54 protein-coding genes, 1 pseudogene and 1 other annotated feature are annotated in these 57671 nt (G+C 41.0%); of the genes and pseudogenes, 41 read left to right on the top strand and 14 right to left on the bottom strand.

What is annotated here, in order from left to right:
- Positions 1 to 11: 11 nt before the first annotated feature.
- The gene (gene hflX, locus J2T13_RS06685) at positions 12 to 1280 is read left to right on the top strand and encodes a GTPase HflX (RefSeq protein ID WP_429369560.1); all 1269 of its coding nucleotides are present in this window, start codon (positions 12 to 14) and stop codon (positions 1278 to 1280) included.
- A 496-nt stretch (positions 1281 to 1776) separates the two neighbouring features.
- On the opposite strand, the gene J2T13_RS06680 is transcribed toward hflX, so the two are convergent.
- The 4 genes from J2T13_RS06680 to J2T13_RS06665 all read right to left on the bottom strand — a co-directional run bounded on the left by J2T13_RS06680 (position 1777) and on the right by J2T13_RS06665 (position 5823).
- Positions 1777 to 2808, bottom strand: a complete 1032-nt coding sequence (locus J2T13_RS06680) for a protease complex subunit PrcB family protein (protein WP_429369558.1) — start codon at positions 2806 to 2808, stop codon at positions 1777 to 1779.
- 136 nt (positions 2809 to 2944) lie between these two features.
- Complete coding sequence (locus J2T13_RS06675) at positions 2945 to 4078, bottom strand: bifunctional cystathionine gamma-lyase/homocysteine desulfhydrase (protein WP_429369556.1); 1134 nt, start codon at positions 4076 to 4078, stop codon at positions 2945 to 2947.
- Between the two features lies 1 nt (position 4079).
- A complete protein-coding gene (locus J2T13_RS06670) occupies positions 4080 to 4955 on the bottom strand; it encodes a PLP-dependent cysteine synthase family protein (RefSeq protein ID WP_429369803.1) in 876 nt (291 codons plus the stop codon).
- A gap of 190 nt (positions 4956 to 5145) precedes the next feature.
- Positions 5146 to 5823, bottom strand: coding sequence for a class I SAM-dependent DNA methyltransferase (locus J2T13_RS06665; protein WP_429369554.1), 678 nt, complete (start codon positions 5821 to 5823; stop codon positions 5146 to 5148).
- Positions 5824 to 6137: 314 nt separating this feature from the next.
- Here J2T13_RS06665 and J2T13_RS06660 point away from each other — a divergent pair, with 314 nt between their 5' ends.
- Positions 6138 to 6647: a tetratricopeptide repeat protein gene (locus J2T13_RS06660; RefSeq protein WP_429369552.1), complete on the top strand. Its 510-nt coding sequence runs from the start codon at positions 6138 to 6140 to the stop codon at positions 6645 to 6647.
- A 172-nt stretch (positions 6648 to 6819) separates the two neighbouring features.
- Here the strand turns inward: J2T13_RS06660 and J2T13_RS06655 are convergent, their stop codons facing one another.
- The gene (locus J2T13_RS06655; RefSeq protein ID WP_429369550.1) at positions 6820 to 7686 is read right to left on the bottom strand and encodes a DUF6612 family protein; all 867 of its coding nucleotides are present in this window, start codon (positions 7684 to 7686) and stop codon (positions 6820 to 6822) included.
- Positions 7687 to 7997: 311 nt separating this feature from the next.
- Between J2T13_RS06655 and J2T13_RS06650 the strand changes: the two genes are divergently transcribed.
- A complete protein-coding gene (locus tag J2T13_RS06650; protein ID WP_429369548.1) occupies positions 7998 to 8375 on the top strand; it encodes a hypothetical protein in 378 nt (125 codons plus the stop codon).
- Between the two features lie 272 nt (positions 8376 to 8647).
- Here the strand turns inward: J2T13_RS06650 and J2T13_RS06645 are convergent, their stop codons facing one another.
- On the bottom strand, positions 8648 to 9427 hold the full coding sequence (locus J2T13_RS06645) for a Cof-type HAD-IIB family hydrolase (RefSeq protein WP_429369546.1): 780 nt from the start codon (positions 9425 to 9427) through the stop codon (positions 8648 to 8650).
- A gap of 323 nt (positions 9428 to 9750) precedes the next feature.
- Between J2T13_RS06645 and J2T13_RS06640 the strand changes: the two genes are divergently transcribed.
- The 21 genes from J2T13_RS06640 to J2T13_RS06540 all read left to right on the top strand — a co-directional run bounded on the left by J2T13_RS06640 (position 9751) and on the right by J2T13_RS06540 (position 34375).
- On the top strand, positions 9751 to 10533 hold the full coding sequence (locus J2T13_RS06640) for a tyrosine-protein phosphatase (RefSeq protein WP_429369544.1): 783 nt from the start codon (positions 9751 to 9753) through the stop codon (positions 10531 to 10533).
- Positions 10534 to 11180: 647 nt separating this feature from the next.
- Positions 11181 to 11471, top strand: a complete 291-nt coding sequence (locus J2T13_RS06635) for a hypothetical protein (RefSeq protein ID WP_429369542.1) — start codon at positions 11181 to 11183, stop codon at positions 11469 to 11471.
- A gap of 250 nt (positions 11472 to 11721) precedes the next feature.
- The gene (locus J2T13_RS06630) at positions 11722 to 12477 is read left to right on the top strand and encodes a YveK family protein (protein ID WP_429369540.1); all 756 of its coding nucleotides are present in this window, start codon (positions 11722 to 11724) and stop codon (positions 12475 to 12477) included.
- Positions 12458 to 13150 (top strand): CpsD/CapB family tyrosine-protein kinase, encoded by a 693-nt coding sequence (locus J2T13_RS06625; protein ID WP_429369538.1) that lies wholly within the window; start codon positions 12458 to 12460, stop codon positions 13148 to 13150. The genes J2T13_RS06630 and J2T13_RS06625 overlap by 20 nt, the downstream gene beginning before the upstream one ends.
- A gap of 184 nt (positions 13151 to 13334) precedes the next feature.
- The gene (galU, locus tag J2T13_RS06620; RefSeq protein WP_429369536.1) at positions 13335 to 14225 is read left to right on the top strand and encodes a UTP--glucose-1-phosphate uridylyltransferase GalU; all 891 of its coding nucleotides are present in this window, start codon (positions 13335 to 13337) and stop codon (positions 14223 to 14225) included.
- A 15-nt stretch (positions 14226 to 14240) separates the two neighbouring features.
- Positions 14241 to 14930, top strand: coding sequence for a sugar transferase (locus tag J2T13_RS06615; protein ID WP_429369534.1), 690 nt, complete (start codon positions 14241 to 14243; stop codon positions 14928 to 14930).
- A gap of 22 nt (positions 14931 to 14952) precedes the next feature.
- Complete coding sequence (locus J2T13_RS06610) at positions 14953 to 16071, top strand: glycosyltransferase (protein ID WP_429369532.1); 1119 nt, start codon at positions 14953 to 14955, stop codon at positions 16069 to 16071.
- Between the two features lie 19 nt (positions 16072 to 16090).
- Positions 16091 to 17479 (top strand): hypothetical protein, encoded by a 1389-nt coding sequence (locus J2T13_RS06605; protein WP_429369530.1) that lies wholly within the window; start codon positions 16091 to 16093, stop codon positions 17477 to 17479.
- Positions 17476 to 18645, top strand: coding sequence for a glycosyltransferase family 4 protein (locus J2T13_RS06600; RefSeq protein WP_429369528.1), 1170 nt, complete (start codon positions 17476 to 17478; stop codon positions 18643 to 18645). Before J2T13_RS06605 ends, J2T13_RS06600 begins: the two co-directional genes overlap by 4 nt.
- Positions 18646 to 19770 carry a glycosyltransferase gene (locus J2T13_RS06595; protein ID WP_429369526.1) on the top strand — a complete coding sequence of 375 codons (1125 nt, stop codon included), beginning with the start codon at positions 18646 to 18648 and terminating at the stop codon, positions 19768 to 19770.
- Position 19771: 1 nt separating this feature from the next.
- Positions 19772 to 20344, top strand: coding sequence for an acyltransferase (locus J2T13_RS06590; RefSeq protein ID WP_429369524.1), 573 nt, complete (start codon positions 19772 to 19774; stop codon positions 20342 to 20344).
- Positions 20345 to 20452: 108 nt separating this feature from the next.
- A complete protein-coding gene (locus tag J2T13_RS06585; protein ID WP_429369522.1) occupies positions 20453 to 20995 on the top strand; it encodes an acyltransferase in 543 nt (180 codons plus the stop codon).
- 28 nt (positions 20996 to 21023) lie between these two features.
- The gene (locus J2T13_RS06580; protein WP_429369520.1) at positions 21024 to 22055 is read left to right on the top strand and encodes a glycosyltransferase; all 1032 of its coding nucleotides are present in this window, start codon (positions 21024 to 21026) and stop codon (positions 22053 to 22055) included.
- A gap of 3 nt (positions 22056 to 22058) precedes the next feature.
- Positions 22059 to 22958: a glycosyltransferase gene (locus J2T13_RS06575; protein ID WP_429369518.1), complete on the top strand. Its 900-nt coding sequence runs from the start codon at positions 22059 to 22061 to the stop codon at positions 22956 to 22958.
- Between the two features lie 9 nt (positions 22959 to 22967).
- On the top strand, positions 22968 to 24320 hold the full coding sequence (locus tag J2T13_RS06570) for a lipopolysaccharide biosynthesis protein (RefSeq protein ID WP_429369516.1): 1353 nt from the start codon (positions 22968 to 22970) through the stop codon (positions 24318 to 24320).
- 1 nt (position 24321) lies between these two features.
- Entirely contained in the window at positions 24322 to 25443 is a 1122-nt protein-coding gene (locus J2T13_RS06565) for a polysaccharide pyruvyl transferase family protein (RefSeq protein ID WP_429369514.1), read from the top strand.
- Between the two features lie 831 nt (positions 25444 to 26274).
- On the top strand, positions 26275 to 27645 hold the full coding sequence (locus J2T13_RS06560) for a sugar phosphate nucleotidyltransferase (RefSeq protein ID WP_429369512.1): 1371 nt from the start codon (positions 26275 to 26277) through the stop codon (positions 27643 to 27645).
- 30 nt (positions 27646 to 27675) lie between these two features.
- Positions 27676 to 29010, top strand: coding sequence for a UDP-glucose dehydrogenase family protein (locus J2T13_RS06555; protein WP_429369510.1), 1335 nt, complete (start codon positions 27676 to 27678; stop codon positions 29008 to 29010).
- Positions 29011 to 29045: 35 nt separating this feature from the next.
- Positions 29046 to 32576 carry a hypothetical protein gene (locus J2T13_RS06550; RefSeq protein WP_429369508.1) on the top strand — a complete coding sequence of 1177 codons (3531 nt, stop codon included), beginning with the start codon at positions 29046 to 29048 and terminating at the stop codon, positions 32574 to 32576.
- Positions 32577 to 32695: 119 nt separating this feature from the next.
- Complete coding sequence (locus J2T13_RS06545) at positions 32696 to 33346, top strand: hypothetical protein (protein WP_429369506.1); 651 nt, start codon at positions 32696 to 32698, stop codon at positions 33344 to 33346.
- Positions 33347 to 33418: 72 nt separating this feature from the next.
- Positions 33419 to 34375 (top strand): hypothetical protein, encoded by a 957-nt coding sequence (locus tag J2T13_RS06540; RefSeq protein ID WP_429369504.1) that lies wholly within the window; start codon positions 33419 to 33421, stop codon positions 34373 to 34375.
- A gap of 1 nt (position 34376) precedes the next feature.
- Here the strand turns inward: J2T13_RS06540 and J2T13_RS06535 are convergent, their stop codons facing one another.
- The 5 genes from J2T13_RS06535 to J2T13_RS06515 all read right to left on the bottom strand — a co-directional run bounded on the left by J2T13_RS06535 (position 34377) and on the right by J2T13_RS06515 (position 37956).
- Positions 34377 to 34733, bottom strand: a complete 357-nt coding sequence (locus J2T13_RS06535) for a helix-turn-helix domain-containing protein (RefSeq protein ID WP_429369502.1) — start codon at positions 34731 to 34733, stop codon at positions 34377 to 34379.
- A 271-nt stretch (positions 34734 to 35004) separates the two neighbouring features.
- Positions 35005 to 35619, bottom strand: coding sequence for a LysE family translocator (locus J2T13_RS06530; protein ID WP_429369500.1), 615 nt, complete (start codon positions 35617 to 35619; stop codon positions 35005 to 35007).
- A gap of 16 nt (positions 35620 to 35635) precedes the next feature.
- Entirely contained in the window at positions 35636 to 36076 is a 441-nt protein-coding gene (locus J2T13_RS06525) for an Lrp/AsnC family transcriptional regulator (protein WP_429369498.1), read from the bottom strand.
- Between the two features lie 298 nt (positions 36077 to 36374).
- Entirely contained in the window at positions 36375 to 37457 is a 1083-nt protein-coding gene (locus J2T13_RS06520; RefSeq protein WP_429369496.1) for a YhgE/Pip domain-containing protein, read from the bottom strand.
- A 70-nt stretch (positions 37458 to 37527) separates the two neighbouring features.
- Positions 37528 to 37956 carry a MarR family winged helix-turn-helix transcriptional regulator gene (locus J2T13_RS06515; RefSeq protein ID WP_429369494.1) on the bottom strand — a complete coding sequence of 143 codons (429 nt, stop codon included), beginning with the start codon at positions 37954 to 37956 and terminating at the stop codon, positions 37528 to 37530.
- Between the two features lie 189 nt (positions 37957 to 38145).
- Here J2T13_RS06515 and J2T13_RS06510 point away from each other — a divergent pair, with 189 nt between their 5' ends.
- The 8 genes from J2T13_RS06510 (at position 38146) to J2T13_RS06475 (ending at position 45844) form a co-directional block, all read left to right on the top strand.
- Positions 38146 to 38835, top strand: a complete 690-nt coding sequence (locus tag J2T13_RS06510; RefSeq protein ID WP_429369801.1) for a pseudouridine synthase — start codon at positions 38146 to 38148, stop codon at positions 38833 to 38835.
- Positions 38836 to 39346: 511 nt separating this feature from the next.
- Positions 39347 to 39871, top strand: coding sequence for a DUF6932 family protein (locus J2T13_RS06505; protein ID WP_429369492.1), 525 nt, complete (start codon positions 39347 to 39349; stop codon positions 39869 to 39871).
- 14 nt (positions 39872 to 39885) lie between these two features.
- Positions 39886 to 40314, top strand: a complete 429-nt coding sequence (locus J2T13_RS06500; protein ID WP_429369490.1) for a transcriptional regulator — start codon at positions 39886 to 39888, stop codon at positions 40312 to 40314.
- A gap of 103 nt (positions 40315 to 40417) precedes the next feature.
- Positions 40418 to 40639: a binding site (T-box leader), on the top strand.
- Between the two features lie 110 nt (positions 40640 to 40749).
- Positions 40750 to 42012 carry a tyrosine--tRNA ligase gene (gene tyrS, locus J2T13_RS06495; RefSeq protein WP_429369800.1) on the top strand — a complete coding sequence of 421 codons (1263 nt, stop codon included), beginning with the start codon at positions 40750 to 40752 and terminating at the stop codon, positions 42010 to 42012.
- 261 nt (positions 42013 to 42273) lie between these two features.
- Positions 42274 to 43752 carry a methyl-accepting chemotaxis protein gene (locus tag J2T13_RS06490; protein ID WP_429369488.1) on the top strand — a complete coding sequence of 493 codons (1479 nt, stop codon included), beginning with the start codon at positions 42274 to 42276 and terminating at the stop codon, positions 43750 to 43752.
- Between the two features lie 320 nt (positions 43753 to 44072).
- Positions 44073 to 44696 (top strand): GyrI-like domain-containing protein, encoded by a 624-nt coding sequence (locus J2T13_RS06485; protein ID WP_429369486.1) that lies wholly within the window; start codon positions 44073 to 44075, stop codon positions 44694 to 44696.
- A 76-nt stretch (positions 44697 to 44772) separates the two neighbouring features.
- Complete coding sequence (locus tag J2T13_RS06480; RefSeq protein ID WP_429369484.1) at positions 44773 to 45678, top strand: helix-turn-helix domain-containing protein; 906 nt, start codon at positions 44773 to 44775, stop codon at positions 45676 to 45678.
- A gap of 1 nt (position 45679) precedes the next feature.
- Positions 45680 to 45844 (top strand): hypothetical protein, encoded by a 165-nt coding sequence (locus tag J2T13_RS06475; RefSeq protein ID WP_429369482.1) that lies wholly within the window; start codon positions 45680 to 45682, stop codon positions 45842 to 45844.
- Between the two features lie 59 nt (positions 45845 to 45903).
- Here J2T13_RS06475 and J2T13_RS06470 read toward each other — a convergent pair whose 3' ends face one another.
- The gene (locus J2T13_RS06470; RefSeq protein WP_429369480.1) at positions 45904 to 46965 is read right to left on the bottom strand and encodes a type I restriction endonuclease; all 1062 of its coding nucleotides are present in this window, start codon (positions 46963 to 46965) and stop codon (positions 45904 to 45906) included.
- A 249-nt stretch (positions 46966 to 47214) separates the two neighbouring features.
- Between J2T13_RS06470 and J2T13_RS06465 the strand changes: the two genes are divergently transcribed.
- Together J2T13_RS06465 and J2T13_RS06460 are read left to right on the top strand one after the other, a co-directional pair.
- On the top strand, positions 47215 to 47727 hold the full coding sequence (locus J2T13_RS06465; RefSeq protein WP_429369478.1) for a DUF6933 domain-containing protein: 513 nt from the start codon (positions 47215 to 47217) through the stop codon (positions 47725 to 47727).
- Between the two features lie 36 nt (positions 47728 to 47763).
- A complete protein-coding gene (locus J2T13_RS06460) occupies positions 47764 to 49452 on the top strand; it encodes an SWIM zinc finger family protein (protein WP_429369476.1) in 1689 nt (562 codons plus the stop codon).
- A gap of 153 nt (positions 49453 to 49605) precedes the next feature.
- On the opposite strand, the gene J2T13_RS06455 is transcribed toward J2T13_RS06460, so the two are convergent.
- On the bottom strand, positions 49606 to 50280 hold the full coding sequence (locus tag J2T13_RS06455) for a DUF2278 family protein (protein WP_429369474.1): 675 nt from the start codon (positions 50278 to 50280) through the stop codon (positions 49606 to 49608).
- Between the two features lie 359 nt (positions 50281 to 50639).
- Here J2T13_RS06455 and J2T13_RS06450 point away from each other — a divergent pair, with 359 nt between their 5' ends.
- Genes J2T13_RS06450 through J2T13_RS06440 form a run of 3 tightly spaced genes read left to right on the top strand, consistent with a single transcriptional unit; the run spans position 50640 to position 51584 of the window.
- Positions 50640 to 51140, top strand: coding sequence for a DUF3990 domain-containing protein (locus J2T13_RS06450; RefSeq protein ID WP_429369472.1), 501 nt, complete (start codon positions 50640 to 50642; stop codon positions 51138 to 51140).
- Positions 51133 to 51369, top strand: a complete 237-nt coding sequence (locus J2T13_RS06445) for a hypothetical protein (RefSeq protein ID WP_429369470.1) — start codon at positions 51133 to 51135, stop codon at positions 51367 to 51369. Before J2T13_RS06450 ends, J2T13_RS06445 begins: the two co-directional genes overlap by 8 nt.
- Before the next feature lie 11 nt (positions 51370 to 51380).
- Positions 51381 to 51584, top strand: coding sequence for a DUF3791 domain-containing protein (locus J2T13_RS06440; protein ID WP_429369468.1), 204 nt, complete (start codon positions 51381 to 51383; stop codon positions 51582 to 51584).
- Between the two features lie 190 nt (positions 51585 to 51774).
- Here the strand turns inward: J2T13_RS06440 and J2T13_RS06435 are convergent, their stop codons facing one another.
- On the bottom strand, positions 51775 to 51963 hold the full coding sequence (locus tag J2T13_RS06435; RefSeq protein ID WP_429369466.1) for a hypothetical protein: 189 nt from the start codon (positions 51961 to 51963) through the stop codon (positions 51775 to 51777).
- Between the two features lie 1268 nt (positions 51964 to 53231).
- Between J2T13_RS06435 and J2T13_RS06430 the strand changes: the two genes are divergently transcribed.
- From J2T13_RS06430 to J2T13_RS06415, 4 genes and pseudogenes are all read left to right on the top strand, one after another.
- Positions 53232 to 55583, top strand: a complete 2352-nt coding sequence (locus J2T13_RS06430; RefSeq protein ID WP_429369464.1) for an HNH endonuclease — start codon at positions 53232 to 53234, stop codon at positions 55581 to 55583.
- Position 55584: 1 nt separating this feature from the next.
- Complete coding sequence (locus tag J2T13_RS06425) at positions 55585 to 56022, top strand: SMI1/KNR4 family protein (RefSeq protein WP_429369462.1); 438 nt, start codon at positions 55585 to 55587, stop codon at positions 56020 to 56022.
- A gap of 767 nt (positions 56023 to 56789) precedes the next feature.
- Complete coding sequence (locus J2T13_RS06420; RefSeq protein ID WP_429369460.1) at positions 56790 to 57278, top strand: antitoxin YezG family protein; 489 nt, start codon at positions 56790 to 56792, stop codon at positions 57276 to 57278.
- A gap of 100 nt (positions 57279 to 57378) precedes the next feature.
- A pseudogene (locus J2T13_RS06415) lies at positions 57379 to 57671 on the top strand (IS21 family transposase); the annotation flags it as partial.

Genomic DNA, 57671 nt, shown 5'->3' with positions numbered 1-57671 from the left:
GAGGTTTTGATATGGAAGAACAGCATCAAAGAGCGATTATCGTAGGGGTAAACTTGAGTCGTCAGAAGGAATTCGACTTTGAATACTCGATGGAAGAGTTGGGTAATTTAGCATCGGCTTGTCATGTTGAAGTGGTGGGTCAGATTACGCAAAATTTAGAACGGGTGAATAAATCGCATTATATTGGGCGTGGGAAGGTTCAAGAGGTCAGGGATCTATATGAGGCGGAAGGCGCGAATGTCGTTATTTTTAATGATGAATTGTCTCCCTCGCATATCCGTAATCTAGAAGCTGATTTGCAATGTAAGGTCATTGATCGGACCATTCTAATCCTTGATATTTTTGAGAGAAGAGCGAAGACGAGGGAAGCTCAACTCCAAGTTGAAGTGGCCCAACTGCAATACATGCTCCCAAGGTTGATTGGACTTCGTGAATCCTTAGGTCGCCAAAGTGGGGGTGTGGGCACCAAGAATAAAGGGGCCGGAGAGACGAGATTAGAGCTGGATCGCCGTAGAATTGAGGATAAGATTAGTGCTTTGAATAAGGAGTTAGAGAACCTTGTGTTAGGAAGGCAAACGCAGCGTAAGCAGCGCAAAAATACGGGTATTCCCGTAGTGTCATTAGTGGGTTATACCAACGCGGGGAAATCAACGATTATGAATGCGATTATAGAGACGTTTAGTTCTACTAATGATAAAATGGTGTTCGAAAAGGATATGTTATTCGCTACATTAGAGACATCCGTTCGTAACATCCAACTACCTGATCACAAATCATTTTTGCTTACGGATACCGTTGGATTTGTAAGTAAATTGCCGCATCATCTGATTAGGGCATTTCGATCGACCCTTGAAGAAGTGTCTGACGCCGATTTACTCATTCATGTGATTGATTATTCAAATCCGCAATATGAGCAGTTGATCCAGATTACGGAGCATACACTCCAAGAAATTGGAATTATCAATATCCCGACCCTTTACGCATATAACAAGTGTGATCGGGTAGAATGTGATATTCCGAAGGTTGAAGATAACAGCGTATATCTTGCAGCTAAATCAAGAGTAGGCATCGCGGAGCTGGTGGATCGGATTCGGGATCATATTTTTAGAGATTACATTCATTGTGAAATGATGATTCCGTATGACCAAGGAAAAGTGATATCGTATTTCAATGAACATGCCAACATTACGGCAACGGAGTATAAGAATGAGGGGACTCGCCTAACCTTAGAGTGTAGAACGATGGATTTTGAGAAGTATCAGGACTATGTGATCGAATAAAAGAGTGTAAGTGTCAGGACTATATGATTGAATAAAAGAGTGTAAGTGTCACATATGTAATGAAATAAAGGATTACATATGTAAAGAAACAAGTACACACATATGTTGAAGCCGGTATCCATATGTAAAAAAGCAAGGGCTATAGGCAATCATGCCGAGAGTCCTTGCTTTTATTCTGTACTAAGGGCTCAAAACCCAACTTAATGCTTGATGAAATGATCAAGGACTGATTTCATGGGTTGAGCCCGTCTTCGTGCCCAAAGTCTGATTTCATTTAACTGGAAAACCTCCTGCTAAATGTCGTACAGAATCCATTATTCTCAATCTAACTGGAATTTCTCCCGTTAATTCCACCGATTCTACTTCACCATAGGCTCTTAGTCTGAATTAGGAGGATAAATTCCAGTTAAATCCTCTTTCAGCAGTGTGCCAGTCACATTTTCTAGAAAATGAATAACTGATTATCTCTGGGTTGAGCCCGAATATTGCTGAATTATTATTTAGCGATTAGATCTTCGGCATTACCACCTATGGGTGTCGTTGGAGCTTCTCCTACAGGGAACGTCGAGGAGAAGGTATCCGCTGTAGTCGCTGAATATTTCGCAACGGGTTTATAATCGGCTGACAGGTAGGTGACTACGGTAGACTTTGAAATAACTTGAATGTACATTTTATCAGGATCAGGACTGTTTACGGTGAAATATACGGTCGCAGTCTTATCCTTATTAAATTCAATCCGTTCAATAGAAGCTGAATAGCCGGGGTTCGGTAGATTATCTACAGTAAGCGAAACTTTATTTACTTCGTCTGTAGCTTTCTCTACTTTAACAATAGCTTCATAGGATTTCACAGGTGCTTGTTCTTCTTGTATAGGCTTGATACTCTTGGCGAATTCAGCAGCATCATAGATCCACACGGCTGCTTCGGAGCGGGTGATGGCATCATTCGGACGGAATGTATCATCATCGTTCAGAGAAATGAGATGCATATTCAAGAGCGTTTGCAAGCTGTTTGTAATGTTCTGAGGAAGTTTTTCGCCATCTGCGATGTGGAAGAACATCTCGGTCGTTACGAAATCACCCTGAATGATTAACGCTTGATGCAGTAAATGTGCAAATTGTGAGCGAGTGATGACACCATTAGGATTCACGGTCTTATCTACGGATAGTCCGTTCTGATGAGCAATCAGGAAAGCATCAGCGTACCAAGCGTTATCAGCCACTTTGGCGAAGTAATCACTGGCTTTGGATGAATCTGTAGACTCCGAATCTAGGGTTAGATCAAAAGCATTAACGATGAATTGAATTCCTTGAGCAAAAGTTACGTTAGATTTAGGCGCGAATTTGTCATGGGTGACACCGCTGATGACGCCAGACGATTGTAGCGCATTGATCTTGGCGGCAGCGGGGTCGCCGGACAGATCTGAGAATGCAAAAGCGGAAGCACTTAAGGAAAACGATGCTGCCAGAATACCGCAAGCTATAACTGTACTTTTGGTACGGCGTTTGAATGGTTGTTTGTTCTTCATTATTAATTCACCTCTACTCTTATAGATGGATAAAGGCTTCAAAAGGTTGCAGATTGGACAAAAAAATATCGAATTGCGTATGATCACGCCAATGATTAAACGTAAAGAACCACTCGTAAAAGAGCGTTTCTTACGTTTAATCTAATGCTCTTGCTAAATCTTCAATGAGATCCTCGCTATCTTCAATCCCGACTGAAATACGAATCAATCCCTCTGTAATCCCAAGTTCCTCCCGGCGATCTTTAGGAATGGAGGCATGAGTCATTCTGGCAGGAACAGAGATTAGGCTCTCCACAGCGCCTAGACTTTCAGCGAGGGTGAAATACTTCAATTTACTTAGTACATCAGCTACCTTATCAGCATGACCTACATCGAAGGATACCATTCCCCCGAAGCCCCTTGCTTGTTGCTTGGCCACATCATGTTGGGGATGGCTAGTCAAGCCGGGATAATTAATGTGTTGTACAGCCGGGTGTCCAGATAGAAAAGCGACAACTTCTTTCGTATTCTGTTCATGAGCTTCCATGCGTATTCCTAATGTCTTCAAGCCCCGCATAAGTAGCCAAGAATCTTGGGGGCCGAGTATTCCACCTGTAGCGTTCTGAATGAAGTGTAATTCTTCCCCTAGTGTGTGATTGTTCACGATAGCGAGACCCGCAACCACATCGCTGTGGCCTCCAATATATTTAGTCGCGGAATGTAGTACGATATCTGCGCCAAGCGCAAGGGGTGTTTGCCAGTAAGGTGTGCTGAATGTATTATCGACAATCACTAGCAAATCTTGCAATTTAGCCCATGTAGAGATCTGCTTAATATCCGTTACTTTGAGTAAGGGGTTCGTGGGGGTCTCGATATAGATAGCCTTCGTATTCGGTTGTAGTGCTTGTGCAACCTTGTGTAGATCCGTTGTGTCCACAAAAGTGGTATGAATACCAAGTCGATTCAATATTGTCGTGACAATCCGGTACGTTCCCCCGTATACATCATCTGTCACTATGATGTGATCGCCAGTGTTGAATAGGGTCAGAACTGCATGGATAGCCGCCATCCCGGAACCGAAAGCAAAGCCACGAGTGCCTTCTTCTAAATCTTTAATGAGTTCTTCTAGGGCATGTCTAGTTGGATTACCCGTCCGGGAGTACTCATAACCTTGGTGGACGCCGATCTCTTTCTGCTTGTAAGTGCTGACCTGATAGATAGGAATACTTACCGCACCGGTGTGAGGATCGCTAGAGATCCCGCCGTGGATTAGCTTTGTTCTGGGTTTCATGTTAGATGCCCCCTTCGTAGATCTGTTTACTTAAATAGCGTTCGCTACTATCTGGAAAAATGGTGACAATATTACTCTCTGGAGAGGCCGTTTGAGCTTCGATAAGTGCGGCATGAAAGGCAGCGCCAGAGGAACTTCCCACGAGTAACCCTTCTCGTAGGGTGAGTTCCTTCACTCTATTGAAGGCATCTTCGTCACGAATAGTATAGATTTCGTCGAAATAAGACGTGTCCATAAAGGGAGCCAGCGACTCGACCCCAATACCTTCAGTCTTGTGTGATCCGGGTGCACCTCCAACCAGGATAGAGCCTTCGGGTTCCACAATAACTGTTCTAACCTTAGCATTCTGTTCTTTTAGATAGTGTGAGGTGCCCATAAATGTGCCCCCAGAGCCAGCACCAGCTACAAAAATATCAATCTTACCCTTTAAATCGCGCCAGAGCTCGGGTCCGAGTGTCTTATAATACGTTAATGGATTGGCTGGATTAGAGAATTGTCGAGGGCTGAAGGCACCCGGAATTTCCAGGAGGAGTTCCTCAGCCTTGCGAATGGCCCCAGTCATTCCTTGCTCATGAGAAGTATTGATTACGGTTGCTCCCAATGCTCTCATGAGTTGTTGCTTCTCTGTACTGAATTTCTCAGGAACGACGCAGATGAGGGACACCCCTCGACCGATAGCGGCTATAGCTAGTCCAATCCCGGTATTTCCTGCAGTTGGCTCAATAATCGTACCGCCTGATTGCAATTGTCCACTGTTAAAAGCACTTTCGATAAGCTGCATACCTAATCGATCCTTCACACTCCCTCCAGGATTCATGAATTCCAATTTGGCAAACAATCGCACGCTATGGGGGAGCTCGAAGTGAGTGATTTCCAAGAGTGGAGTATTTCCAATAAGCTGATGAACATGGTTATAAAGAGTCATGAGCAGAATCCTTTCTATTCGTTAGTGACTCCAGATCCCTAGATCACTAAATCATATTGGAAGATGGAGTCCGAGATGGAATCCTATATTTGTAACTGGCGCTAAGTCCATATCCATGAGATTGAGGTGGAAGGTGCGCATCTTATTCGTTGGTACTCATATTGATATTGGGATTATTTTTCTGTGCTCTCGAAGCCTCAATCAACCAAACGTAGCGGTTAAGCTGCTTGAACGTGACGGAGAATCCGTGACGTATGAATATGTCCCTGAGCACTCCGCGTGTAGTGTAATATTCGGTTTGCAGATCTTTAAGTAAATGACTGTGACCTAGTAGCCTTACATGATCCTCAGTATCCTTACGAGCTTGCTCATCTATAAATAGGGTGTCTGCAAATACAATTTTCCCAGACTCTCCGAGGAGATTATTATAAATAGAAATAGCCTGTTCTTTTTCAATATCCGTTAAATGATGGAAGGCATAGGTGCTAACGATTGTATCGATATTATCCTCAATGGTAGGGAAGTCAAGGAAATCTCCGTTAAGTAGGACACAAGGGAGATCGCGCTTCTCCATTTGAACACGCATCCCTTCGGAAGGCTCAATGCCATATACTTGTAGTCCTCGTTGAAGCAATTGTTGGGTCAGATTTCCTGTACCTACGCCAAATTCAATGACAACACCAGCGGATAATGAAGCCACTTCAGCTAGAATGTGCTCATAGTGTTCAAAAACTTCTCTGTATTCGGGGTCATCACCTGAAACCGTCTGATTATAATTTTCTGACCATTCATCAAATAAGTCTATAAACTCTCTACCCATCCTCTAGCACCGCCTTTTTAAGAAATGAATTCGTATTATATATTTACACATTATTCCAATGTACATTGTCGGGTTACAAAATTGGATACAGCAACAGAAATATATCATTCTATGAAAAGAGTTGGATTCGTCAAAACAAGTCAAAATCTCACTATTTTCACCGTAGTCACCTATTATGTTTACTGCTATAATAGGAACAAATTTCAATCTATTACCAAAGGGGGTGGGATGGGGGAGATGATGTCGCGTCCAATTAAGGTATCCTACATAAGTGAGAATCTAGCCGTATTAACCAATAAAGGAGGATGCTAACGATGACATTACATAATAATTTTTACATAGGAATGATACATCTTAAGAATAATGAATTTGAGCAGGCACGTGAGTTTTTCCAACAAATCACTGATGCCGAACCTGGTAATGCTGAGGCACATGCTTGGCTTGCAGCGACTTATGGGCGTCTGATGGAGTTCGGAAGTATGCTGGAGAAGATAGCGCTGCTACCCGTCTTCGAGCGTGAGGTAGCTACGGCATTAGAGTTGAATTCCGAACTTGTCCTGGCACGGCAAGTCAATGGATTGAGGCTGCTTCTAAAGCCTAAGGATTTCGGGGGTGATCCAGAACAGGCAGTACGGGAACTAGAGTATGTGATAGAGAATGGCGTCTATGAATGTGAAGTATTCTATTTGCTCGGGTTAGCTTATCTTGCAACGGAAGATGAAGTAAGAGCAGCTAACGCTTTCACACAAGCATTGGAATGTGACCCGGAGCATCTACCAGCACAACAGCAGATTGAGTTTCTACATCAAGATCCCTCTCATTAATCTATTGAATCTAGAAACATGAAGAAGCAGAAAGAAACTGTAATAAAAAGTGATAAGGAGTAAAAATAAGTAAAAAAAACAAGTAAGAAGCAGTAAGACAACTAGTACATAACAGATAAAACAAATAAAACCACTGCCCCATAGGGGACAGTGGTTTTTGGAATGTCTAATCTTATTTGGCGCTATCTAAAGCTTCTTGAGGTACCTTAATTTCTTTAACGCTGTTATGGTTGTTTATTGTGCTGCTCATGTCCATCACCATACCGACTTTTTGACCTTCCATTTCCATTTCCATTTCCATCTTTACAATCGTATTGACAGGGAAGTAATTTTTCTTGTCAACGGAGTAGGACATTTCCATACTTTTGATGTCCATTTGCTCAAGTAATGCGGCCGTTTCTGGGTTGCTTCCAGCGCTCTGTTCCATGTAACTCTTAGCAATTTCCTTCACATCAGGGCCAGATACAGTAGCTTTGAGTAGGTAGTTGTCACCTTCTTCAGTTACTTCAACTTTATCAATGATAGCATTGAATTGTTCTACTTGTTGTTCGGGACTTCCTTGTGACTTCATTTGTTCTAATAGTGGAGCTGCAGTCTCAGCAGGTAGCTTCATCCAAACGTTACCCGTGGAAGAGTAGATTCCATCTGCCGTAATATATTGTTTAATATCTTGTCCCGTTTCGGTACCAGGCATCGTTAGGTTAATTTCTTGATATACGGCAAAAGGTTCTTTAACCATATCATTCTTCAGCTTCATGTGAACCTTTTGTTCTTGTTCTTGATCTCCTGTGCTGATGACCATGTTCTGATCAATCGTACTGTCCATGGAGAAACTCTTGAGATCAGCACCCGCTGCGGTAACCTTCTCGATTAGTTCTTTAGCAGTAGGAACTTTTGCATCCTCTTTCGTTGTTGTCTCTGCTGTTGTGTTGGCTTCTGACGTGGCTGGTGTATTATCACTCTTTGCCTCATCAGTGCTACACGCTGTAATACTTACTACTAATAATGCCCCTAATAACATAGCTGTCCATTTTCTCAAAATCTTATCCCCCTAAAATAATTATGTAATCTATTAATAATAACCACATTGTAAGCTTCGAAACAGTGAATTCCGGCAAATGGGTCTGAACGCCTATCAAAAACATGATTTAGCCCTATCATTTAATAAAGTTATTTTCATGTTTGTGTATCAAAATTAGGTATATTTTCTTACAAAATATATAATATGTAAATAATTGTTTAATTTACTTGCGATTGTATTCGAATTTCAATATGAATTGATTTTACATTTCGTCCAAACCGTTCTTTGCTGCTCATCATATATTGAATGCAGAAAGGAGGTTGATCATTATGGTAGAATCGCAGAATGTAAGTATATCTCAGGTTTTTCCTCGTCTTACTGTGTTTTCAGACGAGAATTTCCGTGGGAATAGCCGGATTCTCAGAGGTAATTTAGGGATTCGTAACCTAGAGAACGTTCTAGGCGGTATTGAAAGTCTCAGATTCTTCTCTACAAATCCCAATGCTACCTTAGTCTTGTTCACGAGAACTAGATTCCGTGGGAATTTCAGAATTCTTCGTGGGAATCGTAGTATCCGGGATTTGGATGATTTACTTGCAGGTAATGATGTAGAATCATTGATTTCATCGAATCAAAGATTAACTGTAGCACAGGTCAGAATCATCCGTAATACGGGCACTTTACCAACTGGATATCGCGTCATTTAAAGAGATGAGTGGTTTCATTAATTTAAAAGCAGTCTTTTCTGTCAAATGACAGAAAGCTGCTTTTATTTATTTCAGCTAGAGAATTGCAGAGAATAGGGTGAGAAATCTTTCTGCTCTTTTTTAGTTCTTGGGAGAAACCATAAATGAGTCGCTGTGAATACAGTGGCTCTTTTACGTGCTTATGGATGTTGATCACAGGGTGACATAGGTTGAGGTGCCACCTGTAATCCTAATCTTCTAAACGCATAGCTAAGTCTATTCGATAGTGCTAGCTATAACAATCCGAGCATCTGTAGTCCGTATAGGATCCCGTCTTCATCCACAGGCTTGGTTACATATTTCGCGGCTTGCTTGGCCTCGGGAATCGCATTTCCCATAGCTACACTATTGGTAATGGTCGACAGCATTTCAATATCATTCAGCGCATCTCCAAAAGCATATTGGTGTTCTGGGGCGATGCCTAACTTGTCCGTGATTTGGCGAATGCCCTTCGCCTTCGTACCTCCCGCTGGAACGACATCTACAGCATTTTGATGCCATCTAACGAAATCGAAAGATTTAAATATTTGTTCATAGAAGGATTCCTCCTCCGCTCGGCACATAAGTAGAGATTGATAGATGTCCCGTCCTTTGTGATACAAAGGATCGTGAGAGGGGATTACTGCGGCTTTTAGCGTGTTAATTGTTTTAGCTACAAATTCATCATTTGGCACATTCGCCTTCATATCCTCATGATCCATGTAGACCATCGCATGTTCATGGAGAAGAGCTAACTGGGTCAAAGCCTGCAATGCTTCTCTATTCAAAGGATTAGTATAAACAACCTCTCCTCGGAGTACGGCATATTGACCGTTATAGCTAACGTAGGTGTCAATTCCAAGTTGTTCACGAAGGTCCTTGAACATAAATGGTGCCCGTCCTGTTGCGATTGCAACTTCGTGCCCTCGTTCTTTTAAATCAAAGATCGCGCGTTCCGCAGACTGGGGAAGCTCTTTATTATGGTCTAGAAGGGTGCCGTCGATATCGAAGAAAATAATACTGTTCTGGAGCATGCTACACCTAATTTCTCTACATATTGTGTTACGATCGTACATTAGTCTAATTATAACAAAGAACGAAGAGGATCATTCTATTAAAAAATAGCGCCTTAGCGACAAAACTGTGGATAATTCAAAAATAATTTGTTCGAATTTTGATTTTGTGGATAACAATTTTGAATATTTGAAAACTTGTCCACTAGTTATCCACTCTATCTACAGGGGAGAGTCAATATTCTCACTACAGCTGATTATCTAATCTTCATGTGATAGAATATGCACAAGCTTTGCCTCTTCAGGTGAACTTGAATATATCGCCCTAGGAAGTGATGACCGAAATGATAGACATTCATACGCATATACTGCCTGGAGTGGACGATGGCGCTCAGTGCTGGGAAGATACGCTGGATTTGGCCAGAGCTGCAGTTTTAGAGGGAATTACAACGATGATCGCAACGCCGCATCATGCGAATGGGGCATACATCAATAGGGCAGACGAAGTTGTAGAACACGCCCGACATATTAATGAGAGGTTAGTAACGGAAGGTGTACCGCTTACGATTGCGACGGGACAAGAGATTCGGGTGCATGACGATTTACTAGATGCTTGGTCTAGGAAGGAGTTACTTTCGCTCGCTGATTCTCATTATGTGCTGATTGAGCTACCTTCTTCGCGGATTCCGAAAGATATGGATGAGTTATTACATGAACTAAATATTATGAGAGTAAAGCCTATTATTGCTCATCCTGAACGGAATGCAGAGATCGTGAAGCATCCGGAACGATTGGCTGAACTCATTGAGAGAGGTGCTTGGGCACAAGTTACCACACATTCCCTACTCGGTGGCTTTGGTAGACGAATCGAGAAGGCGGCTTGGTCGCTATGCAGAAGTGGTCTCATTCATATCGTTTCATCGGATGCACATCATGTAGAACGTAGAGGATTTCGGTTGCGTCAAGCCTATGATGTGATCCGTGAGCGAATGGGCGAGCCGTGGGAGAATTATTTTCTGAATAATGCACAATGTGTGATTGAAGATAAGCCCTTTAGCAGTAAACCAGAGTCAACCTACTCGGAGGGTGTTTTACGTCGTTTTCTGTCCTATTTTCCACATAATTAAAGTAGTTTAAGACCAAGATAACCGGATTTTTAGGGTAATTTGGTCTTTTTTGTTATTCATGATAAAAAAATGTTCGTTTATGCCAGGAATATATTTTGCAAGAAATAGCATAATATGTCGAATTATATTTTTTTATATCCTGATTTTATAGGACGGTGACCAATAGTCCCTAATTTGGTGATAATAAATCGTTAATTTGAGCCTAAATAGAGCCTGATTTGCTATTGATTTATAGATTTTAACCCTAATATGACCTAGGTGAAATCCTATATTATATAAGGGGAATTTACTTTTTATAGTGACATATGAATCAGTCTGAAGACGTCATTTTCGAAAAAAAAGCAATAAAGCGGTTACAATGTGTGAAAATATTTAATTCGGGTACTATAAATTGGTAATTATTTGGTGTTTTATTACTAAAATTAGGAGTACATACTTACGAAAGCGATTTTGAAAATGAGTAGGAATGTCTAATCGACACCATGTCTTTATTCCCTCAAGAATTGCTGAAAATTGTGTCATACTATAGTCAAAGGTTAAAGTTTTGTCATATGTCATAATGTTCCTGCATGGATCGAACCCAAATAGTTAAGTTCCATTAATCAATGAATATGAACGCTTGACTTGATGAATGGAGGATGTCAAAGATGAATGTTTCGAATCAGGAGCAGAAGCGAGTAAGGCTGAAGCAATTTTTGAAAATACTATCGGAAGACCCTTATCTATTAAATCAAGATGGATTAGAGAAATTGAGATCATTATCTGAAATTGTGATATTAACAGGTTATAAGTCGAGAGACGGACTTGTTAATATGGCTGAGCTGGTGTCGCTACTGCTGAAGAAGATGGGAATTGAAGCTGGGTCAGAGGATTTGATGGAATGCGTCATGGAAGGCGGGTCGGTGGACAATTTCATGACACAGCGTAACAAACGCTGAATAACCGCCATTAACCAAGTAGTATGCTCTGTTGAGCCGTCTATGAAAACGTGCGTCTGTATGTTCGCGAAATGAATAACTATGTATCTTATAAATTCATAAAGTACGATTATCCATAGAAATTATTATTTCTATGGATAAATCACATCTTCAAGGTCGCTTTTTGAATAACTAACGTTGATATATTATTCGTAATGAATGATTTATTGTGCCGAAGCGAAAAGACTGAATAAGTATCGGAGGAAAGAATGTGGAATTGAAACAATACTGGTTAATCGTCAAGAGAAGATTGTTGTTAATAGCACTGATTATTTCGGTGAGTTGTTTATCGATCGGCATTTATTCCTACTACTTCATCACACCACAGTATGATGCTTCAGCTAAACTAATCGTCAACCAGTACAAGGATAGTAGCTCGCTAATACCGAGTATAGACGTCGGTTCGATAAACTCTACGATTGGGTTGATCAAGACCTACAAAGAAATTATCAAAACACCACGATTGATGAAGATTGTCGTCAAAGAATATCCCGAGCTTGGTGTGAGCTATGGTGAGCTCATCAGCAAGGTCAACGTAAGTTCTGTAAATGAAACACAAGTCATGTCTATAAGCGTCAGGGATAACTCATATGAGAAGGCAGCTAATATCGCAAACGCCGTTGCCGTCGTGTTTCAGCAAAAAATTCCTGAGCTCATGAAGGTCGATAATGTGTCTGTCTTGGACAAAGCCGATCCTAAGGAGCTTCATGGTCCAGTAGCTCCCAATCCTAAGCTCAATATTGCGGTTGCTTTCATGTTGGCATTGATGTTTGGAATAGGAATCTCCTTCCTACTCGATTACTTGGATGACACGGTGAAGACTGAAGAGGACATTGAGAATCTACTGGGAGTTCCTGTACTCACTTCAATTCCAAGATTTAAAGAAACGGATTTCACGGATCGGAGCAGTAAAGCTCCGCTTACGTCACCGGTTGGGAGGGAACACAATGTCTCACTCGATTCCTAAATGGAACCTTATAACGGAGCATTATCCGAAATCACCGATTTCGGAAGGCTATAGAATATTACGGACGAACATCGAGTTCTCGACGATAGACCAGACGCTACAAGTCATTATGGTCACCTCATCTAAACCGAGTGAGGGGAAAAGTACCACCAGCGCGAATATGGCCGTTGCTTTCGCTCAAGCCAATAAACGAGTACTTCTCATCGATGCAGACTTAAGGAAACCATCGCAGCATCATATTTTTGGAAAGTCCAACCGGAGTGGTTTAACATCGGCGTTGTTTAAACAGAAGGAGCTCAGTGAAGTTATCCAACAGTCCAATACGGAGAACTTATCTATTATTCATGCAGGTCCAACACCACCGAATCCATCAGAGTTGTTGTCATCGAAACAAATGGCTGCGCTGCTTGCGACAACTAGGGAAATGTTTGATGTGATCATCATTGATACGCCACCGATCTTGTCTGTCACAGATGCACAAATTGTAGCCACCCAAAGTGATGGCGTTGTACTCGTCATAGACTCGGGAAAAGTAAAGAAAGAAGTGGCACTCAAAGCGAAGGCGTCACTTGAGCATGTGAATGCGAGGCTGATCGGCGTCGTCCTAAATAACATTAATCGTAAACATTCAGATTCCTATAACTATTACTACGGCGAAAGAAACGACGACTAGCACCATATTGTCATACGTGGATTGAATAGGAAGGTAATGTCTCCTGCACCTCTAACACCGGAGGCACTCGATCATGCTGTGGGTCAGCCGACCTTAGACGTTCGTCGTCAAGGGTGTGATGTGAGGAAGGGTTCAATGCCCTTGTACAATACCAAAAAAATAATAGGATAGGGTGAAATCGTACATGAAAAAAGTAACCAAAGCCATTATCCCCGCTGCAGGACTAGGCACTCGTTTCTTGCCAGCAACAAAAGCAATGCCAAAAGAGATGCTTCCCATTGTCGATAAACCTACCATCCAATACATCGTGGAAGAAGCTATTGAATCGGGTGTTGAAGACATCATTGTCGTAACGGGTAAAGGTAAACGCGCGATTGAAGATCACTTTGACATCGCCTTCGAGCTCGAACACATTTTAGAGGAAAAAGGAAAACTCGACATCCTTGAAAAGGTTAGAAAGTCATCCAATGTGAATCTTCATTATATAAGACAAAAAGAGGCCAAGGGACTTGGACATGCGGTATGGTGCGCACGTAATTTCATTGGCAACGAGCCATTCGCCGTTCTTCTTGGGGACGATATCGTGGAAGCTGAAGTACCCTGCACTAGACAACTCATCGAGCAGTATGAACGTACCGGGCGATCGGTCATTGGCGTTCAGACCGTAGGTGTGGATCAGACGCATCGGTACGGAATTGTAGATCCGGGTGAGAGAACAGAGAACCTGTATCAGGTTAATCGGTTCGTAGAGAAACCCCCGAAAGGACAAGCACCTTCCAATCTGGCTATTATGGGTCGTTACGTTCTTACCCCTGATATCTTTGAATATTTAGGAAGACACGAGCTTGGCGCAGGCGGAGAAATTCAACTTACGGATGCGATTCAAAGGCTAAATGAGGATAAAGGTGTGTACGCCTTTGATTTCCAAGGCACACGTTACGATGTAGGAGAGAAGCTTGGTTTTATTATGACTACGATTGATTTTGCACTTCGAAATAATGAACTTAGGCACGAACTGTTATCGGGGCTTCAGGAAGTTATGGAGCGTGAACTTGGTAAACAATTAATAAAGTAGAAGGGACTGATCGAGATGACATCTCCACAATATCGGGATGAAGCGATTCTAGGTGTTACGAATTATTACTCGCATACGAGGGCTCAACAAGAAGGTATTACGCTATATTCGATGCTCAAACGTGCGATCGATATCATCGGCTCATTCGTAGGTTTAATTCTATTAAGCCCACTGCTTGCCTTGATCGCTATCTTGATCAAATGGGAGGACCCATCCGGCTCTATTTTCTTCTATCAGACGAGGGTAGGTAAGAACGAGAGATTATTTCGGATGTACAAACTTCGCTCAATGTATACGGATGCCGAGTCCAAGTTAAAAGATCTTCTCGATCAGAATGAAATTAGCGGTGCTATGTTCAAGATGAAAGATGATCCACGGGTGACGAAGGTCGGAAGATTCATTCGCAGAACGAGTATTGACGAGCTTCCACAATTGATTAACGTACTTAGAGGTGAAATGTCCTTGGTAGGTCCGAGACCCCCTCTTACGAGAGAAGTTGCAGAATATACGTCTCATGATAAGAAGCGTTTGGCTGTGATCCCAGGTTGCACAGGGTTATGGCAGGTAAGTGGTAGAAACAATCTTTGCTTCAAAGAAATGGTTGAACTCGATATTACTTATATTGAGAAAAGATGCATTTGGTTCGACATCAAAATAATATTTCGTACGATGAAAGCCATGGTCGGCTCCCAAGATGCATTTTAACTAAGAAATGGAGGGGAGAGAAATGGCAAGAGTCCTTCATATCTCAGAATTTACAAAAGGCGGGATTGAAACCCACCTTAATGAAGTGTTGAAGTACCAATCGGACAACCATGATGTGTATCTCATGGCATCGGAGCAGAACTCCAGCGTGGATTCACTCTCGATCAGTCCGGATCGATTACACTTATACCCATATAAGCGAAGCCCAAAATATTTCCTCAAAGCGATGCAGTCGATTCGAAGAATGATTAAACAGGTTAATCCAGATATCGTTCATGTCCATGGCACGTTCGCAGGGTTTTTCCTGCGAACGTTGTTTTTTTTCAAAAGGAAACGTCCTATTGTGATCTACTGTGCGCATGGGTGGGCTTTTCTTATGGATACACAATCGTGGAAAAAAAGGGTGTTCGCTGGGGTAGAGAAGTTGCTGTCACTTCGGACAGATTACATCATTAATATTTCACAGCATGAATATCAGATGTCGATGAATTACGGCTTGTCTTCTAAGAAATCAGTGGTCGTATATAACGGGGTATCAGATGCGCAGCAACCTTCGAATTCATTACCTTTTGTTGTAGACAAGGACAAGATCAATCTGCTCTATGTTGGACGCTTTGACAGGCAAAAGGGGTTTGATCTACTGCTTGAAGTATTTAATGAGCATCGCTTCACAGACGTCACGTTGTATTTGGTAGGCGATACCGTATTGAAGGAATCTGAATTCGATTATCCTAGTAATGCAGTTAAGATCGGCTGGGTGGACAATTCGGAGATTGATCGTTATATGAAAGCATGTGACGCCGTTATCGTGCCATCGCGCTGGGAAGGGTTCGGAATCGTTGCGATTGAGGCGTTGCGGAATAAGAAGCCCGTCATTGCAAGTAATCGCGGTGCACTTCCGGAAATTATCCAGTCTGGTGTGAACGGGTATATCTTTGATTTTGACCATAAGGAAGAGCTGGTGAACATCATTCAAGGGCTAAGCAAAAACGAGCTAGAAATGATGGGAGAGACGGGTGAGAAGATCTTTTACGAGAAATTTCATTCGGATAAGATGAACAAACAAATCGAGCGGTTATATGTAGATGCTTTGAAAAAGCAAGGCGATCAATATTCAGTAACTGTCAACAAATATGTCTAGTTTCACGGGGATGAAAGAGATGATGAACGGAAGCTTACAGAGCCAGCATACTAAGCAGGATGAATTAACTGAGAAGCTGAGCAAAGGTCAGTTATTTTTAGCGATTTATCTCATTATTTTGCTGATAATGACGGTTTATCAGGATTTCCCACTTGTTAATATGATCGGTGAGATAGGCAGAACACCCATTATATTGCTATTTCCTATTTTTGTATTCTGCGAGATTGCGATGCTCTCTAAACATAAGAAGTTGATGTATGTTACGAAACTTCAAAAGTACTTGTGTGCTTTTATTATTTATCTAAGTTTTGTCAGCATGGCCTACATTCTAGTGCAGTTTATGCAGAGTAACTACAGTTTCGGGTCTGAGAACCTGCTTGGTAAGGCGATTAAGGTATTAATTTATTTTGTTGTCATCCTGCTCTATGTCAGACATATGCAACTCGTGTTCTCGAAGATTCAAAGTTACAAGTTGCTGTACAGCTGCTTTTTTGCTGCAGTGACGCTGATGATCGTGATTATGATTGTGGAATTAATCAGTATGCCCAATGCGCTTACCTTCTTACATTCGGGTAACCAACCCTATTGGAGGGTGAGGATGCTCACTTCCGAGAGTAGCACAACCGGATCGATTGTCGTTGTCTACGCTGCAATTCTGGTCTACCTGACGCAATATTTGAAACGGGCTGCGAAGACTTTATCTATTTTATATGCTTCTAGTTTCTTGTTATTCAACTTATTCGTGACGGGATCCAAGGGGTTTATGGTCGTAATCTTGCTAACGTTGGTCGTGACAATGGTCAAATTTCTGGATTTCAGGAAGAAGAGAAACTTTATCCTGCTTATTGTTGTGATTCTGGCGATGTATTTGTTTATAGCCTATTTTTCAGCAGGTATACTTAATTCCTTTAATAATGATATGCAGAACTACACGTCAGCCTACACACGGATAGGGACGATTATTATCTCGCTTGCTACCGTATTCCATCATCCGTTCGGGGTAGGAACTGGAGCATACTTGATGTATTTCGATAATTACTTGGATTATTCAATCAGTCTCATGTCTCGTTTCTATTACAATGTTTTCGGTGTAAGTGAGATCAATGTGGGCGAACTGATGCAATACTCTGGTTCGGATAAAAATGTTGGCGTTAAATCGGGGTTTTTCCAATGGGTGATGTTCGGTGGAGTCTTCTCCGTTGTTTTCTTCTATCTGTTAGCCAAAAACCTGATTACGAAAGTGAAATCGAACTTAATTCTATTTATAGCGCTCATGTTTGTTCTATTATCACTACTCTTTATAGCGCTTGAGATTAAATATGAAGTATGGCTGTTGTTTGCTTTTATCAGTCTTTTTCTAGGTGAGAAAGAAATGAACCATTCCAATAGATCGGGGGTTATTAAATGAAAATGCTTGTTGTATGCAGTGATTTTCCCTATCCCGCCGATCATGGAGGCAGGGTAGATACATGGGGACGCATCAAAGTACTGGCGGAGCTTGGATGGAAGATCCATCTCGTCGTATGTGGTAAAGAAATGCCTTCTGAGGCGGATATGAAAGTGGTATATGGATATGTCGAAGACATTAAGCTGTGTAACCGTCGAAGCAAGCTGGTGGATCTGTTATACGCTATCCCGATGCAGGCTCGATCTCGGAACGAGCTACGACACGTGAATATTGATCAGGATTATGACTATGTGTTGCTTGAAGGTGACTATGTGTACCCCATTCTAAAGAATCCTCACATTCAACATAACAATGTTATCTTACGAGTTCATAACGATGAGGCGGTGTACTTTAAAGCGCTGGCTAGAAGTACTAAGAATAGGATTCACAAGCTCTACTATTATATGGAGAGCCGCAAGTTCACGGCATTGCAGAAAGGCATGCTACAGAAGGTAGATAAGTATTTATTTATCTCTAATAAAGAGTATGAAATCTTCCAGAAACAGCATCCAGATGCCAAAAGCTTGTTTCTACCTCCGCCAGTGACGAAGGAAACCTTCCTTACGAATACGTTTCAAAATAAGCATGTCGTATTTATTGGATCGTTGTTCATGCCCAATAATAGAGAAGCGATTGAGTGGTATCTGACACATATTCATCCATTGATGCTGAAGGAGCCGGATTACAAGTTTATTGTGGCGGGAAACAGTCGGAAGCAGAGCTTAAGTTGGCTCGATTCGTACGACATGACGAATGTGGTTGTGCATGATACACCAGAGAGTCTTGAGGATATCTATCAAAGTGGATATCTGTTCGTGAACCCGATGCAGAATGGTGCCGGCGTGAAACTCAAGACCATCGAAGCGATTCAGAATGGTTTACCGGTCATTTCAACTTCCATTGGTTATGAGGGAACGGGGCTTGTTCATAATAAGCAAATCTTGGTTGCCGATGATCCGAATGAATTCTACAACTGCATCAAGCGGTTGTTCGATCATCCATTGGAGGCTCAAGCGCTGCTAGAATCATCGCAGCATTTCATACGGACGCATTACAATCATAAAAAGGTCTTAAAAGGTTACATAAATTCGTTGAATCCCAGTGTTCAAATGAAGCAGGTGCTGTGAATGGATAAAGAGAAAACCAATGTTTTGTTTGTGACCCATGCGGATAAGAAGGGAGGTGCCGAACAAAGTCTGATTCACTTGATCAATTATTTGGACACGTCACAATATCGGATTTTCTTATTGAGTCCCGACAATGCGGAGTATTTAAATGAAATCAGAACAGAGTACGAGCACTTTCCGCTTCGGCTGAATAGCATTAAGAAGAAGTTAGGCTTCGGCTATCTGGAGACCGTATTTCGTATTAAGGCATTTGTGAACAAGAACCATATTGATATAATTCATGCCAATGGCTGGAGAGCGCCATGGTATACGGCACCACTCAAATATCTAACCCAATGCAAATTGGTCTGGCATCATCGCGATTATACCCATTTACGCATGTTCAACCATGTGCTACCGCGATTTTTTGACCAGGTTATCTGTATCTCGGACTTTGTCGCAAATTCAATTCAAGGTAGTAATAAGACCGTTATTTATAACGGCGTTGATCCAGAGCTGGCTTTAACGATGAAGAGCCGGAGTTTTATGGAGGACGATACGCTCGTGATTGGTACATTTGGACGTATCGTAGAATGGAAGAGATATCATCTGATTATCGAAGCTGTGAAGAAATTGGCTGATAACAAAAAGTATAACTGGAAGTTGCTGATTGTAGGAGACACCTCCGTCGACGGGTCAGAGGGATATCTCAACGACATGGTCCAGAAGGTCAATGATTATGGATTAGAAGATAATATCATCTTCTATGGATATAGTAAGAAACCACTAGACCTGATGAAAGAATGCGATCTAACGATTAACTTCTCATTAAATGAGCCATTTGGAAGAGTCATTATTGAATCGTTACTCGTGCAAACACCTGTTATCGTATCAGACTCCGGTGGAGCACCCGAAATTATTCATCAGACCGGAGGCGGATTTATTGTGAAAGATGGGGATGTGGACGAATTGTTTCAGACGATTCAACGGGTCTACGACCAAGCGGTCGACCATCAGGAACTATCCACCCGAGGGTATACGAGCGTAATGAATGACTTCACCATGAGTACGATCGCTCGAAAGGTAGAACACACCTATCATGTATTACTGACGCAGAAGTTACAGTCGGAAGTGGTGGGAGGTTGACATGAGTATCTCAATCCATCAATTAAGCGTTAGCAAACTGTTGGCTGTTCTGAAGGGAGCCATCATCCTGCCGCTGAAGACCAATTCAGTCGGTCGATTGGGTCGAATCTCAGGTAAATTAAATCTGAAGAATAAAGGTGAAATCACGATAGGGCGGAATGTTTCTTTTCACGCGAAGCCCTTTCCTTCATCTATTTCTGTCGATAAGCAGGCCAAGCTGACCGTGGGAGATAACGTATTCTTTAACTATGGCTTAGATATCGGCTGTACGAAATCGATTCGGATCGGTAGTAATACGATTATAGGCCCTATGGTTAACATGATGGATACGAACTTTCATCCCGTAGATGTAGAGGATCGTACCCGTAGTCAGGACATCGTTATTTCAGATAATGTCTGGATTGGTAGAGGTGTACTAATCTTGCCTGGTGTAACGATCGGACACAATGCGGTGATTGCGGCAGGCAGTGTCGTTACGCGTAACATTCCAGCGAATACGTTGGCCGGGGGGACACCTGCGAAGGTGATTCGCGAGATCAGTGTTCCGAATGAATGGATTCGCAGATACAACTGAATTTGATAAAGCAGTGGGATCTGTGCGAGTTATGCCAGATAGATTGAGATGAGATCAGGAATATGAGGGTTCATCTTTAGTTCAATCTATATAGAAGGAGGACTTCGCTTGGGCGTAAGTCATGTAAAGGTCGTCATCAAAAAAGCAAACCGAATACTAAGGGGCATCTTGTTTGCGTTCAGAACAACAAAAAGTGGTTCGAGACTTCAAGTATCCGGTTCTCATATCATTTCGAAATGTAACAACACGAAGCTAATCATTGGCGACAAGGTCATGCTTTATGACAAAGTGAATTTCTATCTGGATCAGCCAGGGGCTGAAATTGTGATTGGTAACCGTACTTACATCAATCGGCGGACAGAAATTATGTCCAAGGCCTCGGTTAAGATTGGTAATGACTGCGCGATCTCATGGGACGTGGTCATTACAGACACAGATTATCATCATATCGTAGGTACAGTGTCGACGCAGCCCATCTTCATAGGGGATGAGGTGTGGATCGGCTGTAAATCTACGATTCTCAAAGGAGTTACGATCGGTAAAGGAGCTGTTGTTGCTGCTGGTTCTGTCGTAACGAAGGATGTAGAACCCTATACCCTTGTAGGAGGGATACCGGCTAAGGTGATTAAAAGGGATGTCCGGTGGAATTGATTCGAGCAAGGCTAGGGAGAGTAATGCAATGAAAGTATGGATGTGGCCGAAATCGAGTAAGATGAATTTCTATAATGATTTATTAACGAATTCGCTATGTGAAGAAGGAATGGACATTAGGGATTTGAAGCATGGCAAGTTGATGTTACAGGTGGGTCAAGCGAAATCAGGGGATATTGTCCATATTCACTGGATTCACCACGCTTATCAGAATCGGAACCCACTGTTGTTTATCGTGAAGTCGTTCATCTTGATCTGTACGATGCTCTATTTGAAGCTGCGGAATATACAGTTGGTGTGGACGATTCATAATCTGTACCCCCATCATGTGAAATACCCGCGGATGGAGCGGTTCATGCGAACGATTATATGTCGCTTTAGTAGCAAACTGATCGTTGCCTCTGAGTCTATCAAGTCGAAAGTGATGAAAGAGTTTAAAGTACCGGAAAACAAAGTATTCGTAGTGAAGCATGGTCATTATGTGGGTGTGTATAAGTCGCAGGGAATAGATTTCCGGCAGCAATATCATATCCATGAGAGCGCAGATGTCTACTTATTTCTCGGTGCGATCCTAGCATATAAAGGTGTCGAGGATTTAATTGAGGCCTTTAATGCGGTCAAGACGAAGGACACCTTCCTGATTATAGCTGGCAAAGCGGACAGCGAAATGGCCTCCTATTTGAAGCAGGTGAAGGACATGGAGAATATCATTCTAGATATCCGCTTCATTCCGAATGAAGAGGTTGCGGATCTGATCAGCGCGGTGGATGTCATGGTCATGCCCTATAAGGAAATTACGACCTCGGGCTCAGCGATTCTTGGGCTGTCGTTCCAGAAATTGATCGTCATGCCGGACAATGATTTCATTGATGAGTATTTCAAGGAAAACATGGTTGTCCGCTATGATCCAACGAGTGTGTACGGGCTGAGTAATGCCATGAAGGCTTCGTTAAACGTGAAAAAAGAACGAATAGAACCAAAGTATGACGAGGTGCTGAAGGAACTGGAATGGAGCGCAATCGCGCAAAAGGTCAAAAACGTTTATCAAGGATGGGGATGAACGATGAAGGTAACAGTAGCGATATGTACGCATAACCGTGCAAAGGATACGGGCGAGGCTATTGAAAGTATACTTGCTCAAAGTTTTGATAAGAAAGAAATTGAAATTGTCGTCATCGACAATCGGTCTACAGATCATACGGCTGAAGTCGTGTATGGCTTGCGTCGTTACCACGGTTCAAGAATACGTTACGTTCTCGAACAAAAGCTTGGACTATCGGTTGCCCGTAATCGGGCCATTAAGGAAGCGAAAGGCGAATACATTCTGTTTCTGGATGATGATGCGCTAGCCTCGCACCTGTGGGTACAACATATAGTGGACGTATTCGAGAGTGATCCAGCCATTGGCTGTGTCGGAGGCCGGATTGATCCAATCTGGGAGAGTCAGGAGCCTGACTGGATCCCGAGGGAATATCGCTCTGTATTCACTATTCTCGATTATTCGAATGAAGTGCAGGAAATGCCGTCTCCATCCATTCCATATGGTGCGAATGTGGCATTTCGGACAAGTATTTTTGATCATATTAAGCCATTTCGTGAGGATTTAGGACGGGTCGGCAACAACTTGCTGTCTAGTGAGGAGAGTGAGTTGATTGCGAGGCTTCGCGAGAGTTATAAGGTGTATTACACACCGTATGCGTCAGTACAGCACAAAATTGCCAAGGAACGAACGACGAAGACATGGTTCTTGAAAAGAATGTTCTGGCAAGGGGTAAGCGATGCGGTGAAACGTCAGGATCGAAGCCTGTTAGTGGTCGTAAAGCATACGATTCGAATGGGGATGGCGATTGTGTCATCATTGTTCTCAATCTTCCACTTCAAGACATTTATCCGGCAGGTCATGAAAATTTGTTACCGCAATGGATCGCTTATGGGTATCCTGCGCTACAACAGTAGGGGTTGAACATAAGTTATGGCACAACTGGCGTTTCAGAAAGCATGGAAGGGAAATGGACTTCTGCAAACGATTCTTCGCACGAGCGCGACTAATTTCTTGGTCATGGTCATCAGTACGCTGACCTCGATTGTGACGGCGCGTATGTTCGGGGTTGTCGGCAAAGGGGAGTTCTCGGCCATCCTTTTTTGGCCAACGCTGCTCGCAGGGCTTGTTGGGTTCGGACTACCTACCTCGCTTATTTATAATATGAAGCAGAACAAAGGGAACGGAGCCGATTACGTTAGATTGGGCTTCCTATTTCAGATTCCGGTCAGTATCGTCGTCGGCATTGTTGCCTGGATCTGGCTTCCAGCGTGGCTAGGCAATTATCCAGATGCCGTGATCCAGATCGCAAGGTGGTATACCGTACTCATGCTACCTATTTTACTAGCGGTCAACTTAATCTCGGCGCTAGCTCAGAGCACGGGTAAATTCAACGTATACAACGGAGTGCGCTTATATTTTCCATTACTTAATCTGGTTGGACTTCTTGTCCTCTGGTCTGTCGGAAATTTAAGTATTCATTCAGCTTCCTGGGTCTTCCTCATGACGAGTGTGCTGGTCATTTCATGGTCTTTGTACAGTATCAGGGATGCTCTACGAATGGATTGGTTCAAAGGCTTTGGAGATCGACTGGCTGCCAAGGCACTGTTCGGGTACGGCACTAAAGTATTCGGGGTTGAGTTATTAGGGACGTTATATTCCCAATTCGATAAAATTATCATCCTCTCGATGCTGACAGCAAGAGACTTAGGCTTATATACGGTCGTCTACGCCTTATCTCGTGTCTTTAATGTCGTGCAGACGGCCATTACGAATGTTATCTTTCCGAAGGTTACCGGTATGGATAAGGACAAGATTATCGCAACGGTCGGTAGGGCCTTTCGATTGTCTATGATTCTAATGACCATTGTCGTCATACCTAGTATGTTCGTGGGCCGGTACCTGATGGGGATCCTGTTCGGATCGCCTTTCCTTGAGGCGAGCGGAGCCTTTTATCTGCTGTCCATTGAGTGCATTCTCGGTGGGGGCTCATGGATACTAGCATCCGCATTTAATGCGATGGGACGACCCGAACTTGTGTTGGTTAGGCAACTTATCGCACTTGCGGCCACGATTGGGTTATTCTTCGTGTTCACCCCGTTGTACGGGCTGAATGGTATTGCACTTGCGTTATTAATTGGTGCAGTGATCCGGTTAGTTGTTACGATGGCGGCAATGCGAATAGTCTTCCAGGTAAAACTGAGAGGGATATTGTTCGACAGCAATGATTTCCGCTTTCTGCTAGAGCGCATTAAAGACACAATAAAACGTAAAGGAGCGCGCTAACATGTCAATGGAATTCAACGTTCACCCAATGGACGGACTAAAAAAACAGCTCGGTAAGATTCTGAGTGTGATCCCGCAGGGTTCGCGAATTTACTATATTGATTATCCCGTTCATAGCAACGGCGGCGATCTTCTGATCATGAAAGGCACGGAGGCATTCTTCAAGGACTATAATATCCACGTTGAAGCACGTTATAGCGTTTTAGATTTTCCGGAAAAGTTGAAGATACCGAAAGATCACATTATTGTTCTCCACGGTGGAGGGAATTTCGGAGACCTCTATCCCGTACATCAAAAGCTACGCGAGAAAGTCATTACCGACTATCCAGACAACCGGATCGTGATCTTACCTCAGACCATCTTTTATTCTAAAGATTCTGAATTCGATCGAACGGCTGATGTGTTCAACAAGCATAAGGACGTCCACCTCTATGTTCGAGACACCTTATCCTACGATAATGCATCCGAGAAATTCCATGAGTGTAGCGTCTATTTATCACCAGACATGGCGCACCAACTGTGGCCTATTGTGGCGAAGAGTAACCCAGCTAAGGATCAACTGTATTTCTTCCGTACAGATATCGAGAAGACGAGCGAGCAAGAACAGTTGGAATTGACGGGCCGCGGTGATTATTTGGATTGGACATCCCTGTATAATCGATTCGAGAAAAAGTCGATTAATCTAATCGTTCGTATCATGAGAAAAGGCAGTGGGCCTCTTCCGATGCAAGCCATTTGGGGCAAATACACGGATTATCTGGTGGGCAAAGCGGTCAAACGTTTCAGTGGATATCACAGTGTGCAGACTTCACGGCTACATGGACATATTTTATCGTGCTTGATGGATAAGCCTAACACGCTGCTGGATAATTCGTACGGCAAAAACTCCAACTACTTTTACACGTGGACCAGCGGAATTAAATCCGCACAACTTGTTGTGAGTAACCAAACGAACCAAACAAATCAACCGAACCAACCGAACCAACCGAACCAACCGAACCAACCGAACCAACCGAACCAACAGAGCCAACCAAATCCGATGCAACCTACACCTCTAGGGGCTAACCTTGTGTCGAAGATATATCAGGATGCGGTGTTTCGTAAGGTGAATTCTACGCATTGAGTATGTGAAAAAGAGGAGCATGTAGATGACCGCTACGCGGACGGATTATCCTTCCAATCGCTGTTGCCCTCAGATTTCTTGATTATATACCGCTTATGGCGGTAGAAATCCGAGCGCAAAGGCGAACGCTACGCTTCTCCAGGACAATTCCGCCCTCTCCGCTAATATCTGCATGATCGGTTTTTTTGCACTGATATTGGTCTAGAACGGTTAAGAGCCAGTTTTACGGCTCAAGCCCGTAGTAATGGAGGTTGGCAGTCAGACTATGTTTGTAATAAGCGGACACGAGATCCTTTATTAACTTGCTAATCGGCCGTTTTTTCATACTTGAGGTCGATGCATTCGTTTTCTGCATTGAAATTCGTATAAATAGTTCTTTTATGAGTATTTAACGGCTTCTGGCGTATGCTTCCGAAGTAGTCTATGAAGTCACAATCAGTGCTTGCTGACAATTCTATGCTGATCGTAGCGGAGGGGATGGAATTGTCGTGTAGAAGCGAAGCGTTCGCCTAAAAGCTTTCCTTGGAAAGCTACTTCGTAAGCATATGCTGCCCCAGAATTTTCACCGCAAATAGCGGTATAATTCAAAAAAAATTGGGGGCAACAGCGATCGGAAGGACAATCCATCCAAGTAGCGGCCAATTATCAACACATTATATTTTTAGAGCACTGATTTAAAGCTTAAGCATATGCTTTCGAAGTGATTTTTGTAAGAAGCTAACTCAAGAAGTAAATCATTATACAAAACTTAAGTATATGCTTCCGAAGTGAGTTTTGTAAGGAGCTAACTCAAGAAGTAAATCATTATACAAAACTTTAGGAGGGTTCATCATGAAAATTGTTCTTCTTTCAGGGGGATCGGGTAAGCGGTTGTGGCCATTGTCGAACGAGTCGCGCTCCAAGCAGTTTTTGAAGGTATTGAAAAGTAATGAGGGCGAGCGGGAGTCGATGGTACAGCGGGTATGGGGGCAAATTTCCAAAGCTGGCCTCGGGGAACATGCTTATATCGCAACCAGTAAACCTCAGGTCGAAATGATTCAGAGCCAGTTAGGGAACGAGATTGAAATCATCGTGGAACCGGAAAGAAGAGACACCTTTCCAGCTATCGCGCTAGCGGCTACCTATCTATATTCGATACAGGGCGTTAGCTTAAATGAGACGATCGTCGTGATGCCTGTCGATCCGTATGTTGATGAATCGTTCTTCCATAAGAGTAAGGAGCTTGATGGGATTCTAAATGAATCGGGTGCGGACTTGGCACTTATGGGTGTGAAACCGACTTATCCTTCTGAGAAATATGGTTACATTGTTCCAAACATCGGTACGAAGGTGGATGATCCTTATGTAACCGTTCATAGCTTCAGAGAGAAACCCCGCGAGGAAGAGGCGGTAGCCATGATCGAACAGGCTGCGCTTTGGAACTGCGGTGTTTTTGCGTTTAAGCTCGATTTTCTCATTAATATATTGATTGCGAATGATTACCCAATCCACTACGACGAGATGTCCAGATATTATCACCGGATGCCGAAGAATAGCTTCGACTATGAAATAGTGGAGAAAGCCAAGCATATTGTGGCACTACCTTATGAGGGTGAATGGAAGGATCTTGGAACGTGGAACACACTTACCGAGGAGATCGAAACTTCACTAATCGGCAAAGGCATCATTGCTGGCGACTCCCAGAATACACATGTCATTAATGAACTCGATATTCCGATTACGCTACTTAATTTATCTAACGTCATCGTGGCTGCGAGTCCGGATGGCATTCTGGTGTCGGACAAGGCATCAAGTCCGATGATTAAAGAAGTGATGAAGCATTCGGATCAGAGACCTATGTATGAAGAGCGCCGCTGGGGACGTTATCGGGTGCTCGATTATTTGAAATATCCAGATGGCAAAGAAGTGTTAACCAAACGAATCTGTGTCGCCTCAGGGCAAAATTTAAGCTACCAATATCATTTGCTTCGGGATGAGGTATGGACGGTTGTGTCCGGCCGCGGGGAAATGGTGCTGAACGGTAGGCATTTTATCGTAAATTCAGGTGATGTCTTGGTCATTTCCAAGGACAGCAAGCACAGCCTAAGGGCGGAAATAGAAATGGACATCATCGAGGTACAGACGGGATCGGAGCTGATCGAAGAAGATATCGTCCGGCTTGCCTATGATTGGAACGAGATTATGCAATTGTGCACGGTATAAATGAACGAACTTAATGAAGGAGCGATAAGAATGAATATTACGGTCATTGGAACCGGTTATGTCGGGCTCGTATCAGGCATTTGTTATGCGGAGCTTGGCAATCAGGTCATCTGCGTGGATAAGGACCCTCGTAAGATTGACATGTTGAACGCTGGTGGGATTCCCATCTATGAGCCAGGACTACAGGAATTGGCTACGGCAAATCGCACGAAGGGCAGACTTTCCTTTACAACGGATTTACCTAGTGCCGTGACACAATCGGATATTGTCATCCTAGCCGTTGGAACACCACCATTGCCAAGTGGCGAGGCGAATCTTGATTATATTGATGAAGCTGCACTTGAGATCGCGCAAGCGATGAATGGTTACAAGATCATTGCTGTGAAAAGCACTGTGCCTGTCGGAACGAATGAACGACTTGGACAATTGATACGAACCCGCACGAATCATCCTTTTGACAGCATTTCATTACCCGAGTTTTTGCGAGAAGGCTCAGCGATTCAAGATACACTCCAACCCGATCGCATTATTATTGGAGCTGAATCCGAAAGTGCAGCAGCTACGATGACTGCGTTGCATAAACCACTGACCGATCAAATCGTTGTGACGGATATTCGGAGTGCAGAAATGATTAAGTATGCTTCTAACGCATTTCTAGCCACGAAGATTTCATTCATTAACGAGATTGCTAATATCTGTGAGAAGGTCGGTGCGGACGTAACGAAGGTTGCGGAGGGAATGGGATATGACAAGCGAATTGGTCCCTCTTTTCTGAAAGCTGGGATCGGCTATGGAGGTTCTTGCTTTCCGAAGGACACAAGTGCATTGATTCAAATTGCTGGGAATGTTGATTACGAGTTCAAGTTACTGCGTTCCGTTGTTGAGGTGAATCGCGATCAGCGTTTTAATGTAATTCGGAAGTTAGAGACGATCTTTGAGGGTGATTTGCAAGGAAAGACGGTCGCCGTGTGGGGATTGGCATTTAAGCCGAATACCGATGACGTACGTGATTCTCCTGCTTTGGAGATCATTCAGCATTTGGTTGATAACGGGGTGAAGGTAAAAGCCTATGACCCGATTGCGATGGACAACTTCCGCGCTTTATTCGGGAAGGATGGCGTTGAATGGTGTAATGAAGCGATGGAGACGGCACGAGGCGCAGATGCCCTATGTTTACTCACAGAGTGGGATGAATTTGCTGAGGTTGATCTCGGACAATTGCAATCGGTACTGAAGAGACCGATTCTAATTGATGGACGCAATGTTTTTAATGAAGAGCATTTACTAGGCACTGATTTCATTTATTATTCGGTGGGTCGGCCAAGCCTCAATCAAGGCGTGAAACAGCCAATGCCCATCCTTTAATAGTAAGACCCAAATCTATGATAGAGGTGAAATTCATGACGTTTAGTAAAAAAATGACCATATCTGCTCTTACCGTATCTATGCTTACAGCATCACTTGGAGGAATGCCCCTTAGTGAGAAGGGTTTGGCACAAAAGTTGGGCTTAGTTCATGTGGCTAGTGCCGCGGATTCGGGGTTACCACCGGGCTTATTCGAGCAGCTTATGAACGAACTGAATGCCGCGGAATCAAAGTTGCCGCCAAGTGTGTATTTAGATTTTAAGAGTAGGCTGGAGGCTGCAAAAACAGAGCTACAACCAGGTATTTTCTTGGAGCTTATGAATGAGCTGAACGCCGCACAGTCGCAACTACCACCAGCCGTTTATGAAGAGCTTAAGGATAGATTGGAATCTGCCGAATCCGTATTACCTCCAAGTGTTCCCATTGAGGAGAATACGGAAGCGGAGCTAAACGCCGTGCGAGCAGATCTACCATCGAGTGTTTTCTTAGAGCGTATGAATGCGCTAAATGCTGCACTCGCAGCGGGTGATCCGTCAGATGTGCAGGATGTAAGAAATCTACGGGATGAAATCAATGGGCTCGATGAATCCACTAACCTGAAACTGATCGATCCCATCTGGAATAAAATAAGCTTGAAACTTCCGGAGTCTGTCAATCAAGCCGAGCTCAAGGTCAACTTATTCCGTCTCGTCAAAGCTATAGGATCAATACGTTATGACTCTGGGGCGACAGAACTGGAAGCGATTCGTACGAATCCTGAATTCCGCACAACGCTTAACGCGATCGCAGCTGCAGCTGGCACAGGTGAGACGGTCAATATCGTTGATCTTCTCGTGTTTATGTTCGGTGATGGCGGCAGCCGAAAGGGTGTGGAAGGGACTATAAGCAGTGAGATCCAAAAGATGTCGTTGATGGATTTAGTAAGCTTACTAGGTAATAAACAAGGGATTAATGAGATACTCCTTCAATCAACGGATAAGCTGCTAAGTGCAACAGATGCCTACAAGATCAGCTCAATCTTTAGTAAATTAAATATTACACCGCAGGATATCAGATCGATGATTCTAGGCTTCCAAGTGACATTGAAAAAGGATGAGCCGGCGATTAATGCCATGACTATTGCCTATCTGCGCACAGTTACGAAAGAAACAGCTACGATAAGTGAGGACGGGCTTAAACATACGTATAGCCTAAAGGTCTCCAACGTAGATATTCCGGGTATTGTGTTGCAGTGGAGTAAGGTCTCCGGAAGCAAAGATGTAACGGTAACTCCCGCTGGAGTTGTGAGCATCCCAGTGGGGGTTAATCGTGCCTCGGCTGTGATCCAAGCGAAGATGATGAATCCATACGGAGGCGCGGCTAAAGTTATTTTTCAGAAAGAAGTGACTTTAACTGCAGTTACTCAAGAAGAAGAGACACAGTTCCCAGCGGAGCAGTTTCTTCAACGGATGAATAAGCTGTATACGGCGCTGCGAGCGGGAGATCCAAATGATCTTAAGGATGTTCAGAGTTTGCGTGATGAAATGATAGGACTCGACGTTGTCGCAGATCAAGCGTTGATTGACCCAGTATGGAATAGAATAGCGATTAAACTTCCAGCTTCTGTAGACAAAACGGAGCTGAAGGCGAGCTTCTTTAAGTTAATTAAGGCTGTCGGATCGATCCAGTATGACCCTAAAGCGACAGAGCTCGAGGAGATTCGGACGAATCCTGAATACCGAGCGACACTGAAGACGATCGCAGCAGCAAGTGGCAATTCTAATTTAGTCATAGATGACTTTCTAGTGTTTATGTTCGGTGACGGGGATGCCCACTTAGGTATTGAGGGAATCGTTCGGAATAAGCTAGCGGGTATGAGCTCTGCGGAGTTGCTTAACTTGCTCGGTAATAAGCAGGCAATGGCAGCTTTGAAACTGCAAGCGATGGAGGCGCTACTTCGTGATACTGAAGGCTACAAGCTGAGTGCTATTCTAAGCTCGCTAGGCGTTACACCTCAAGAACTTGGATTAACCCTGCTGGGCTTGCAGAAGAAGTTACCACATTATACGCCTGCCAATTACGCTTTGACGATTGCCTATATTCGTGCAGCAGCTACTGCAACGGAAAAGGTAAGTGAAGACGGTCGTCAGCATGATTACAGCTTGAAGGTATTCGGAATAGACGTTCCGGCTGCTGTACTGACTTGGAGCAAGGTATCGGGTAGTGAAGATGTGACGGTACTGGCGAATGGTTCAGTTACAATTCGGAAAGGTGTGACTAACGCTTCGGCCGTTATTCAGGCTAAACTGGTGAATGGGCAATCTGCTAAAGTTATTTTTGAGAAAGAAGTGACGTTAACAGCAGAAGCAACAGAAGAAAATGTCTTCCCGGTGGAGCAATTCCTAGAACGGATGAATCGTCTGAATACCGCGCTTGTTGCAGGCGGGACTGCGGATGTAAGGGATGTTCGTAGGCTTCGGGACGAGATAACGGGACTTAGTGTCACTAAGGATATTACGTTGATCGATTCGATATGGAAGCCGATTGCAGCTAAACTTCCAGCTACTGCGAATCAAGCAGAGTTGAAGAAAGGTTTATTCGAAATTATAAAAGCTGTGGGTTCGATCCAATATGACCCTGAGGCATCTCAGCTCGAAGCGATCCGGACGAATCCCAAATTCCAAGCGACACTAGCAACCCTTGCACAGGCTGGTGGAACTTCGACCCTTACGATCGATGACTTCCTCATTCTGATGTTCGGTGATGGTGGCGAGAATCTTGGAGTTGAAGGAACGTTGCTTGCTCGTATGGAAGCTATGGATGCTAAGGAATTTGCTACGTTATTAAAGAATAAGAATGGGTTCACGGCAGTCAGAAGTGAAGCATTAGCTTCCGTCTTATCTGATACCAAAGGCTACGCGTTAAGTGAGTCCCTGTATAATCTTGGTGTTCAGCCGACAGATATGGCTTCCATGGTTCTTAAATTCAAGTCTAAACTGAAATATGATGAGTCGGCCACCAAAGCATTGACGACTGCCTATATTCGATCCAGTGCCGAAGCAACCGTGAAGATCACGGATGGAGGCCGCCAGCATGTGTATGGTTTGACGGTGCTTGGCGTACAGCTTCCTTCATCTAACTTGAAATGGAAGAAAGTATCTGGCAGTAAGGATGTTAAAGTTGACTCAAATGGGAAAGTTACGATATCCAAGAAAGTATTGGAGGGAACGGTCGTTATACAGGCAACACTTAGTAACTATTTTGGTGGTAATAAGGTGATCTTCAAGCAAGAGATTACAATCGTTAATGAGGATGGCATTGTGGATCCAGAAGCTGAAATAAAGAAGATAACGGAGTCTCTTAAGGTTGAGCTCAAAGATATCTCAACAAAAGTTGCTGCTACAAAAGATGATTTTGAGAAAATCGAATTATTAGCAGAAGTAATCAAAACTCGTAATGATAGTATTACGGCAATAAATGATGTGAAAGATGCATCTACATCAGTCAAGAATAAAGCGATTAATAATGTAAAAACTGAGGTTAAGAAAGTCATTAATCGAATTTTTAACGATCTACGTAACTTCTAATCAGAGCCCAGCCCTCTTTCTCACTAGAGAAGGAGGGCTGGGCTATTTCTATCATCTATCTTTTAGTAGCGGATGGATCGTGATTGATATATGGCACCGGCATGGAAGGACGGAAATGAATGAAGAATCGAAAATTCCTAAAATGGATCGGTTGGTGCATGGGCATTATCCTCGTAATGGGCATTAGCGGTTTGTTTGTAGCTGATTATACAGTAACGAAATTCATGAGTGTTATGGCTTCTGACTCCAATGGCTCACAGGGAACAACGAATAGTACCTTGCAAGAAGATCCTCCAATATCCAAGGAATTATCGAAGTCAGTGACTAGTAATGACAGCCCATCTGCGGTGGAAGGTGGAGAAGGGGCCTCTGAACAATCCGCTGTTAGTACCCAAGACCAAGAGATAGTACAAGATAAAGACAAGGAACAAGTCCAAGTACAAGTACAAGATAAGGATGTGGGGGCTAATCACTCTAGTCATGTAACGGATCAACAGGTGAATGAAGTGCAGGACACGTTGACTACAGGGGATAAAGCTCAGATTATTTCCATTATCGCAAGCAGTCTTAACCGATCGAGTTCAGAGAAACTTTGGGGCTTGGCAAAAGGGGGACTGACGGTGGCTGAGAAGCAAGAAGCGAAGGAGCTACTTCTAACTGAACTATCTTCTGATGACTATAATACGTTATCCGAATTGGCTAAGGAATATGGAATAAGTAAAGGTAAAACGTACGATGAAGCCAAACGGGAACTAAACTTACAACCATAGATCTATGTTAATGGAAGCTATAAACGCAAGGTGATTTATTATATTTTATAAAAAGGCGGTGTCACTATAACGATGAAAAAACAACGTATAGGCAGAAGAAGACGTCGATTCTATAAAAAGGATGCTCCTGTAGTTACTTTGGCTTCTATTTCGGTTATTTTGCTTTTTGTATGGGGGGGATTATATTGGAATGAATCCTCAGAGAAAGCATTAAGCGCGGATGCCAATGTGCAGCAGCAAGATCAACAAGCATTGTATGACGAAGAGGGATTTCCAACAGCGGATTCAGCGGATAGTGAAGAATTAACAGGGTTAGATACACTGGGAAACAACCCATCCACAGCGTTAGATGAGAGTGGAACAACGGATTCTACTGATTCTATGGTGACATCGAATGGCGAACGGGAGGGCAATCATTCAGAACTACTGCCATCTACAGATGATATTGACTCCATGGAAACATCGGTGGGGAAATCGAATACGCAAAGTGCTGATAAATCAGTCGTACAGAGTCCAACGAAATCAGTCACACAGAGCTCTGGGAAGTCAGATGAACAGAGTTCAACGAAATTGGATACAGCAAGCCCAACGAAGTCAGAGGAGGCACAAGGTCCAACGACATCGGACACACCAAGCCCGACGAGGTCGGATGTACAGAGCCCCTCGACAAGCACAAATCAGGTTGAAGTTGTAGTCAATCAAGCCGAGAAATATGAACAAGAAATATTACAGGTTCAAGCAAAATGTACCAAGGATATGAATGTGGTATTAAGTGCGGCAGAGAAGAGTTTCAAGCAACTCGATATGAGAGATCCCGTTACCGTTCAAGAATGGAAAGAAAAACTAACGAAGGAGAGCCTAACTGCCGAATCCGCATGTGAAAGCGCCTTTCAAGTGCAAATTCGGGGTGCGGAGAATGACTCTGTGTCTGCAAACGTTATTGAAGAGTGGACGGATTCATACCAGACTTTAAGAATGAGGCTCAAGGAGGAGTCGGAAGCGAAGCTACAACAATTACTCGGAGGGTAGGTCATTCATCTTTTGGCAAAGGACGATCTCGGAGTACCCGTTCTAGTAATGTACGAATCAATTCGAGATCGTCCTGATCCAAAGGAACACCATCCCAATGAAGTTGCTCATAATTTAAATATTCTTTCGCATTATGATTTAGTTCCTCATGTGGCTCAGGGTAATCAGTAAGCCCCAGAAGATAATCCGTAGACGTGCGCAGCTTGCGAGAGATCAATTGAATGGATTCTAGCGTCGGCTGGCGGTATCCTGATTCATATCCCGCGTACGTACTCTTGGCAACTCCAACGTAATCAGCTACTTCTTGCATGGTCAACTTCCTCTTTTTGCGCAGCTGTTTTAGTCTCTTTGCGAACATCTTCTGACCCCCTTTCAACGATACCTTTATCATTTTCCGTTAAGTGAGATCTGACTGAATTCACTTCTAGTAAATGCAACCATAATTATAGCATGTTCCTCCATTGGATGTACAAAGGAACACTAAGGAAATATAGTGACATAATTGTAACTAATATATCTATTATAAGGCTTATCAGAGATCAAGTAGTATTATAATTTAACATTTAATGGATTGATAGGTAATATGGTATTATTTTATAAATAATTAGAAAAAATAATCAAAAGTACTTCTAAGGATGTAATAAAGTCCATAGGCCGAAAACGAATAGGATCACTCCGGAGAGTCGATTGACGATTTGTAGCATCGAAGAATTCAATTTTTTGATCCGTATAAGCGTTATCGTTCCTACCAATGAAACCCACCATAATAAGGAACCTACGAATACACCTGTAACAAGTAGAGGCATACCCAGAACATCTACATCGGAGAGAGTTACGCTAGTGGCTGTGAAAATACCAAGGAAGAATAGAATCGTCATCGGGTTAGAGAGCGTTAACAGGAATGTTGTGAGGTAGGAGCTGAGCATGCTTTGTTTGGTAGGAGTAACTCCTGTCACCACAGATTGTAGAAACATTGTTCTCACTCCTAGATAACAAATAAACAAACCACCCACCCATTGAAAGAGAGAGGAATAATCGATCAGGAAACTAGATATCGAGGTTAATCCTAATCCTGCTAATAATCCGTAGATGGCATCGGCTGAGGCTGCTCCGAGTCCAGCTGATAGACCCGCTACGGGTCCATTATTCAGCGTCTTTTTTATACATATCATACAGATCGGACCTACTGGAGCCGCGATGGATAACCCCAATACCAGGCCTTTAATAATCCATTCTAAGTACATAAGATGAGCCCCTTTATTACTGAATCTCCTTCATCGTAGACAGACTAAAGACAGTATTTGATTTAATGACACCCTGATTTTTCTTTAAAATGTGGGTGATGAAGTGCTCTAATTCACTTATGTCAGGTACGGCTACTTTTAATAGATAATCGTATTCACCTGAGGTATGGTGACATTCTAGAACATATTCAGAATCGATAATCATCTGACGAAATAAATCTATATTCACAGATTCACTGAGTATAACAAAGATATAAACCACACAAGACTGACCGAGTAAATTCCGGTTTATTTTGACTGTGAATTGATCGATGATCCCTTTCTCCTCTAGTTTTCTGATTCTTTCAGACACAGCAGGGACCGATAAGTGAACGTTTCTACCAATCTCAGAACTTGTCATCCGACTGTTCAATGTAAGTAAATTAAGAATCTCCCTGTCCATGGCGTCCATACTCATTCGAATCTCACCTCGATGTATTTTAAGTTTAATTATATATTCACCATAAATATTTTCAATATATTTACAAATTAACTACGATTTTAATGTTAGTATTGAGTTTTGGATTATAATTTAAGGTTATTTATGGGCAGAAGACGTATAGCTTTAAAATACCATCTTGAAATAATCCAAATCCCGAAATAGAACTAACGAAGAATGCCCATATCAAATTGTGGGTAAGCCTATCTTCGATTCTAATGGTGAAAATACAAATAAAGCAGTCATTCCTCATCAGAGGATGGCTGCTTTACTTTTATTAGTGTGATTGTATTTGTGGCTTAAAGGAAGGTTCACTCTGCCGAGGAGCATCCTTTTGTACTCTTATACGAGTTATTGTAATTCCCCAAGTAACGATGGAAATGAGTAAGAGGTTAATTATAAGCCCAGTAACAGAACCCCTACTATAGATTAGAGTCGTGAATCCTTGAACACCGTTGGAAGCAGGGAGAAAGTTCCCAATGTATCGGTAAAAAGGAGCCAACATGGCGACTGGAATAATGTTACCCGCTGTCATTAATTGAAAAGGTACCATAGCTATATTAAATAAAGGTCCTGCGTTACCAAATAGAGCGAAGCTCATTTGAGTGAAACAGATGCACGCCAAGGTCACAACGATATGGAAGAACCACATTTGCCAGAATGAGCTTGCAACATCAGTGAATAAGGATGCTACACCGATAACAAGAAGGGGGACTACGATCGAAATAGCAAGTAACAATAACTGTTTGCTCCAGAAAATCTGCCACTTCGTATGATTCCTCTTCATGATCTGCGAACTAATATTAAATTGGATATTCATGGTCATCGCTGCGATGTAGGTGATAAAACCAAGGATCATGGGGAGCATAGATGTAGCGAAATCATTTACATTATGGGTTTGGATGATGTCAGCCTGCACAGTGCCTGGTATTCCCATCTTGGATGTTATGTCAACGGCGATACCCTCCACCATGGACGTCGCAAGCTGTGAATTCCCCTGATTGATATAAAAGGTGAGTTTAGCATTGCTGTTATTGGTGATATTTTGCGTGAGGTTATTCGGAATTACGATCACCATGGTGTAGTTACCTGCATCCATTTGGGACTGAGCCTCTTGGGAGGAGTCCATAATATCCGTGTGAAATGGAGCATGATTCTGAATTTGTTCTTGGATAACTTGACCTTGTTTCCCATCCTCATTCACGATAGCGACATTTAACTGGTCGATTCTCTCTGTGGCATGATGGTAGCCAGTCATCCAGACTACAATGAAAAATATAGGGATAAAAATAGCGAATACCAGTCCGATTCTAGTCTGTGTAATCTTCATCAGGTTCTTCAAACTATGTAGTATATTCAATGTGAAATTCTCTCCTAGTCTCTTATCCAACTATAAATAGATGCACATGCAACTATATATCTAAAAAAATTTACTGCGATACATTTCTATGGATCTTATCCATGGCTCGGATAAATATCTCGATCTCATTCTCATCGAAATCCTTGAAAGCCTGCTCTTGTATTAATACCAATTCAGGATTCAGAAGCTCGATTAACTCGCGCCCTTTGGGTGTTAAGTATAACAATACGGCTCGACGGTCATTGGGATCTGTGGTCCGATTCACCAGTTTCTTTACGGTTAATTTATCTAGTATTTTTCCTACCGTTGTCTGGTCTCTTTCCGTTAGCTTGGCCCGTCTTTTCTGTGAAATGCCATCCGACTTATTCAATTCTCTAATTACTCCATATTGCTCAGGGGTAATCTCATAACTTTTCATCGTACGAGCGTTTGTCCGTTTAAAGGCTAAATAAGTTCGTGACAGAATAAAACCTAACGGATTTTCAGCATCTAAGGGCATGATGTATCTCCTTCCCAATAATAGTTGCACTACATATAAATGCATGTGAAACTTTATTTTAAATGAGATATTGAGATGTTGTAAATTCATTATTTTGATAGCGAATCTTTTGGTAGATAATATGATAGAATGATGGACTGGAACGATTATTCACAGAATTTACCTCAGATGGAGCTGTTGTAATAAATGATAAGAATCAATAAATATATTAGTGAAACGGGCTATTGTTCTAGACGTGAGACGGATCGCTTAATCGCTGCTAGTAGAATTAGTATTAATGATGTTATATGTGAGCCGGGTGCTCATGTTGGCCTAGGTGACTTGGTGCTTATAGATGGTCAACCCATCCCGAATAAAGAGGAATCCGTCTATATCGTACTCAATAAACCGATAGGCGTTACGTGTACAGCAGCACCACATGTGGCGGGTAATATCATTGAGTTCGTCAACCATCCTTCGCGGATTTTTGCTGTAGGGAGATTGGATAAAGCTTCGGAGGGATTGATATTACTAACCAACGATGGGGATATCGTCAATAAAATGATGCGTTCAGAGTATGGTCATGAGAAAGAGTATGTGGTGTCCGTAGATAAATCGATTACAGATGCATTTCTATATAGCATGTCCAATGGCGTGGATATTCTCGGCGTAACAACCAAACCTTGTGATATGTTCCGAGTGAATGAATATGAGTTCCGGATTATTCTGACACAAGGGCTGAACCTTCAAATTCGTAGAATGTGTAAGGCACTGGGATACCGAGTACTCAAGCTCGAACGGATTCGAATTATGAATATTACGATTCACGGGATTGAACAGGGGCAATGGCGAGATCTCACACTTGAAGAGTTAGAGGTACTTGAATCTCAGTTGCACTAGAATGGATTAAATAGATTCTGTAGTTGTGAATTCGCTAGTGTCATGGGAATGAAGTGCATTGAAGTATGAAGTTGTCATGGTGGATATCGGACCTGAGGTCGGATACGACCACCAGAGAAAATCTGTTTGGCTCAGCCTCTAGTACTACAACTTCGACAAAGGTGAGTAAGATTGAATTAAAGATTACAGTCAATGATACGGAATGTCCATATTACAATATTGCTTTTTTTGATAGTCTAATTTCATTAGGCTTTGGTCATCCTTTTGTAACAAAGGCTTGTGCTTGAAGGTTCTGAAAGGAATACGCTAAGAGATCGTCAGGGAATTGACGTAACAGTCCTTAACTAGTAAATAAAGTTAGGGACTGTTTCTGTGTCTGTATATTTTCAGAACCACTTACAATACTTGACATATATAATAAGCGGATTATAATAAAGTTAACAAATTAGTTAAATTAACAATAGTGTATATTTATTTGCTGTGTATAATTATGATTTTTTGGAGGAAAATAATGTTGATATTCAATGATCAGGGATTATTAGCTGCACAAGACTACCCTATGACATTAGATGAGATACGTACTTCCTTGCTTGTAACAGGTCCGAAAGATGGATCTCCATGGGATATGGATAAAAGAATGACATTAGTAAACAACTTGGAGGTATTGGTTAATCAGCTTTGGAGAGTGGGTATTTTGGACATTTTTATAGATGGCTCGTTTGTTGAAGACAAAGCGAGCCCCGGTGATATTGATGGTTATTTTGTAGCAGATGTTAGAACCTTGCCCGACATTGTAAGAGAGCTTAACTCTATTGACCCATATAAAATTTGGAGTTGGAAAGAACGTATATATGACCGTAACTCTGCAAAGTCGCAGCTACCCATGTGGCATCGATATAAAGTCGAACTTTATCCGCACGTTGGTCAATCATCAGGAATCCTTGATGAACATGGCTTAGAACAGATGTTTCCTGCGGCATTTAGAAAAACACGAGATTCATTTGAACCAAAAGGAATTGTGAAAATCATTAAGTAGAGGAGTTGAGTGAGTTGATAAAAAACGAAGCAGCTTATCAAAAAGCACAGGAAAAATTGAAACAAGATAAGGATTTTATTGCGAAAGAAAAGTTGCGCTTTAAAGAAATGGGTCTAAATGATGAGCAGATTGATATGGCAATTGAACCGCTCATATCATTTCATGAACAATTAAATGAAGAAGTTGAGTATTATGAAAGAATAAAAAGAGGTTCGTTTAATCCAATTCACAAATTTACAGACATAGGAAAGAGCCTCATCGCATTTAGAATATATATCAATATGTCTCAATCTGAGCTAGCGAGAAAACTAGAAGTATCGGATGCACAGGTTTCCCGAGATGAGCGGAACGAGTATTATGGAGCCACTGCAGAGAAAATTGAAGCTGTTATGAGTGCAATGGGGATGAAGGCAACGATAAATATTGAGGTCGCTACAGGGTAACGGGTGTCTTTTGAATCGTCGATGATCCAACTTGTATTATTCTATCCTCCAGGTGAATTGACAACAGACACTTCATTCTCTATACTGGTTTTAATCTAATACACGGTATACGTTGAAGGAATAAGTAGCAAGCTGTCACTGTTATTCAGAAAGCTAGGGGTTGATGTGACCTAGCACAAACAGTCTTGTGAATTACACTCTGGAGTATCTTAAGTAACACTAAGCGGACTAGCCAACGATAATATGGCTAAGAGTGGTATGAATAGTTGTCGTTGCGCTATTGATGCAATTTGGGTGGTAACACGGTTATTCAATCGTCCCTATGTCTATTGTAGACATAGGGGCGATTTTTGCGTTATGGCGTTATGTTCCATTTAGGGGAAGAATCAAAGACTTACACAATAGAATTAAGGGAGCTGGATGATCATGAGTAACATGAATATTATTGATGAACTAGAATGGCGCGATGCGATTAACCAACAGACCGATGCAGAAGGATTACGTCAATTAGTTAGTGAGAAGAAGATTGCTCTGTACTGTGGAGTAGATCCAACCGGAGATAGCATGCACATTGGACATTTGATTCCATTCATGATGATGAAACGATTTCAAGCTTTTGGACATCTACCCGTTATCCTAATTGGTGGAGCGACAGGAACCATTGGGGACCCTAGTGGACGTGCAGACGAACGTCAATTACAGACATTAGAGCAAGTACAAGATAATGTGAACGCACTTACGGCGCAGATGAAGAAGCTATTCGATACGGATAGTGATGCTCAACTAAAAATGGTAAACAACTATGACTGGACTCATTCCTTAAATGTTATCGACTTCTTACGTGACTATGGAAAGAACTTCAGCATTAATGCGATGTTGGCCAAAGATGTGGTATCCAGTCGTCTAGATAGTGGGATTTCCTTTACTGAATTCACTTACCAAATTCTCCAGTCCATGGACTTCCATCATCTGTATACAGAAGAAGGTGTTCAATTACAGATTGGTGGATCGGATCAATGGGGTAACATTACGAGTGGTCTAGATTTGATTCGCAAAAAAGAAGGACCAGAGGCGAAGGCATTCGGATTAACGATTCCATTAATGTTGAAATCCGATGGCACGAAGTTTGGTAAATCTGCAGGTGGCGCGATATGGCTAGATCCTGCGAAGACATCACCTTATGAATTCTACCAATTCTGGTTGAATCAAGATGACCGTGATGTGGTTAAATACCTGAAATACTTCACGTTCTTAAACAAAGAAGAGATTACTGAATTAGAGAATAAGGTTACGACAGACCCAGGTAAACGTGAAGCACAAAAAATACTTGCGGAAGAGATGACCCGATTCGTACATGATGAAGAAGCTTTAGCACAAGCCATGAAAATCTCGCAAGCTTTATTCAGTGGAGATGTTAAATCATTAACAGCAGATGAAATCGAGCAAGGATTTAAAGAAATGCCTACGTTCGAAGCGACCAAAGAAACCAAAAATATTGTGGACTGGTTAGTAGATCTAGGGATCGAACCTTCTAAGCGTCAGGCAAGAGAAGATATTAATAATGGAGCGATTACCATGAATGGTGAAAAAGTTGAGGATGTTAACACGGAAGTGAGCGCTGACCAATCATTCGATGGTCGCTTTATCATTATTCGTAAAGGTAAAAAGAAATATAGCCTAATTAGATTAGTGGATTAAAAGTATATTCACATTATATTTCTTACAAAAAACCGGGGAACCCATTTAAATGAGTTCCTTGGTTTTTTTCATTTATTACATGGTCGAGCCATAAGATCTACTTGTATAAGATTTATATCATAATTATTGAGTCGAAACATCTAATAATAGCCATATATTTGTCGATATATAGAATTGAGGGATATCTTTGGTATTGCTTCCAACACCATCATGAGGAACTATAATAAATGGAAGAGAACATACATTTGGACGGAGGATGGGATGAATATGGGACGTTTAGAAGAAATTATTTGGAACAGAAACAGACTGTTTACCCCTATATTATTAATAGCACTTATAGCGGGATTTGGGTTGGCCTTCATGCATCCATTCTTGTGGGGGAGTAATATAGTGATCTTCATTCTTTATGGTTGGATCAAGTACGCTAATCTTAAGAAGAAACAGATTCATGTCATACCATGGGTGATTACGATTCTTCTATCCATTTTTGTTGTATATATTAACATGGATGCTCTAAAAGTGATGATGAGTATTTTTGCTGGTTCTATTCTCATGATATATCCTAGAACACGTTACTATATATTTATTATGGCTGTTTCATTGGCGGCTTCTATTGCTACATTGTCCTTTTCTTCTTTAGCTAAAGAAGATTGGACGGCCAATATGGGTGACATGATTTTACTCGCCGTTGTAGCAACTTTGCTCTACCTTGTCTCTAGAATGAATCGCACATTATTTGCAAAAAGCGAAGAGCATAGAGAAAAGGTAGAAAGTTCGCGTACACAAGTGGAGGCTTTACTTCATCGGGTGAAAGATGCATCAGCAGGTATTAATGAATTCACAGAGATGCTAAAAAAGAAGATCATGGATACAGGTACTATAACAAAGGAAGTTACGCTTAGTTTCGATGAAGTCAGCAAGGGGATTGATTTTCAGGCTACTAGTATCTCAGACATATCAGAATCCTTGTCTGTATCCAATGGTAATATTCAAGAAGTAGCATTACACTCGAAGGAAATGAAGATTCTATCTTCGGATACCGCGGATATGACAGAACAAGGTAGCCGAAGAATGGATGAGTTAAACGTTCAAATGACTTCACTATATGAAATGATGAATACGACCTCCGAAGAAATGCAAGTATTTAATCGCCACAATCAAAAGATGTCTGAAATTCTAGCTACTATTGCAGATATCTCTAGGCAGACCAATTTACTAGCTTTAAATGCAGCAATCGAAGCTGCACGAGCAGGGGAGCAAGGCAAAGGCTTCGCAGTTGTTTCTGGAGAAGTAAGAAAACTTGCGGAGCGTTCGGCAGAATCGGTAGGAACAATATTTGAAATTTTAGCAAAGCTAATAGATCAATCAGAAGTTCTCTCGAAACAATTCGAACTAGCTAAACAGTCACTTGGAGAGGGTAGAGCTTCTGTTCATGAAGCTGAGGGAGTATTCCATTCCATTAACGAGAATACGAAAAAGGTACTGTATCAGGCTGACGATATCGAACAAAGAACGTTAAGTATTCAGGATTTCTCACGAAAAATTGTGAATGAGATTACTGAGATTTCAGGAGTAACGGAACAATCAAGCGCTGCTTCCGAACAGATTCTCGCTAGTATGGAGGAGCAACGTTCAATTACAGGCCTAATGACTGACAGCTTTAAGGAGCTGGAACAGCTTATTGTAGATTTGAATGAACTAGTATCTGAGCAGAATGTGCTTGACGAGTCAGCTGTATAATATCCTAATTAGATTAGTGGATTAGGCAGAGATAATAGACCGTAGCAAATGTAGACTTTATTGAGGGAACCCCTCTGGATCTCGTCAGTGAATACAAGCAAGGAGTAGCCCTTAACTAGGAAGTATAGTTAGGACTGCTCCTCTTTTTATTATATTTAACCGAACGTTAAGGATGTTCATTGTATGGAAATGGAACTATCTATATAGCTGATTACAGTGACCGGAATCAGAAAAAAATGTGCGGCAAGATAGATAGATGACATGCAGTTGTCAACTTAAGTGTTATATGCTAATTGTAAAAGGTTAAGGAGAGATCAGCCATGAGTAAAAAAATTGAATATAGAAAAGATTATAAGGACATTTACCTGCCCCAAACGACACCCGTTATTATTGATGTGCTTAAGATGCCATTTATCATGATTAGGGGTACAGGTGATCCAAACGGTGAGGAGTTTGCTCGGGCGACAGAAGCATTATATAGTTTAAGTTATGCGGTTAAAATGTCTTATAAAAGTGATGAGGTACCTGTCGGTTACTATGAATATACAGTGTTTCCACTAGAGGGAATTTGGGACTTAGTGGATAAGTCCAAGCCGGCAACAGACAAAAGTAACTTGAAATATACAATTATGATACGCCAACCAGACTTTCTGACAGATGAATTATATATTAAATTTGTAGAGCAGACTACAAGGAAAAAGCCAAACCCATACCTTGAGCATTTAACATTTGGTGAAATAACGGATGGCTTATGTTGCCAAGTGATGCATATAGGAAGTTTTGAGGACGAACCAGAAAGCTTTGCGAAGATGGAAGCATTTTGCAAGGAACAAGGATACATACGTTCTGTTAAGACTCACCGGGAAATATATCTATCCGACCCACGGAAGACTGAAATGTTGAAATTGAAAACTGTTTTGAGATTCTCTATAAAAGAGCTTTAGGAAAGTAGTTTATTTAGCAATTCAGGTCAAGAATTACTTTTCCTTTTGAATTAGGCTATATACAGGAGGTGAGAAAATGAAACAGGCTGAAATCGTCATGGCGGTGCAAAAAATGCAGGAATATATTGATGCCCATATATATGAAGAGATTACACTCAAGCAGCTCTCAACTGTAGCAGGATATTCTTCGTGGCATTCATCCAGGATTTTTAAAGATATCATTGGAAGAACACCTTTTGATTATATACGTGCTTTAAGACTGTCCAAAGCTGCTCTGGTTCTACGTGATAAGGAATACAAAGTCATAGATGTTGCATTAGATTATGTGTTCGACTCTCACGAAGGGTTCACCCGTGCTTTTTCCAAAGAGTTTGGCTTATCGCCCAAAAAATATAGTCAAAACACACCACCCATTCAACTTTTTATGCCTGAAAGAGTTTTCGATACCTACCGGTCTATTCATAAAGGAGAAGTGAATATGAGTGAGACAAAGGTTACCAAAACAGTATTTGTACAAATTATTGAACGGCCTGCCAGAAAGGTTCTTCTTAAGAGAGGAATCGAGGCAACTGAGTATTTTGCATATTGTGAAGAAGTGGGCTGCGATGTATGGTCTATGCTTACTAGTGTTAAAGAAGCCTTGTATGAACCTATTGGAATGTGGTTACCCCAGCACCTAATCACAAAGGGAACTTCCCAATACGTGCAAGGAGTGGAGATACCCCTAGATTACAACAATGCTGTTCCTAATGGATACGATCTTGTTGAGTTGCCCCCATGCAAGATGATGATTTTCCAAGGGGAGCCGTATAACGACGATGACTTTAAGGATGAAATCGGAGAAGTCTGGAGGCATATTGAGAAATTTGACCCTACGATTTATGGATATCACTGGGCACCTGAAGTTGCACCGAGATTTCAGCTTGCTCCGATGGGGTATAGAGGGTACATTGAGGCGCGGCCTGTTGTTGCAGTGAATTAACTTGGCTGATATAGCCGTAGGCTGGATGGGACCCAAAGAAAAAATATCAAAAGCGCATCTGGCTAGATCCAGCAAGACATCACCTTATGAATTCTACTGTTATGATAAGCAGCAGTTTGAAATATTTCTAGTTCGCCATCCTTATCAAAAATCATTGCTTGAATAGACCGAGGAATCCGTTAAACGGGTCCTCGGTTTTTCTGTAAGATAAGAGACCAACAAATCTTAAACAAATTTACTTGCAACTTCATGAATCTTATCTCGCAACTCACTAATGTCGGATATATTAGATAAGGTAACCGTAGTTTTCTGTTCATCGTTAAATTGGATATATTTATTGCTGCTGTTAAATCCTAAACGACAGATCCATTTGCGGATACTGTTATCGATTAGTATGTTGAAGTAGCTCAAATTATCTCGATAACTGATTCTTTCAGCATCAATGATATCTCTAAGTAGTATTTTAATAGTTACATAACCTTCTAATTCTTCTTCAGTAGTCACAATTTCAGCTTCTGGTGCTAATTCTTTAGAGATTGCAACTTCACTTTCTGTCTCTATGGTTACACTGTCATTATTACTTAGAGCGGCTTTGATTTTGTCATTCATCATATCATTAACGAATTCCTTGAGGGATTTCTTCACGATGAGGTTAAACTTTTCGATAACCTGTTTTGTTTTTTTGCCAGTATAAACATCGGACAATATGAAGGATACGAAATCATCGGTGGGATTGTCCCATTGAGATTTGAGGAAGTTTTTAATTTCATTAGTATATTTAAGTTCTGAAGCCGTCGTAATAATATCCTCAATGTTGAAGTTTTCTTTTCTAAATTTATAGAGTTCGATTAACTGGTTGTCACGGATATCTAAAAGATTAAATTCGAAGAATGGCACGGTATCCATTTTGTTCTGTTCTTCTAAATCTGTATAAAAACGATAGGTTAATCCGTTGGTAAGTATAGCGAATTTAGCCTTTGTAGTTCCGAAATATCTGAATAATTGCGAATCATGTTTTGTTAACTTCTCTTGAATTGACTTTGCTTCTACTAGGATCATAGGTTCGCCACTTTTCATAATGGCATAATCGACTTTCTCTCCCTTTTTGATTCCTACATCTGCAGTGAATTCAGGCAGAAACTCTTCGGGATTAAAGACATCATAATTTAAAAGTTGGAAAAATGGCATAATAACAGAGGTCTTAGTAGCTTCTTCAGTTAAAATGCTATCTTTTAATTTTAGTACTCTATTAGCAAAAGTCTTTACTTGTTCCGGAAAATTCTCCAAATTAGACACCTCTTTTGGTTATTTTTACCTATATTAGTCATACTATCATATTAGGTCTCAAGTAGGTAATTTATTATTGGAATTCGCTAATGTAAATGATATATGTGAGGTCACTAACGTTACTGATACCAACAGAATGATGGTTGTTTGTTGTATACTAGAAGAAAGGCTAGAGTGAAGTGGCAAGGGTTCGTTCATTGTATTCTGATTTCTCTCAAGCAATAATAGATGCAAGGTTGAGGTGAAGGTATGTTTATTGAATGTACGAAGAAACTATCTGACGCAATGAAAATAAAGACAAATGATATTGTACCGATCAAGAGGGAACCATTCTATGAATGGCATGCCAATTTATTTATGTTTGATAGACGAAAAGGCGTTATTCTCATGAATAATCAGACACGATACTGCATTGTGTTATATGGATTAAAGGCAGAGCATTTCAAAAAGTTCGAAGATATTGTCCTGAATGCTATAAAAGAAACGTTCATTGCGGAAGGTTTCCTAGAGAATAAAGTAGATCGTTATTTGGCCCATTGTGGGGAAGTTATTTATACCAAGACACATGATAGAAGTATTATAAGTCAAATAACTGAATTTTATATTTCTATATCCTGGAATATCGAAGATTACATACCCAGTGATCAGCTGAATTTAGTTGAACTTAACAGATGGGTAGGTCATGAGTTAATGTGTGGATCACTTGGCTATGTACACCCAATAGAATTGTTGACAAAGGAAATGAATAAGATAGAGGAATAAGATAGAGCCCTATTTTAATAGATAAGGATGGAACCCATGAATCTGAATAACTTTGAAGATCATATCGACAAAATTATAATTGCACGTGGCTATGACTATTACGAGAATGACTATGTAGTATCAGTGGCTGGAAATGAAGATCATGGTTATGAAGCGAAAGTGGAAGGCACTGAGCTCTACACTGTTAAAGTTAAGCTTGATCATGAAGCGAACATCACGAGGACCTATTGCGATTGTCCATACGATATGGGTGAATATTGCAAACACGAGATAGCGGTATTTCTTGCTTTGCGCGATATGCATCATGGTAATGATTCAGAGGCAATCATTAAATCTCCAGTGTCCAAGATAAGAAAAGTCCCTAATATTGAAAAAATACTCTCTGACATGACTAAACAAGAGCTTGTTCGATTTCTGCTAGATATTGCATTGGAGTACGAAGAAATTAAACAGCGTATTGAACTAAATTTCAATGATGAAGATGATGAGGATGTCATGGCTAACGCTATTGAACTTATTCAGACTTCTATAAGGAATAATGCGGATAGATATGGATTTGTAACCTATAGAGATACCGATGCAGCTGTCAAAGGAGCTGATATGGTGCTAGATAAGGCCCGGTCTTCTTTTGCACAGAATAACAATATGTTTGCTGTAGAACTTGTTCTATGTGTAACACAAGAAATGATAGATTTGCTTCAAAGAGCAGATGATTCAAATGGCGTAATTGGAGGAGTAATCGAAGAAAGCTTTTCTGTGATTAGTGAGATCATAGACGATGAAGAATTAACTTCAGTTGATAAAGAAAGCATCTTCGGGAAGCTACTTGAAGAATCTACCCATATACGATATGAAGGCTGGATTGACTGGAAGCTGGACCTTCTGAAGAAGTGTGCTGAGCTTGCGTATACTTCAAATTTAAGGGATAGATTAGAACAATATTTACTTTCAGTGATACAAGATAAAGAAGGAGATTCATGGAGTGTCAATTACTTAGCCGAAAAGGTAAATCTGATCAGATACCACATGATCGAGGAATATGACGGTCAGTCAAAGGCGCAGGAATTTATAGAACAAAACCTCCAATACTCCAACTTTAGGGAATTAGCAATAGAGATTGCACTGGACAATAAGGAGTATGACAACGTAATTAAGCTTACTCTCGAGGGTGAAGAGAAAGATAAGAGTTGGGCTGGACTTATAGATCAATGGAAGAAATATCGATATATTGCATTTCAGCGCTCAGGGAAGCTTGATGATCAGCGTGGAATGGCAATAGAGTTCATACTAGGCGGAAGCATGGACTACTACAGCGAATTGAAGAACACATATGATACAACCGTGTGGCCCTCTGTTTACCCCAAGATCATATTTCTGTTGGAAGACGAGAAGAGAACATTTCAAGACATCTATCCCCGTATTCTAATAGAGGAAGGGGAAAAGCAAAAACTTCTTGAGCATGTGAAAGGGAGACCCTCTTCAGTAGAAATTCTATATAAGCATCTTCTCCCTGAATTTAAGGAAGAGATTTACACTGTATTTCAGCAACATATAGAGCAGACTGCTGCACATGCGGGCAACAGGAAAGATTATCAACGGGTATGTGCCATCATCCGTAATCTAAAAAAGGCTGGGGGAAAAGAGCAGGCACTGGAAATCATACAGAGACTGTATAACCAGTATGCAAATAGACCGGCATTCAGGGATGAATTAAGTAGAGTATGATTTGACAAGCTATGAATAAACCGAGCAATCCACTATAGGGGTTGCTCGGTTTATTTATGTTGTTTTCTCATTCCGGAATGTCATCTCTTGAAAGGTTTTCTCCCCCCCTTGTCGAATCATGACTAAGAGACGTATCACCCAACTCCAGTTACTCTAGATTTGCCGTGGTTGAGTGTGATCACAGAATGCTGTAGGATGACCATGGTCATCTGTACACCAGGATTGAGATAAGAATGCTAAGAAAATACCAACCCAATGATCTTCGAATTGGATGAGTAATCCACCATCTTGATAAGATCCATTATCCCCCTTCCAGCGCCCGTCATTCCCTTGGTTCATGTGAACGTTGTGCATGCCATTTCCTACTTTGAATCCAAATATTTTATCGCGTTTTCCTTCAGGACCCCATCTAGAGCCGTATACGTATAGAATCGCTTCATCATCAATAGCTTTCTGAATATACTTGTGTATTAGATCATTAAGATCATTATCCGGTCCGGTAATATCATGTGGTAAGGGTTGCATGGCTGAAGATTCGAACAATTGGCTACGGATATAATCCAGAGCAATGTCTCGATTGTTCTCGGTAATGGGAGTATAGCCTAAATTCATTTCAGGTAAGGTTGTGATAGCTGAAGCATTGAAATTCTCATCGACTAAATAGAGTACTTCCGATTGTGTAGAGCTTGACCTGACGTTCACTGAAATTCTGTAGTGCGTGTCATGATCGTCGAGAACTTCAATTTGGAAATGGGGATCTTGATCATCACGTTCCTCTTTGTAAGCAACAACTTTACATTTTAATACACCGAATCTTTTAACTGACATGATTACAGCACCTCCCCTAATTTGTGTTACAAGTATAGCGGATGGACTTTATTCTGGCGGGCAGACTCTGTGTATTGGCGGAGCTTACGATCCAGCGGATGATAGATAGTCGAAGTGTTGACCTTAGTATAGACTGTTATCGTATTTTGGGAAATATTAACGTAAATCCTGTCGCCCCTATTTCAATGCTCTCTCTTTAATGGGACTTTATTGAAGGGAATCCGGCTTCAATAGATAATTTATATATGCATCTTAATTTGTTTATGAATATTTGTAGGGTATAATTATATTGGAGATAACATACTATCTGTGCTAGTGAATGAGCAAAGAAAAATCCCGGAAATATTGGAGGGTTCAGAGTGAATATCTATCATGGTAGTGATGTTGTTGTAGAAAAACCAGAAATTTTTCAAAGCAGCCGTTTGCTTGATTTTGGAACAGGCTTTTATACCACAAGTAATAAAGAACAAGCGGTGCGCTGGGCAGAAAAGGTCAGTGCAAGAAATAATACAAAACAAAAAATATTGTCGGTATATAACTTTCATATAGAAAAAGCAAAAAGGGAACTTATAATAAACCAATTTACATCTGCCGATGAAAATTGGTTGAATTTTATTACCGCAAATAGAAGAGGAAAAGAAATTTCGGAAAAATATGATATTGTAATCGGTCCTGTCGCGGATGATAATGTATATTTGACAGTGAAACTCTTTGAAACTGGAGTGTTGGATAAGGACGAGTCCTTAAAACGATTAAAAGTAGAAAAACTGTATAATCAGATACTATTTCATACTGAAAAGGGATTGAAGCATTGCAAATTTGACCATTACGAAGTATTGGGAGGAGAAGGCAATGGATAAAAGCAAATTTGATGCAGTGTATCCAATCATATGTTCTGATCTTGTAGCAAAAATTGAAGTGGAATTAAATGTATCTGATAACGATGCTATTACAGAACTGTATTCATCCCGGCTTTATGAAATACTGGAGCAAGAGAATACAAAGATTTGGCAATACAGCACAGAAAAACTATTTGAACTGTTCTTGGAAGAAAAAAAAAGCGGTAAAATAAGCTTTCCGCAGGTGTGAGGTGATAACTAATGGATAGAACCATTAATTTTACTGTATTTTGTCTTGAAAGTTACAAGCAAGCGCATCAATTGACAGGTAAAAATGCACTCAAAGTTTTTACTGACAACAAGGTATTTGAATATATCAAATCTTGTTATGATGTTCTTCATTCAACGGGACAGGGCTATATTGTAGAAGATATTGATTTGTTCATTAATTCAAGAAAACAGTGATCTTAAATAGGAGAAGCTTGTACTAGAAGCGGTTAATAGTATCATCCTTTCTTTGTTCGCTATCCTTATCAGAGATCTATGCTTAAATAAACCGAGGAGTCCCTTAATCAGGGGTTTCTCGGTTTATTTGTGCCTTCGTTCTATTGACCAAGTAGAAGATATAGTTAGTAAAGGAGGTTATACAGCCTATCTACAATCCTCTTGATTTTTTCTGCAACAATCCAATCACGTCAAGTTTCCACCATAGAAAGGTAGGTAAGATAGCAACAACTATAATGGTCAATCCTCCACCTGGAATATATGTGTTTGTTTTTTCTAAAGAAGAATACAATCCCACAACCAAGACAAATGTACCCACGGAAAGTAATCCATTAATCAAGAAGATGCTTCACTTTGAAACCGAATATCTGCTGATCCATTTCAGGGTTAAACCAATGAATATAATGAGAATAGCATATATCAAAACAGAAATAATTCCGTTGTGAAGTAAAATTGAAATAAGAAGCGAAAATATCAATAAGAAAAGTAACGAATATTGTATGCATCTCTTAATAAAACCTGCAGATTTCTCTGTGATGACCCTATCTTCCGAGATATCATGTAAAGATTGCACACTGCTGATGTTATCTTTCCCAAGACGTATACGAGGCGGGGGTATCTTTTCCACTAATGCGATCACATTTATACTCCACCACAACAAAACCGGTAACATACTTATACAAAAAATAATCAATCCTTCTTCAATACTTGTAGTAGTCCTCCCTAAGACGCTAATACAGATTTTTGATAAAATAAGAAAAGAAGTCAATGTGAGCATACCATTTATAAAATACATGCCCGCATATGAAACGGGAAATAAACTGATCCACTTTAAGTGCAGTACGAGTGCAGCAATCAACAAGAATAACCATACCAACCCTTTAAATGAATCGAATAATAAGTCTACCCAAAAAAGCATTAATAGGAATAGTATTATATATTGAACTATTTTTAAGAATCTTACCATAATAAGACCCTCTTCCTTTTATCTGCGCAGTTGGTATCTATCTCTCATTATTGAATCGTTAAGATTCTAAATCATCCATTCGAAACAATACCTATTTTAATAAACACATACTGTAATGAACGATCGCCTGAAATGATATGAAAGATCGGCGTAACTTGACGAAGCTTATGATGTTCAATATAATCCAATAAAATCTGCCTCTTGAATGGGCATAAAAATTTCGGAATCCGCATTAGATATTGATACACTAGTCTAATATATAGCCTAATATAGTCTGAAATTCGTTGAAAAATGCGATGAAACCTATAAGTTCTACATAAATAATACATGTAAGTAAGTTCTTATTATAGCTAAAATAAACTATTAAGGATATATAGTTAAATTATGGTATAATATTTTCGATTATATGAAGTAACTATTCTGCAATAGATAATAATGAGTAAAGTGAGCAGAATTCAGCCTTTTACGAAGAAAATTATTTTTGGAAATGCATGTTGGGTGGAATTATCTATGCGAGTTCAGGGTTATTTACAATCAACAATTTATCAATTTATCATACAGATGCAAGAGCACGGGATATATTGGTATTTAAATATTCCTAATTAATATTTGCGAGTTCTATCATATTATGGAGGTGTAATGTGAAGCAGGCGGTAGATCTGGATCGAATACTAGGGCTATCCAATGATTTGGGGAGATTTCGAGACAGGAGTCTGGATGAATTGACCCGGATCCTTGATGTAATGACAACGATGGTTCACGATGTAATGCAGGATTACTCAAAGTATGATAATGTGCGAAGTGCTACCGTTGAAGTTGAACAGATTATTGGAGAAATCAAGAACCTGATGCAATCTATTCATGTACAGGTGAGTATGAAAGTAGAAACATTAAAGCAGGTCACAAAGGCATACGTCGAACAGGAACTAGAGCTGGGGAGAAAAATACAGGCGGAAGCAATTAAAGTTGAGCAATTCTCGACTCTAAAGATTATTGCTGATAACCCGAACGGAAAATTCTTACTTACAGGTCAAAGCAAAGTAGATAAAGAGTCTAAACGGGGAGACGAAGTACATACAGATAATTTGAACGCCTTAGTAGCCCAATTTATGGTTGACCAAGGTTATTCATCTGAGGATATTAGCAAGGATATAGATATTGGAGAATTCCAAAAGTATATTTTGAGTCAAGGCTACGACCCTATATCTTTTCAATATATTCCCCCCCAAGAACGCTCAATTGCGTATAGTAAATATAACGAGAGTTTAATAGAAGTTGAATTATCTGTTGAACAGTTAAAAGAGGCAATGTCAGGAATGGCGGATTTTATGAGGTGGGAGGAGATAAAGAACCAGGTCCATGCAGATAATCTTGGCGCATTGATCGAACAATATAATTCCTATAAAAGTAATGCAGAAGATAGAATTACCGTAAATGATGTATTACGTAATGCGTTATTTAACGAAAAGGATCGGAATTTTATCGCATTTGCCATCGAGAGAGGCTACAATCCAGAAACCTTTGAATACTTAGAACTATGGGAGAGATCAGCAGTCTATAAGCAGTATGATTCAATCATGACAGATCTAGCCATCATTCAACAGCGGTTGGCACGAAATCAAAGTGATGCGCAAAATCGAGCGAATAGAGAGCTTGCAGAAGTATTGAATGAGTATAACCGGACAGCAACTAGAGAAGATATCGAGAAAATGCAGCAGTATTTGAAAGGAATGAACATCTACCATGGGGAGATCACAGGGGAGTACAATCAAGAATTCCTCATTGCTGTTGCGGGATATCAGTATATTGCCAATACAGTAAGTACCATGGCTGAGTATAGGCGAATGACGGACGACGGATATAAGTTCGAAGTCGATGGCAAGATCACAGCGGAACTACTGGCTTTAGCCTATGCAGAAAACGGCTTAGGAACAAAAAATAATCCGAATTTGAACACCAGCAGTGGTAGTGTGATTACAGCAGTCACGATGGTGGGGGTTGGGGACGGAATCGTCAGTCAATTGCTGGAAGACGGAAAGGATATCGTTGAGTATGGCTTAAACCATAACATGAGTAACCTAAAGTACTGGACAGAAACGATACCTGGATATTTCGATGTAGGTAAGGCGATAGCGAATGGTGAAATTACCTTGAAAGAGATTAGAGAAATCATTGGTGAAGGATTAGCTGAGGAATTTGTCGTTCCTTTTCAGAAAATAATAGAGCTGCAGCACAAAGTACTCAACGGCAAAGCGAGCTATGAAGAGAGCGTTACATATGGCAAGTCAGTAGTGAAAGCAGGAATGGCCTTAACGCTAGTAGAAGGAGCGTTAAAGTCGAGCGTGAAGGTATCTGCAAAGATAACAAAACAACTTAAAGAAATTCTCCCCAGACTGGGACAAAAGATGACTATACCGAGCATGATAACTCCTGAAGGATTTAAGATGCCCAGCCCCGAATGGGATAAGGGTATAGGAGAAGTTAAAACTCCCCAACCCAACAAACCACTAGAGAAATCAGCTGAGGGGACGGATAAAAAGACAGGGAAATTAGAACTATCAGATATCACAGAAGAGATAATGGCGACAAAGCCCAAGTACGCTAGAATTCCAGAAAGATGGTATGCTAAAGGTGGGCATATTTCTATTGATGAAAAAGGAGTCTGGACGTACACTAACAAAAGTGGAATATCGATAAGTTATCCAAATGGATTCCCGGATTTTTCTAAATATTATCACCCTAATGTAAAACCAGTAAAAATTGAATATGCACAACCTAAAAATTATCCAAAAGACTATGAGGCGGCAAACACAGAGGCAGGGCTTAGTAAATCATCTAATCCATCTGTGCCAGAAAAAGATAAGCCTCCAGAAGGATACACTTGGCATCATTATGAGGATGGAAAGACAATGGTACTAGTTGAAAAAGATATACATGACGAATTTAAACACATGGGCGGACAGTCCATTGTAAATGGAACTGGAGGAGATTAAATTGGAGATACAAGGAAACAATGAAGTTTTAACAGAATCTAGACTTCAAGACTTTGAAAGAATAATCGGAGTTCAACTTCCCCAACAATATCGAGAATTTTTATTGAAATACAATGGGGGTTATCCTAGACCATATTACTTTACTATTTCTAAAGAGCAAGGCATTGGTATGGTAAATATTTTCTATGGTATTGGTGAAATGTATGACAATTTAGACAAGAAAATTGATATATTTGACGATATAATGGATATAGGCTTTATTCCAATTGCAGATGATTCGGGTGGAAATCAAATTTGTTTAGGTCTTACTGAAAAGCATTTTGGAAATGTTTATTTTTGGATTCATGATGAAGACCCAGAAGATATGAGTAATATGTACTTCCTTACTAAGGATTTTGAGGAATTTTTAGAGAAACTATACGATGAGACGGAAAAATAATTAGATTATTATCCTTCGATGCATTGTAATAAAAGTGTTTTTTTGTGTGGGCTACCCAGTGCCGATTGAACCCATCATTCAACCAATAGCACACTTAACCCATGTAATGCCGCTACAAGATTTCTTGATTTCCTTTGTACGCACGTAAATGCTTGAATAGTATAACCTAATTAACGCTAAAGCGTTACATATAACAGGTCGATTATGGTTAGATACCACCATGATTAACCTGTTTTTGTTATGTTCGCATTCTTGCGGTTTATTCAAAATTACTCGCAACTGTAGATTACCCTGTAGCGATAGTGAGGGAGAGAAAGACAGAATCGCACCTTTTCAAGATGGATAGAGCGACAACTATAGTAAGAGTGGTAAAAAGAAAGATTACTTTATCAGCAATTTAACTGACCCTTGCAACGATGACTACGGTGTACGAAAGCAATCTGGTGACGACCAGTCAACATAAAACAGGTAAGGATACGTTTTGGCTAGCTGCCTTGCCCTCTAATATAGTCCGAAATTCGTTAAAAAATTTCGGTTAGGGGCTGAACATGGAAGGGGTTTAAGTATCATTTACATGTAAGAGATCGTGGGCATTACCTACACATCTCCTATCAACTTACCTTTGTTCCTAAGTCAAGAAAGAATACGCTAAGAATTGAGTGCCATCCAGATTCAGGGGATTCAATAAGACCAGATTCATTCGAAATATGAAATTGATGGTAAAAAATTTGAAAAATTAATCGATAATAAAGCAGGGGATGATGATATTGGAAAAAATAATAAATGAATTGTACCGTGAAATAGCTGAAACAGTAAATGAAATGATCCCAGAAGAATGGGCAATGTTTTCATTTTATGCACAAATTTCAGATGATGGTGGTGGAACTTATTTTTATTATAGTCCTTCTCAGGAACTTGAAAATTACAAATACAGTCTTGACATACTAGATAATTTTCACTTAGACGAAAAAGAATTTAAAGTAAAAAAAAGGAAATTGTATAGTTTAGCGAAGAAGATGCGAGAGGTCTTTAAAGATAATGAACAGGAATTATGGTATTCATTTACTCTAACCTTAGAACGTACGGGCAAACTTAAAGTGAATTTTGATTATACTGATTGGTTCAAAACCGATTATAGTATTAGTGATCAATTAATGATCTGGGAGTACAAGTATTTAAAGGTAATGCCGAATGATGAAATAGGGCAACAGTTAATAAATAGATACTTGGAAGAATACCCGAATAATCCAATCTGAGTTAGTAATCTATTGTGAACATCAATTGTAAAATACCTAATATCAGCAGTTGAAAATTCCCCACAAATAGCCGACATACTCTCCGAGGGGAGAGAAATATATGGTCAAGAATGGGGAGTTTTTTGTGGTCAAGGACATGCAAGCGAAGGGTATGTATGTCACACATATTGCTAAAGAATTAGGAAGAGATCCAAAGACGATACGGAAATGGTTGGAGCAAGATGAACCTCAGCGGTATCAACGTACAAACAAAAGAATTGGCAAGCTAGATGCATATAAAAGCTATGTTCGTCAGCGGATGGAAGATGGTTGTCTAAACGCAGTGGTCATATACGACGAGATCAAGGCAAAAGGATACATCGGAAGCATTACCACCCTTCGTTACTTTATGAG

It is taken from the genome of Paenibacillus sp. DS2015 (assembly GCF_050433705.1).
GTDB lineage: Bacteria > Bacillota > Bacilli > Paenibacillales > Paenibacillaceae > Paenibacillus_AQ.
This window is presented reverse-complemented; position numbering and strand designations above follow the sequence as displayed.

Bases quoted from the DNA above. Each gene is read 5' to 3' on its own strand.
- hflX (WP_429369560.1), top strand. From the start codon at position 12: ATGGAAGAACAGCATCAAAGAGCGATTATCGTAGGGGTAAACTTGAGT.
- J2T13_RS06680 (WP_429369558.1), bottom strand. From the start codon at position 2,808: ATGAAGAACAAACAACCATTCAAACGCCGTACCAAAAGTACAGTTATA.
- J2T13_RS06675 (WP_429369556.1), bottom strand. From the start codon at position 4,078: ATGAAACCCAGAACAAAGCTAATCCACGGCGGGATCTCTAGCGATCCT.
- J2T13_RS06665 (WP_429369554.1), bottom strand. From the start codon at position 5,823: ATGGGTAGAGAGTTTATAGACTTATTTGATGAATGGTCAGAAAATTAT.
- J2T13_RS06660 (WP_429369552.1), top strand. From the start codon at position 6,138: ATGACATTACATAATAATTTTTACATAGGAATGATACATCTTAAGAAT.
- J2T13_RS06650 (WP_429369548.1), top strand. From the start codon at position 7,998: ATGGTAGAATCGCAGAATGTAAGTATATCTCAGGTTTTTCCTCGTCTT.
- J2T13_RS06645 (WP_429369546.1), bottom strand. From the start codon at position 9,427: ATGCTCCAGAACAGTATTATTTTCTTCGATATCGACGGCACCCTTCTA.
- J2T13_RS06640 (WP_429369544.1), top strand. From the start codon at position 9,751: ATGATAGACATTCATACGCATATACTGCCTGGAGTGGACGATGGCGCT.
- J2T13_RS06635 (WP_429369542.1), top strand. From the start codon at position 11,181: ATGAATGTTTCGAATCAGGAGCAGAAGCGAGTAAGGCTGAAGCAATTT.
- J2T13_RS06625 (WP_429369538.1), top strand. From the start codon at position 12,458: ATGTCTCACTCGATTCCTAAATGGAACCTTATAACGGAGCATTATCCG.
- galU (WP_429369536.1), top strand. From the start codon at position 13,335: ATGAAAAAAGTAACCAAAGCCATTATCCCCGCTGCAGGACTAGGCACT.
- J2T13_RS06615 (WP_429369534.1), top strand. From the start codon at position 14,241: ATGACATCTCCACAATATCGGGATGAAGCGATTCTAGGTGTTACGAAT.
- J2T13_RS06610 (WP_429369532.1), top strand. From the start codon at position 14,953: ATGGCAAGAGTCCTTCATATCTCAGAATTTACAAAAGGCGGGATTGAA.
- J2T13_RS06605 (WP_429369530.1), top strand. From the start codon at position 16,091: ATGATGAACGGAAGCTTACAGAGCCAGCATACTAAGCAGGATGAATTA.
- J2T13_RS06600 (WP_429369528.1), top strand. From the start codon at position 17,476: ATGAAAATGCTTGTTGTATGCAGTGATTTTCCCTATCCCGCCGATCAT.
- J2T13_RS06595 (WP_429369526.1), top strand. From the start codon at position 18,646: ATGGATAAAGAGAAAACCAATGTTTTGTTTGTGACCCATGCGGATAAG.
- J2T13_RS06590 (WP_429369524.1), top strand. From the start codon at position 19,772: ATGAGTATCTCAATCCATCAATTAAGCGTTAGCAAACTGTTGGCTGTT.
- J2T13_RS06580 (WP_429369520.1), top strand. From the start codon at position 21,024: ATGAAAGTATGGATGTGGCCGAAATCGAGTAAGATGAATTTCTATAAT.
- J2T13_RS06575 (WP_429369518.1), top strand. From the start codon at position 22,059: ATGAAGGTAACAGTAGCGATATGTACGCATAACCGTGCAAAGGATACG.
- J2T13_RS06570 (WP_429369516.1), top strand. From the start codon at position 22,968: ATGGCACAACTGGCGTTTCAGAAAGCATGGAAGGGAAATGGACTTCTG.
- J2T13_RS06565 (WP_429369514.1), top strand. From the start codon at position 24,322: ATGTCAATGGAATTCAACGTTCACCCAATGGACGGACTAAAAAAACAG.
- J2T13_RS06560 (WP_429369512.1), top strand. From the start codon at position 26,275: ATGAAAATTGTTCTTCTTTCAGGGGGATCGGGTAAGCGGTTGTGGCCA.
- J2T13_RS06555 (WP_429369510.1), top strand. From the start codon at position 27,676: ATGAATATTACGGTCATTGGAACCGGTTATGTCGGGCTCGTATCAGGC.
- J2T13_RS06550 (WP_429369508.1), top strand. From the start codon at position 29,046: ATGACGTTTAGTAAAAAAATGACCATATCTGCTCTTACCGTATCTATG.
- J2T13_RS06545 (WP_429369506.1), top strand. From the start codon at position 32,696: ATGAAGAATCGAAAATTCCTAAAATGGATCGGTTGGTGCATGGGCATT.
- J2T13_RS06540 (WP_429369504.1), top strand. From the start codon at position 33,419: ATGAAAAAACAACGTATAGGCAGAAGAAGACGTCGATTCTATAAAAAG.
- J2T13_RS06535 (WP_429369502.1), bottom strand. From the start codon at position 34,733: ATGTTCGCAAAGAGACTAAAACAGCTGCGCAAAAAGAGGAAGTTGACC.
- J2T13_RS06530 (WP_429369500.1), bottom strand. From the start codon at position 35,619: ATGTACTTAGAATGGATTATTAAAGGCCTGGTATTGGGGTTATCCATC.
- J2T13_RS06525 (WP_429369498.1), bottom strand. From the start codon at position 36,076: ATGAGTATGGACGCCATGGACAGGGAGATTCTTAATTTACTTACATTG.
- J2T13_RS06515 (WP_429369494.1), bottom strand. From the start codon at position 37,956: ATGCCCTTAGATGCTGAAAATCCGTTAGGTTTTATTCTGTCACGAACT.
- J2T13_RS06505 (WP_429369492.1), top strand. From the start codon at position 39,347: ATGTTGATATTCAATGATCAGGGATTATTAGCTGCACAAGACTACCCT.
- tyrS (WP_429369800.1), top strand. From the start codon at position 40,750: ATGAATATTATTGATGAACTAGAATGGCGCGATGCGATTAACCAACAG.
- J2T13_RS06490 (WP_429369488.1), top strand. From the start codon at position 42,274: ATGAATATGGGACGTTTAGAAGAAATTATTTGGAACAGAAACAGACTG.
- J2T13_RS06485 (WP_429369486.1), top strand. From the start codon at position 44,073: ATGAGTAAAAAAATTGAATATAGAAAAGATTATAAGGACATTTACCTG.
- J2T13_RS06480 (WP_429369484.1), top strand. From the start codon at position 44,773: ATGAAACAGGCTGAAATCGTCATGGCGGTGCAAAAAATGCAGGAATAT.
- J2T13_RS06465 (WP_429369478.1), top strand. From the start codon at position 47,215: ATGTTTATTGAATGTACGAAGAAACTATCTGACGCAATGAAAATAAAG.
- J2T13_RS06460 (WP_429369476.1), top strand. From the start codon at position 47,764: ATGAATCTGAATAACTTTGAAGATCATATCGACAAAATTATAATTGCA.
- J2T13_RS06455 (WP_429369474.1), bottom strand. From the start codon at position 50,280: ATGTCAGTTAAAAGATTCGGTGTATTAAAATGTAAAGTTGTTGCTTAC.
- J2T13_RS06445 (WP_429369470.1), top strand. From the start codon at position 51,133: ATGGATAAAAGCAAATTTGATGCAGTGTATCCAATCATATGTTCTGAT.
- J2T13_RS06440 (WP_429369468.1), top strand. From the start codon at position 51,381: ATGGATAGAACCATTAATTTTACTGTATTTTGTCTTGAAAGTTACAAG.